Genomic DNA, 56,605 nt, shown 5'->3' with positions numbered 1-56,605 from the left:
GATGTGCAGATCACGGGCGATGGCACGCCCGTTGTGATGATGGCAGAATGTCAGACCGTTGGCGGCTATCCCCGGATCGGTACGGTCATTGCGGCCGATTTGGCGCGGGCGGCGCAGGCCCCTGTCGGGGCAGCGTTGCGGTTTGAATGGGTAGATGTGGGCCGGGCGGATGCGCTGTTCGTCCCCGAGGCGCAGCAATTGACGGCGCTAAAGGCTGCGGTGCGCCCATTGGTGCGTGATCCGCGGAACATGCATGATTTACTGTCTTATCAACTGATTAGCGGCGTGACGGCTGGCCGCGATATGGAGCCTTTGCCATGAAGACGATCGATTTGAACGCTGATATGGGCGAAAGCTTTGGCCCTTGGGTGATGGGGCAGGATGCGGCGCTGCTGAAGATCGTGAGCTCTGCCAATATTGCCTGCGGATTTCACGCAGGCGACGCGGATACGATGGCGCGGACGATGGATCTGGCGCTGGCCGCGGGGGTCGCGCTGGGCGCGCATCCGGGGTTTGCGGATTTGCAAGGGTTCGGGCGGCGGCGGATCAAGCTCAGCGCGGCGGAGCTGACAAACTTGGTGCAGTATCAGCTGGGCGCAGCGATGGGCATGTCGGCAGCGCGGGGGGCGCGGCTGGCGCATTTCAAACTGCACGGCGCGCTGGCGAATATGGCGTCAGAGGACGAGGGCATTGCCCGCACCTGCTATGCTGCAGCGCTTGCCGTGCAGCCGGATTTGCGGCTGGTGGTGATGCCGGGCACGGCGTTGGATCGGGCCGCGACGGCGTTAGGGGCGGCACAGTCGGCCGAGATTTTCGCGGACCGGACCTATAATGCCGACGGGACGCTGACCGACCGCAGCCTGCCCGGCGCGGTGATCCATGACCCGCAGGTTGCCGTCTGCCACGTGCTGGGAATGCTGGCGGCGGGCGGGATTGTCACACCGCAGGGCGACGTGCTGCAGACCCGGATCGATACGATCTGCGTACATGGTGACAGCGCAGAGGCGCTTGATATTGCAGGGCAATTATCCGACGCGCTGCAGGGCCAAGGCTATACGATCGCAGCGCCCCGCTAGCTGGGAAGGTATTCGGCCGACCAGCTTTCGCTGATTTGGCCGGAGGCTAACATCTTTTCAATCGCGCTGTCGCCGTAGCCCAGATCGCGCAGGATGGCGCGGGTCGAGGTGCCGAACTTTTCCGTCGGGGTGGGCGCGATGACCGGCGTGGCGGCGGTGCGGACGGCGTAGGGATCCAGCTGTGTGATCGTGTGGCCGCTAGGGTGATCTGCAAAAGTGGAAAACGCATAGCTGCCAAGGGTCGTGCCCGGTGTCCCATCGGCGGGGCGGCTGTTTTCGGCGCGCAGCGCTTCAAGGTTTTCGCAGATCGCGCAGGCGATATCGGCGGCGCGCAGGCGGGCCATCCATTCGGTTGCGGGCTGGTCTTGGAACGCGGTCGCGAGGTAGGTCGCGCGGTCCTCTTCAGGCACGTCTGGCAGGTCTGACAGGCCTTCGACGCTGGCAAAGCGGGGCAGGTCGGCCTCGTCTGCGCTGAGCAGGACATAGACGCCAGAGGCGGTGCTATAGAAGCGGGTCAGGGCGTCGTAGCCGTTGCTTTCGGGGCCAGAGGGTTCGTCGAACAGGCCCCGGCGGCGGTAGTCAAAGCAGAATGGGATTTGCAGCAAGCCGCTGTTGGCGGACAGTGATGTGCGGCCCCGGCCAATGCGGCCAAAGCGGTGTTTCTGGTAAAGCGCGGCGGCCATGCCAAGCGCGCCGCCAAAGCCGCACATCACGTCGATCGTGCCGACGTGGGCGTGTTCCTCTGGCCGGTGCATCGCGCCGCCAAAGCGCAGCATGATGCCAGTCGTGGCCTGCACCAGATCGTCGTAGCCGATGTAATCGGTGCGCACGCCGCGCCGCACGCCGCTAAAGCAATCAAGCTTGCAAAACAGCGCCTCTGGGTTGATGCGGCGCAGGCTTTCGGCGTCAAGGCCGACGGATTTGATCTGGCTGTCGGTTGCATTCCAGACGATCAGGTCAACTGATTTAATCAGGTCTTCGAACAGCTTACGCCCGTGGGGGGATTTGATGTCAGCAAGGATCGACCGTTTGCCGCGCCCTTGGCTGATGCCGTAAAGCACGGTGTTCCAGCTGTCATACATCGGCTGGGCAGGGTCGAGTTTAATGACCTCTGCGCCGAAGCGGGACAGGTAGCTGACGGAATGTGGCCCGGCGATAACGTTGCACAGATCCAGCACGCGTAGGCCGGACAGCCAGCCTGTGCGCGGTGCGTTTTCGTCGGCGTCGGGGATTGTGGTCGGCAATTTGCGCAGGGTGCGCAGCGCCTCTTCCACGGTTGTCCAAGCGCGGGGGGCGGGGGTCAGGGCTTCTTCGCCGCTTTCTTCCATCCAGACGACGGGACCGGGCTGGATCATGTCGCCGTAGACCGGATCGGCGACGTCGATCATCAGGCCCGCGGTGGCGGCATATTCGTCGGTGATCCATTCCTGCAGCCAGCGCTGCGGCGCGGCGGGGATGCCTGCGCGGCCAAACATCCGCTGCCATTCGACAGAGGTGCGGGTGATGAACACATCCTTCATCCGCGCGGCAATGTGGTCAGCCCAGTCCTTTGGCATCGGGTAGACGCCAAGCGAGGTTTTCGATTCCCACTGGTCGTGGGGTTTGTAGGTGTCGTCCTCTTCGGTCAGCCCTTCGGCGACCAATTCATCATAGATGCCAAGCACTTCGAGGCAGCGGCGCGCGTGGTGTTTGTGGCTGGGGCAGACGACATAGAACATGCGCCCGTCCTTGCACATGTAGTTGCGATAGAAAGGGTCCATTAACTCTTGCAGGTCATCATAGGTCAGGGTCATCGGCAGGCCCTCGATCCGGCGGCGGGTGATTTCGGCCTCTCGCTGGGTGACGTAGCGGGCGGGCATGCTGTCCACCTTGAGGGAGTTATAGCACAACCCCTCCATCACAGCGGCGGCGAGGGGGACTTCGATCCCGTCGCCAAGGCCGGTTTGCTGGCGCGCTTGCAAGGCAAGCACGGCGGCGGATGCGGCTATTTGAGAGGCATAGGCAGAGGCGAGGGGGAGTGGAGAGAAAGAGGGCGACAGGCCCATCAGGACACGGTTCTGGCCCATGTCAGTGAACACGCCGGAACTGGCGGCGATGACGGATTCGAAGGCGCGCCAGTCGCGGCGCTCCATGTCGTCTGAAGCGAAACCGGGCAGCGAGACAGTGATCAGCGCGGGATGCTGGGCACGCAGGGCGGTGAAATCGACGCCGAGCTTGGTGAGTTTGCCGGGGCGGAAGTTTTCGATGATTATGTCAGCCTCTGCGCACAGGTCGAGCGCTTGGGCGAGCCCTTCGGGCGTTTTGAGGTCGATGGTCACGATCAGCTTGTTGCGCATCAGGGTCGCGTTGGCCGGGTTGTCCCACATCGGCCCCGTGGGCGGGTCAATATGGATGACTGTCGCGCCCAGATCGCCCAGCAACATCGCGACGGCGGGGCCAGCGATATATTGGCCAAAGTCCACGACCTTGACGCCGGTCAGAGGTAGTTGAGAGAATTTCTGTGCCATGGGGGTGCCTTTCAGACGCCGGCCAGCACCCAAGATGCCGCCTTTTCCGCGATCATCAGAGTGGGGGAATTGGTGTTGCCGCTGGTGATTTCGGGCATGACGCTGGCGTCCACGACGCGCAGGCCCGCCACCCCTTTGACCCGCAGGTGGGGGTCAAGGACGGCGGTGTCGTCATCAGCGCGGCCCATTTTGACCGTGCCGACAGGGTGGAAGATCGTGCTGGCGATATCGCCGGCCAGTTTGGCAAGGTCGGCGTCGCTTTGGTATTGGGGACCGGGTTTGTATTCCTGCGGCGCGTATTTTTCCATGGCGGGCTGGGCCATGATGTCGCGCACCTGGCGCAGGCTGTCCGCGGCGACTTTGCGGTCGTCGGCGGTGGACAGGTAATTCGGGGATATCAGCGGCGCATCGCGGAAATTGTTCGACCGGATCTGCACTTGGCCCCGGCTGGTGGGGTTCAGGTTGCAGACGCTGACCGTGATCGCGGGGAAGTCATGCAGCGGATCGCCAAACGCCTCGAGGCTGAGGGGTTGGACGTGGTATTCAAGGTTGGCATGGGTGCGGCTGGGGTCAGAGCGGGTGAAAGCACCCAGCTGGCTGGGTGACATGCTCATGGGGCCAGAGCGTTTGAGCAGATATTCCGCGCCGATTTTGGCTTTGCCAAACAGGTTTGCGGCGAGTTTGTTCAAGGTCTTGGTGCCCGCGACCTTGTATACGGCGCGAATTTGCAGGTGGTCTTGCAGGTTCAGGCCAACGGGGGCGTCCTTGGCGACGTCGATGCCGTGGGCCCGCAGGGTCGCGGCGGGGCCGATGCCGGACAGCTGCAGGATCTGGGGCGAGTTGATGGCCCCCGCGCTGAGGATCACCTCTTTGTTCGCGGCCGCTGTCACGGTCTGGCCATCGCGGTTTACGCGCGCGCCTGTGCAGCGCAGCGCGCCGTCGTCGCCCCGCGCAAGGGTCAGTTTTTCGACCTGCGCCTGCGTCCAGATCGTCAGGTTCGGACGCGATTTGGCAGGTCGCAGAAAGGCTTTGGACGTGTTCCAGCGCCAGCCAGAGCGTTGGTTGACGTCGAAATAACCCACGCCCGCGTTATCGCCGCTGTTGAAGTCGTCGGTCTTGCTGATGCCGTTTTGGACGGCAGCATCGGCAAAGCTGTCCAGAACATCCCAGCGCAGGCGTTGCTTTTCAATCCGCCATTCGCCGCCCGATCCGTGCAGGTCGGAGAAGCGGCTGTTGTCGCCGGTGGCCGGGTCTGCGCCGCCGTCGAGTTTATAGTGATCCTCGTGCGCCATGAAATCGCGCAGGGATTGGTCCCAGTTCCACGCGTCGTCGCCAGTTAATTTGGCCCAATTGTCATAGTCGCGGGCCTGACCGCGCATATAGATCATACCGTTGATGGACGAACATCCGCCCAGTGTTTTGCCGCGCGGATAGCGTAGGGCGCGGCCGTTCAGGCCTGCGTCGGGCTCTGTCTGATACATCCAATCGGTGCGTGGATTGCCGATGCAATACAGATAGCCGACGGGGATGTGGATCCAGTGATAGGTGTCGGGTTTGCCCGCTTCCAGCAGCAGAACACGGTTCTTGGGATCGGCGGACAGGCGGTTGGCCATCAGGCACCCGGCTGTGCCGCCGCCGATGACGATATAATCAAATGTCGTAGTCGGGGTGGTCATGAGGCAGGCTCCGATGCTTTTGAGAAGCGTATGAAGGCTGAGGGCAGAAATCCAATGACATTTGACGCGCAGTGATATTAGGGTTTGTAATATGGATAGACTGGCAAACATCACGACGCTGCGGGCTTTTGTCACCGTGGCGCATCTGGGCAGCGTGTCGCGCGCGGCAGAGGCGCTACATTTGACGCAGCCTGCGATCAGCCATCAGATCAAGCGGCTGGCCGAGGATACGGGCGTGACCCTGTTCCGCCGCACCCCGCGCGGGCTCGAGATTACGGCAGAGGGTGCGGCGATTGTCACCAAGGCCGAGGCCGTCTTGGGCGCCATGGCAGATTTCCAGCGCAGCGCGCGGCAGCAGGGCGGGCGGATCAGCGGGCGGCTGCGGATTGGCACGGTTGTCGACCCGGAGTTTATTCGTCTGGGCCGTCTGCTGGGCCAGCTGCGCACCAGCTATCCCGGTATCGCGACAGAGCTGGCGCATGGCGTCAGTGGCGATGTGATCGCGCGGTTGCGGCGCGGCCAGATTGATGCAGGCTATCATTTGACGGTGCCAGAGGCCGGTGCCGAGGCAGGGCAAGAGGCGCTGCATACCGTGCGGCTGGCGGATGTGACGTACCGCATCATCGCGCCTGCGGGCTGGGATGCTTTGGTCGAAACGGACGACTGGGGCGTCTTGGCCGCGTTGCCTTGGATCGGCACGCCAGAGGCGTCGGTGCATTCGCGGCTGCTGGCGGGGATATTGGCGCAGGCGGGCTGCACGCAGAACGTCGTCGCGATGGTGGACCAAGAGGCGTCGATGCTGGAAATGGTGCGCGCGGGCGTAGGGCTCAGCCTGTGCCGCGAGTCGATTGCCTTGCACCAGCGGCAGACCGCGGGATTGGCGATGTGTTCGGGCATCAGCGTGCCTGCGTCGCTGAGCTTTTCAACGCTGGCACGGCGGGCGGATGATCCGCTGATCGCCGTGCTGTTCGATCTGCTAGGATCGCATTGGCGTTAACCTTTGGCGCTAGGCGACCAGCGCGACAAGACCATCTGGCGGCAGGCTGATCGTGACCTCTTCGCCGATATGCGGTGGCGGGGTGGCGGCGCGGTTGAAGGTGTCCAGCGTCAGGTCATGCCCGCCCAAATCGGCGGTGATGCGGATGATCGCGCCAAGGAATTGCACTTCGGTAATGCGGCCCATCAGCGTGACGTCGCCCGGGTTGCCCGCGCCAAGGGTTGCGGATTCGGGGCGCAAGGCAAGGGTGATGGCGGCGCCGCTTGCGGCCTCGACCGGGCGGTTTAGGACCACGGTGCTGTCGCCAAGGCGCACGGTGCCCGTCGCGGGGTCGGTGACGGTGGCGTCAAACGTGTTCAGCGTGCCGACGAAGCTGGCGACAAAGCGCGTGGCAGGGCGGTTATAGACCTGATGCGGCGTGCCGATCTGGTCGGCGCGGCCGCCAGACATGACGACAACGCGGTCGGACATCGACAGCGCCTCTTCTTGGTCGTGGGTGACGAAGATCGTTGTGATGCCAAGGCGTTGCTGGATGCTACGGATTTCGCGGCGCAGGCTGGCACGGATTTTTGCGTCAAGGGCAGACAGCGGCTCGTCCAGCAGCAGCACCTTGGGGCGCACGGCCAATGCGCGGGCCAAGGCGACGCGCTGTTGTTGTCCGCCGGACAGCTGAAACGGATAGCGGTTGCCCAGATCAGCAAGGCCGATCAGCGAAAGCATCTCGGTCACGCGCTCGGCGGTTTCGGCCTTGGATACGCCAGCGACCTTAAGGCCAAAGGCGACGTTCTGCGCGACGGTCAGGTTGGGGAACAGGGCGTAGGCCTGAAACACCATGCCGATGTTGCGCTGGTTGGATTTCAGCGATGTGACGTCCTGCCCGTCGATGTGGATGGTGCCAGCAGAGGGCACTTCGAACCCGCCGACCATGCGCAGCACGGTGGTTTTGCCGCAGCCGGATGGCCCGAGCAAGGATACGAATTCACCCTTTTCAATCGCAAGGTTGAAGTCTTTGACGACGTGGTTTGCGCCATAGGATTTGTCGAGGTGGGCTAGGTCCAGAAAGGCCATCAGTTACGCTCTTTTATGTTTGGATAGTCGGCTGACCATCTGGATCAGGCCCATGCAGGCCCATGTGATCGCGAAGGCAATCACGGCCAGTGCGGCAGGCTCGTAGGCTTTGTTCGCGCCAAGGATTTGCATGTAGGGGCCAAAGGCGGGCCGGTCGAGCAGGGCCGCCATGGTAAATTCGCCGATCACAATGGCAAGTGTCAGGAACGCGCCGGACAGCACCGCGCCCAGCACGTTTGGCAGGATCAGCGTGGCCATAATGCGCAGCCAGCCTGCGCCAAGGGATTGCGCGGCCTCGGTCAATGTCGCCACGTCGATGGTACGCAGGCCCGTATCGACGGCGCGGTACATATAGGGCAGGGCCAGAGTCGCGTAGCCGAACATCAGCAGGATGTTGGTGCCCATCACGGAACCGGTCATCGGCAGCCAGCCAGAGGTGTTATAAAGGCGGATATAGCCAAACACGACGACGATGGCGGGGATGACAAGGGGCAGCAGGGTGACGAATTCGACCACCGGGCGCAGCTTTGGCATTTTTAGCTGCACCCAATAGGCGGTCGGCACGACCAGCAGCACGCCAAAGATGATCGTGAACAGCGCCATGACCAGCGAATAGGTGAAGGTCGCCTGAAACTGTGGATCGGCAAGGACCACCCGGTAGGCGTCGAGAGAGTAGACGCCCCGGCGCATGGACAGGGAAAACTCGGCCATGCCGATCATCGGCATGATGAAATAGAGGCACCCTAGAAGGATGGTGCCGTAGGCGGCGATGCGGGTCATTTCAGCCACCTTTCAGCGCGCAGGCGCAGGACGATATAGATCGTGTTGGCAGCCCCGGTGATGATGATCATGCCAAAAGCAAGCGCATAGCCAAGGTTGGGGTTGCCCAAAACGTCGCCCCTGATCTGCGCATAAAGCAGGATCGGCGCGATGTTCAGGGACGGCCCCGTCAGCGCGATGGCGGTGGCGACAGCACCAAAGGCATTGGCGAACAGCAGCGCCATGGTGCCAAGGATCGACGGGAACAGGATCGGCAGGGCCACCATGCGCCAGTATTGCAGACGGGTCGCGCCTAGGATGTCGGCGGCCTCCCTCCATTCCTTTTTCAGCCCCTCAAGCGCGGGGGTGATGATCAGGATCATCAGGGGGATCTGGAAGAACAGATAGGTGATGATCAGGCCCCATGTGGACAGCAGGTTCCAGCCATACATCCGCAGATTGATGCCGAATTCCGTGCGCAAATACATGGTGATCAGGCCCGCAGGGCCGATGGTCGCGATAAAGGCAAAGGCCAGCGGCACGCCGGCAAAGTTGGAGGCCACGCCGGAAAAGGTCATCAGCGGGCTTTTGACGCGGTTACTGATCCCGCCCAGCGTCATGGCGGCGGCCATGGCAAAGCCGATCAGGCAGCCCAGCAGGGCGGACAGAAAGCTGACTTTGATCGACACCCAATAGGCCGACAGGATCGTCGGCGTGTTCAGGTCGAGGATGTTTTGAAAGGTAAAGCCGCCTTGCGGCGTGCGAAAGGCGCCGATCACGATGAACAGCGTGGGGGCGATCAGGAACAGCCCGGTAAAGGCGATGAATGGGACCAATCCCACCCAGCGCTGCGCTTGCGCGACGATTGCCGATTGCTGCGCCATGAAACCCCGTGAGTTGGACGTGCGTCGAAACGAAAAGCGTTCCCCGGGTGGTCCGGGGAACGCGCTGTCTTGTCAAGATGTTACTGGACGTTTGCGCCGACAATGCTGTCCCATTCGGCAACAACAGCAGCAGAGTTCGCATTCACCTGATCAAGGGTCGGGAACACGGCTGCCTCGTAGCTGGCAGCTGGCGGCAGGGCGTCCAGCAGGTCCTGCGGGATCGATCCTGCTTTGGCCAGATCGTTAAAGCGGATCGGGTGGCAGTAGCCCGCCAGCCAGCCCAGCTGACCTTCGTCGGAATACAGGTATTCCATCCAAAGCTTGGCGGCGTTCGGCTGCGGCGCGTGGGCGCTGATCGCCTGCACGTAGACACCAGCAAGGACGGCGTCAGAAGGCACGACAACCTCGACCGGGGGGTTGCCCTGCAGGGTGTCGCGGGATGCCAATGCGTTGTAATCCCACTCGATCACGATGGGCGTCGTGCCCTGTGCCAGTGTGCCTGCCTTGCCGATGACGGGGACGAAGTTGCCGACTTTGTTCATTTCGGCAAAGTATTCCATGCCAGCTTTTGCTGCGGCTTCGCCCGGCTCTGCGCCCTGCGCCATGCCAGCGGCCATGACGGCAAGGATCGCTTGGTTGGATGCGCGTGGATCACCGGCCAGTGCGACGGCACCAGCGTATTCAGGCTTAAGCAGGTCCGCGAAGGATGTCGGCACGTTGTCGATCAGATCGGTGTTCACGAGGAACGACATGACGCCGTAGTAATCGCCATACCAGTTGCCGTCAGCGTCTTTTGCGCCGTCTGGGATGCTGTCCCAAGTGGCGACTTTGTAAGGCTGAACCAGACCTTCTTCGGTGGCGGCGGGGCCAAAGGACAGGCCGACGTCGATCACGTCAGGCGCCTGCGGGCCGGTGTTGCCGACGTTGGCGCGAATCGCTTCAATCTCGTCTGCGGAACCGGCGTCTGGGTTCAGCTCGTTCACTTCGATATCGGGGTATTTCGCCTTGAAGCCGGCAATCACGTCGCCGTAGCCGCACCAGCTGTGGGGCAGGGCGATGGTGGTCAGACGGCCTTCGGCGTTGGCGGCGGCGATCAGCTCGTCCGACTGGGCGTGGGCCAGTGGCGCGATCAGCATCGACAGGGTGCTGACGGTCGCCATCAGGGCAGTTTTCGAGATCATGGGATACTCCGATCATGATTGCGGGTGTCGTACCGGCTGCGGTTAGACCCGCCCGATGACATTCATGTGACAGAGGTTAACGGCGGATTTTTTGAAAGCAAGACGTTTGGAATGGCGCATTGATTTCGCGGCGCTGGGGGCTTTTCGTTTCTGCTTGCGTGCGTAGGATGGCAGCGAACAGCCAAAGGATCAGGCAATGCAAAGCCGCTATCGCACGACCCTTGGGGGGCAGGTTTGGCGCTATGATACGCTGGCGCAGGTGATGGCGCGGGCGACGCCTGACCGGGCGGGGGACCGGCTGGCCGGTGTCGCGGCGACCAGCGCGCAAGACCGGGCCGCCGCGCAGGCGGTGCTGGCGGATGTGCCGTTGCAGCGGTTTCTGGAGGAGGCGCTGATTCCCTACGAGGATGACGATGTCACCCGGCTGATCATTGATACACATGACGCGGCGGCCTTTGCGCCTGTGGCGCATCTGACGGTGGGCGATTTTCGTGACTGGCTGCTGTCGGATCTAGCGACGCCTGCGGTGCTGGCGGCCCTGCGCCCCGGTCTGACGCCAGAGATGGCAGCGGCGGTCTGCAAGATCATGCGTAATCAGGACTTGATCCTTGTCGCGCAAAAGTGCCGCGTGACGACGGCGTTTCGGGGTACCATCGGCCTGCCCGGGCGGCTGTCGACGCGGGTGCAGCCGAACCATCCGGTCGACGATGTGAACGGGATCGCGGCGTCGATTCTGGACGGATTGATGTATGCGGGCGGCGATGCGGTGATCGGGATCAACCCAGCGACGGACAATGTCGCACAGGCGGGGCGGTTGCTGCATCTGATGGCGGATATCATCGACGGGTACGGCATCCCGACCCAGTCCTGCGTGCTGACGCATGTGACCAATACGCTGGACTGCATCACCGCAGGCGCGCCGGTCGATCTGGTGTTTCAAAGCGTTGGCGGCACGCAGGGCACCAATGATGCCTTTGGTTTTACGCTGGATCATTTGGCGCAGGCGCAGGATGCGGCCTTGGGATTGGGGCGCGGGACGGTCGGGACGAACGTGATGTATTTCGAAACGGGGCAGGGATCGTCCCTGTCTGCAGGCGCGAATCACGGCCTTGATCAACAAACCTGCGAGGCGCGCGCCTATGCCGTGGCGCGGCATTACGATCCGCTGTTGGTGAACACTGTCGTCGGCTTTATCGGGCCGGAATACTTGTATGATGGGCGGGAAATCGCGCGGGCGGGGCTAGAGGATCATTTCTGCGGCAAGCTGCTGGGCCTGCCGATGGGCTGCGACATTTGCTATACCAACCACGCCGAAGCGGATCAGAACGATGTCGACAGTCTGATGACTTTGCTGGGCGTCGCGGGCGTCAGTTTTATCATGGGCGTGCCGGGGTCCGACGATATTATGCTTAATTATCAGTCAACATCGTTCCATGATGCCCTTTATTTGCGCCGCGCCTTGGGGCTGAAACCTGCGCCAGAGTTCGACGCTTGGCTGGCGCGCATGGGAATCATGGACAGCGCGGACGGGTTCCGGCTGGGCGATGGCATGCCGGATGGTTTTGCCAAGCGGCTTGCGGGGGCGGCGCATGGATAATCGGGTCACAGATAATCCGTGGCGCAGCTTGCGCCGCTTTACCGATGCGCGAATCGGGATGGGGCGGGCAGGCGTCAGCCTGCCGACGGCAGAACTGCTGGCGTTCCAGATGGCCCATGCACAGGCCCGCGATGCGGTGCATCAGCCGCTGGATGTGGCGCGCTTGGTGGCGGATTTGGGCGCGATCGACGGGGTTTTGCCAGCGCTGACTGTTCAGTCGCAGGCAGTGGACCGCGCCGATTATCTGCGCCACCCGGACAAGGGGCGGCGGTTGGCGGCAGGGGCCGCATTGCCGGGTGATGCGCCGGAATTGGCGATTGTTATCGCCGACGGGCTGTCGTCACGGGCGGTGCAGGATCACGCGGCAGCGATGGTCGCGGCCTTGATGGCGCAGATGCCGGGGGTGCGGATGTCCGCCCCGGTCATTGCGGTGCAGGGGCGGGTGGCGATTGGTGATGACATTGCGGCCGCAATGGATGCAGCGGCGGTCCTGGTGCTGATCGGGGAGCGGCCGGGGCTGTCCTCGCCGGATTCGCTGGGGTTATATTTTACGCAAAACCCCGGCCCGGGGCTAAGCGATGCGCGGCGCAACTGTATTTCTAACGTGCGCCCTGCGGGGCTATTGCCGGGTCATGCCGCCGCGCGGTTTGCCTATCTGTATGCTCAGGCCCAAGTGCTCGGCACATCGGGGGTCGCGTTGAAGGATAACTCTGCCCCGCTATTGGCGGATGCTGCGGCGACCAGTTTCCTGTCGCCGCCGCGGACGGAATAAGCGCGCGAAGTCGACGCGCCTTTGCTGCCTTAGGCGGGCAGTTTGCGCCATGCATTCAGGCCGCCACCGATAAAGCGGGCGTTGGTGTAGCCCATATCGCGCAGGCTGGCTGCCGACAGCGCGCCGCGATTATTGGCGTTGCAATAGCACAGGATGACGCGGTCCAGATCGGGCAGGGCCTCTTCGACGTTCATCTCTAGCTTGCCGCGGCTGATGTTCAGCGATCCGGGGATATGGTCCTTGGCGTGCTCGTCCGGGTCACGGATATCAAGGGCGATCGCGCCGTCTGCGATTAACGCGGCGACGTCTGCCGGGGCGACTTCATCGACCTTGGCGCGGGCGGCATCGGCAAGGGATTGGAATTTTTCGGTATAGGCCATGGGGAATCCTGACTGATATATTCAAGATTCAATATATATCAGCCTGCAGCAAGGCGCACGTGTTATTATAACAGCGCGCCTCGTCACGGTGTCGCAGGGGCATCGGCCCCCGCGACAGGCATTTTTAGGCGGCCAAGTCTTCTGGTGTGATCGCCAGTAGGTCATCTGCACCTTCGCGCACATGGGCCAGCAGGCCTGATACCTCTGGCAGCAGGCGGCGTATGTAGAAGGTGGCCAAACGCGCGCGGGCCGCGTCGCCGTGGATCGCAGCGGCAAGGTGGGCATGGCCGCCCAGCACGCGGGCGAAGGCCGCCAGATACGGGACAGCCCCTGCAAAGCGCTGGTTCAGGTCGGTCTGCGCAACCAGCCAATCGGTGGTTTCGCGCAGGTCTTCGGCGGCCTGCCAGACAGCTTCGGCCAGTTCCTTGTGGCTGCTGCGGGCGGCCTCTGATCCGGCTTGGATTTCCTCGATCAGCAGACGTGCCGCTTCACCGCCGTCCATCAGTTTGCGTGCGACAAGGTCCATCGCTTGGATACCGTTGGTGCCTTCATAGATCGCGGTGACGCGCACGTCGCGCAGAAATTGGGCCGCGCCGGTTTCCTCGACAAAACCCATGCCGCCGTGGACCTGCACGCCGGTCGATGCGACCTTGATGCCTGTATCGGTGCCAAAGGCTTTGGCAATCGGTGTCAGGAACGCGGCCCGGGCACGCCATGTGTCGTCGCCGGTGGCGGTGGTCATGTCGATGGCGCAGGCGCACATCATGGCTATGGCGCGGGCGGCAAAGATGTCGGACTTCATCTCGGCCAGCATGCGGCGCACGTCGGCATGTTCGATGATGCTGCCAGAGCCGCCGGCTTTGCCTTGCTTGCGGTCTTGGGCGTAGTAAAGCGCGTGCTGATATGCGCCTTCAGCGACGCCGATACCTTGGGTGCCGACACCAAGGCGGGCGTTGTTCATCATGGTGAACATCGCCGCCATGCCGCCGTTTTCCGGCCCGACCATCCAGCCGGTGGCACCGTCGTATTCCATCACAGCCGTTGGGCTGCCGTGCAGGCCAAGCTTATGTTCCAAGCTGACGACGCGCAGGCTGTTTTGTGTGCCGGGGTTGCCATCCGCATCGGGGATGAACTTTGGCACCAGAAACAGGCTGATGCCCTTGGTGCCCGGCACGCCGTCCGGCAAGCGGGCCAGCACAAGGTGGCAGACGTTTTCGGTGAAATCGTTATCGGCCCAAGAGATATAAATCTTCTGGCCGGAGATCGCATAAGTCCCATCGCCGTTATCCACGGCCTTGGACCGCAGCGCGCCGACGTCCGAACCTGCCTGCGGCTCTGTCAGGTTCATGGTGCCGCACCATTCGCCAGATATCAGCTTGGGGATATACAGATCGCGCAGGTCCTGAGAGGCGTGATGTTCCAGCGCTTCGATCTGGCCTTGGGTCATCAGCGGGTTCAGTTGCAGCGACAAGCAGGCCGCGGACATCATGTCGTTCACAGCGGTGGTGAGCGTCATCGGCAGGCCCATGCCGCCGTTGTCCGGATCGGCAGACATGCCAATCCAGCCGCCGTCGGCAATGGCCTTGTAACCGTCCGCAAACCCCGGCGATGTGCGCACGACGCCGTTTTCCAGACGGGCAGGGTGCAAATCGCCCGCGCGGTTCAGCGGGGCAAGCACCGCTTCGCACATCTTGGCGGCCTCGGTTAGGATAGCGTCGGTCATATCCGGTGTCGCTTCGCTGAACTTATCAGTCGCGGTGACAGCGGCGAAATCGGTGACGTGGTCCAGCAAAAAGCGGAAATCGGAAACGGGGGCGCGGTAGGGCATGGGTCGGCTCCTCCTGAGGCGTGCTTGGCAAGGTCGTGGCGCGGCGGTATGCAGGCGCGATCCTGACCAAGGTAGCCGCACCATGCAATCACGCAATGACAACGCCACGTCAGAAACTGCCGTCTTCCTTGCGGATGATGCGGGGCTGACAAATGCGGCAAAGGTCTTATCCGATGGCGGTTTGGTCGCGTTTCCGACGGAAACCGTCTACGGGCTTGGGGCTGATGCGCGACGCTCTGACGCGGTGGCTGGGATTTATGCGGCCAAAGGGCGGCCCAGTTTCAATCCGTTGATCGTACATGTGGCCGATTTGGCCGCGGCAGAGGCGTTGGTGACGTTTACCCCGCAGGCTTACCGTTTGGCGCAGGCATTTTGGCCCGGCGCGCTGACGCTGGTGTTGCCGCTCCGGCCGGATGCGGGAATTTCGACACTGGTGACGGCAGGGCTGACGACGCTTGCGGTGCGGGTGCCGGATCATCCGGTGGCGCAGGGCCTGCTGCGGGCCTTTGGTGGACCGGTGGCGGCCCCTAGCGCGAACCCCTCTGGCCGGATCAGCCCGACGACGGCGGCGCATGTCATGGCGGGGCTCGCGGGGCGGATCGGCGGCGTTGTCGATGGCGGTGCCTGCGGTGTCGGCGTTGAATCGACGATTGTTGATGTGACAGGCGATCCGGTCCTGCTGCGCGCCGGCGGCGTCGCGGCAGAGGCGTTAGAGGCCGCTTTGGGCCAGCCTTTGAGCCGCCCAAGCGGCACTGCCGCGATCACCGCGCCGGGGATGTTGGCCAGCCATTATGCGCCGCAGGGCACGGTGCGACTGGATGCGACCCATGCGCGGCCCGGCGAAGTCATGCTGGGGTTCGGCCCCGTCGCGGGCGATTTGACGCTGTCGGCGGCGGGCGATCTGGTTGAGGCGGCAACAAACCTATTTGACCGCCTGCACCAGCTGGATGCCATGGGGGCGCAGGCGATTGCAGTTGCGCCTGTGCCAGAGCATGGTCTTGGGGCGGCGATTAATGACCGCTTGCGGCGGGCCGCGGCACCGCGCAGCTGAACCGATGACCGCTTTGCGGCGTTGATGATCAAAGGGGACACATATGGCCGGACATCATCATCACGTCGACCCAAATGCGGGGGACCGCCGCATCGCCGCGGCGGTTGGCGTGAACCTTGCGCTGACCGTGGCGCAGATCATCGGCGGCATCCTGTCAGGCAGCCTCGCGCTGATTGCGGATGCGATCCACAACTTGTCGGACGCCTTGGCGCTGGTGATCGCATTTGGTGCCCGCAAGATTGCGCGCCGCCCTGCGGACGCTAAGATGACGTTTGGCTATGCGCGGGCAGAGGTGGTGGCCGCCCTGATCAACTACACCACGCTGATCGTGATCGGACTTTGGCTGGTTTACGAAGGCATCGCCCGCCTGATCACGCCCGAAGGGGTGAACGGATGGCTGGTGATCTGGATTGCGGGCTTTGCCCTGATCATTGACCTTATCACCGCCGCGCTGACCTATACGATGAGCAAAGACAGTATGAACATCCGCGCCGCGTTTCTGCACAACGTCAGCGATGCGCTGGGGTCTGTCGGTGTTATTGTCGCTGGTGTGCTGATCCTGACCTTCGGCTGGACGTGGGTCGACCCTGTCGTGACGCTGGGCATTGCGGGCTACATCCTGTGGCAATCCTTTTCCGAAATCGGCCACGTTATCCGCCTGCTGATGCTAGGCAGCCCGCCAGAGGCAAATGCTGACGCGATCATTGCAGATATGCGCGCGGTGGACGGCGTTGCCGACGTTCACCATGTCCACCTGTGGATGATCGACGAACACCGCAGCGCGGTGAACGCGCATATCGTGGTGGACCTTGGCGCGTGGGGCCGGGCGGATGCGATTAAAAGCGTGGTGCGCCAGTCTTTGACCGTTCATGGCATCGCGCACACGACGCTGGAAATCGAATGTAGCCGCCACGCTTGCCAAGGGGCGGGGCTGATCGGCGATGCCCCTGCCATCGTCCATGATCACGATCACACGAATGGGTCCTAGGTGCCCCCTTCTTCTGGTTGAAAATACCTTGGGGGTTTGGGGGCAAAGCCCCCAATGGATCGGCTCGGCGTAGCCGAGACGAAACATAACGACAGGACACGAAAAAGGGGGCCGCAAATCTGCGACCCCCTCCATCTTGAATCGCCAAACTTAGACGAGCGACATCAGCTTCTTAGCCGCTTCTTCGGACGACGCAGGGTTCTGGCCCGTGACCAGCTTGCCGTCGGTGACGACGAAAGAGCCCCAGTCGGCGCCTTTTTCATAGTTGCCGCCGTTGGCTTTCAGCATGTCCTCGACCAGGAACGGTACGACGTCGGTCAGGCCGACGGCGTCTTCCTCGGTGTTCGTAAAGCCGGTGACGGTCTTACCTGTGACCAGCGGCTTGCCGTCGATCATGGTGTTCTTAAAGATCGCAGGTGCGTGGCAGACGGCGGCAAGGGGCGTGCCTGCGGTGGTGACGGTTTCGATCAGCTTGATGCTGTCGGCGTCATTTGCCAGATCCCACAGAGGGCCGTGGCCACCGGGGTAAAAGACGGCATCATAACCGGCGGCGTCGATGGTTGACAGCACATCGGTGTTGGCCAGCGCTTTTTGTGCATCGGCGTCGTCCTTGAAGCGGTCAGTCGCAGGGGTCTGCGCGTCTTTGGTGTCGGACGATGGGTCAAGCGGTGGCTGACCGCCCTTGGGGGACGCGATGGTGATATCCGCGCCTGCGTCTTTGAAGACGTAGTAGGGTGCGGCGAATTCTTCGAGCCAGAAGCCAGTCTTCTTGCCAGTATCGCCCAGTTTGTCGTGCGATGTCAGAACCATAAGAATTTTCATGGGGTGTCCTTTCAAAATGCCACGCCCCGCGGCCGGTAAGGCGCAGGGCGTCTATGGGGACTAAACCATTTAAGTGTCTTGTGGTTCCATACTAGGGGACGTGTCGCCACGTCACCCCGCAGATTAGCGCTCTAGCTGGCTGCGGTACTCTTCCGCTTCTTGCCGGGCATCGCGCAAACCGTCCATGGCGGCGCGCAGCTCTGCCTCGGTTTGGGACAGCTGATTGGTGATCTCAGCCTCGCGTTGTTGCAGATAGGTGATGGCCTGGTCGCGGGTTTCTTCGGCCTCGTGCAGGGCCTGCGCCATGCGGTCAAGCTCTCCGATCTCGGCCTTGGTGACGCGGGTGGCGCGGTTGACCAACCAGCTGGCAAACCAGCCAAGGACGAAAGCGACAAAAAGGATGATCGCCGTGGCGACGATGAATTCGGTGCGGTTCACGGGGCGGTCCTGACTGTCATTCGTTCGTCTCATTCGCTGTTTCAGAGGTGGCTTCGGACTCGGCGGCGACGTCGTCCAGCGTTGTCGTCTCTTCTTCGGTTTTGGTCAAAGAGAATGCGATGCGGCGGTTTGCTTCGCGCCCGTCGGCGGTGTCGTTATCGGCAATAGGATCGGCTTCACCATAGCCGATGGCGGTGAAGGTCGCGATGGGGATGCGGCGCACGCGCAGGGCGGTCAGCACGGCATCGGCGCGGGTCTGGGACAGCTCTTGGTTCATCTCTTCGCCGCCTTGGCTGTCGGTATAGCCCGCGATTTGCAGGCGAATATCGGGGCAGCGCTGCAAAATTTCGGCGATGTCATCAACGATGGGCTGCGAATCCGATGTCAGCGTGGCAGAGCCGGGATCAAAGCCGATTTTGCGCCCCTCGGTTACGTTTTCGATATTCGCGATGCATTCGTCTGGCGTCGGCAGGCCCGCGGATGGATCAAGTTCCTTGACGTAGGTGATGTCCAAATCCGCCTCTGCGGTCTGGCCCAGTTTGCTGATCAGCAGGTTGGTTACGATCGCAGGCGCGTTGGCGTTGCCGGTGTTACCTTTGACGGTCACAAGGTCAGGCGTCACAGAGACGCTGCCGTTTTTCAACTGGGCCAGCACTTCGATCCCGGCAAGGACACGCATGGACCAGTCCTGCGGCAGATCGCCCGTAACGCGGGTGCCCATGGTGACATTGGTCGCGCCAAATTTGGCCGCGGCGTAGTTTTCGGCGGTCATGTTGGACAGATCGTCCGTCATCCGGCCGCGCAGTTGCACAGCGCCTTCGGGGCTGCGCAGGGCGGTGAATGTGGGTGGTCCGTCGGCTGTCGCCTCTGGTGGGCGGGGCAGATCGGTGGACAGGGCGTAAACGTCCGGCAGGGCATTTTCTAGCACGCCCGTGATGCGGTCAAAGGTGTCCTGATCGGTGGTCTCTAGGCCGACGAGCGTAATGTCGGTGTCAGCCAGCGTGACGGTGCCGCCGCCGATGTCCGTCACGGCCTTGATCGCCAGCGCGGCGGCACGGCCCCACGTGCGCGACGGCACGCCAAGCGCCTGCACGCAGGTGGATCGCCCGGTATAGCCAGCGGCGATGGCGGCTTCCATGATCTGCTGTTCGGTGGCGGGGCTGTCGGCCGCGCAGGCGGCAAAGCGTGCGCCATCATCGTCCTGCGTAAAGCGGATGGTATAGGGAGAGATCACCGGGCGCGGCGCAGTGATGCGCACTTGGCGGCGGACGCCTTGCGGCACATTGCGGGCCAGCGCGGTTTCAAAGTCGGCTTTTTGCGTTGCGCTGTCGGCGATGGCGGTGATCGCGATGCGGCCATCCGACACCGAAATCTTGGACCGCGGCAGCAGGTCCAGCGCGCGCAGGGCATAGGTCATGGCGTCGCGCCATGTGTCCGGCACGGGGTAATCCGCGGTTTCCAGCAGGTCGGTCACGGTCAGGCCGCGTGCGATCTGGGTGATGCGGGCGTCCAGCGCCTCGCGGTCGGTGGCTGTCGGGATCAGGCCGATGATTGATACACCGCTATCGCCGCGCAGAATCTCGACGGCAAAATCGGGGGCGGCGATGCCTGCGGTATCAACGACGGACATGTTGTCGATCACGCGGCTGGCGTCCACGACCCGCCCTGCGGTGGAGATGGCGCGAAAGCGGGCGGCCTCTGTCGGGGCTTCGCCTTCGATGATGACTTGCAGACCGTCGCCCAGCACGCTGGCCCAAGGCATCTGCGCGTCAACAAGGTCCTCTTGGACGGACACGACCGACACATCCTCGACGATGGCGACGGTCGCGCGGGCGGCAAGGGTGCAGGCGATGGCGGCGATGACAAAGACGCCGATGCGCAAAAACAGGTGTGACAGACGCATGGGTCGTGGAATCCTTGGACTTGGTCTGGACGTGATCTGAAAGTGGTCTAAGCGCAGGGGCGGCTGGACGCAATCACACCAGCAGCGCGACGGCGAAAAACGGCAAGGGCAAAAGGCCCGCGTTACGGTTGGACCGGAACAGCATCAGCAAGCTTGCCGTGTCATTCGGGCGGAACCGCGTCAGCTGCCACGTCAGGTGCCATGCCAGTGCCCAAGGGCCCAGCAAAGCGATCAGCAGGGACGGCAGGCTGCGGTCGATCGTGGCACCAATCACGGCGAGGCCTAGTAAAAACAGGGTGCCAACAAGGAAACCGCGCAGCCACATCGGGCTGTTGTCGCCGAACAGGCGGGCGGTGGATTTCACGCCGATCAGGGCGTCGTCCTCTGTGTCTTGGTGGGCGTAGATGGTGTCATAGAACAGCGTCCAGCTGATGCCCGCGACGTAAAGCGCGACAGCGGGCCAGCCCAGCGATCCGGTATGCGCCGTCCACAACAGCAGCGCGCCCCAGTTGAACGCAAGGCCAAGGAACACCTGCGGCCACCACGTAAAGCGCTTGGCAAAGGGATAGATCGCAACAGGGATCAGCGCCGCGATACCTAGGGCGATGGCGGCCAGCGGCATGGTCAGCAGAATCGCGAATGCGACAGCGCATTGCGCGCCCATCCATGCCAGCGCCTGTTTGACCGTGACCGCGCCAGACGGAATGGGCCGCGAGCGTGTGCGCGCAACAGAGCCGTCGATGTGGCGGTCGGTGATGTCGTTCCACGTGCAGCCCGCGCCGCGCATCAGGGCCGCCCCAATGGCAGAGCCTGCGATCAGCCAGACGTCGAAGGCGGTAAAACTGTTCGTCGCCAGCGCCGCCAGCGCAATCGCCCACCAGCAGGGCAGCAGCAGCAGCCATGTGCCGATGGGGCGATCAAGGCGCGACAGGCGCAAATAAGGCCGCCACGATTGCGGCGCACGGGTGTCGACCCAGTTTCCGGCGCTATCGGCGACACGGCCTGCGGCATTGGTGGTCGCTGCCTCTGGTGTCCGGGTGGTCTGGTGCATATGTTCTGCCCATGGCATCAAAAATTCGCCTTTTTGTAGAGCACCCCTTGGGGGAAGGGCAAACGGTTCCTCTGGATAAGGACCGTGCGCTGTATCTTTTTGCCGTGATGCGGCTGTCCGTTGGTGATGTGCTGACGCTGATCAACGGGCGTGACGGTGCGTGGGATGCGCAAGTCATCGAAGGGTCCAAGCGCGGCGGCGTCCTGCTGGTGCAGGCACAAACCGCGCCGCAGATTGCGCCGCCGGACCTGTGGCTGATCTTTGCCCCGATCAAAAAGGTGCGCACCGATTTCATCGTCGAAAAGGCGGTGGAACTGGGCGTGGCGCGTATTTTGCCCGTTGTGACAGATTTCACGAATGAAAAGGCGCGTCAGGACAAGTTGCAGGCCCATGCGGTCGAGGCGGCAGAGCAATGCGGCGGCACCTATGTGCCCGACGTGGCCGAGGTCACGAAATTGTCAGCTGTGCTGGATGGTTGGGGCGATCGGCGGATTTTGTTCTGCGACGAAGGCTTGGTTGGCACGGCCGCGAATCTGGCCAGCCTGACGCCCGGACCTTGGGCCGTGCTGATCGGACCAGAGGGCGGTTTTTCGGACAGTGAACGCGCGCGGCTGCATGCGATGCCGCAGGCGCAGGCGATCAGTCTGGGGCCGCGGATTTTGCGCGCCGATACGGCGGCGGTCGCTGCATTGACGCTGTGGCAGACGACGCTGGGGGACTGGCAGTGAGGCTGCTGCAAAGCCGATCACTGGGCGAAAAATCAGAAGGCCGCAGACGCGGGCGGCACTGTGAAACAGAAGGGCAAGCGCATGGCTGAGTTTTTGAGGCCGCAGGCGCGGGCGACCCTGTGGCGCTGGCGAGAGGTCTTATTTGCAGGGGCTTTGGCAGCATTGGGCCTGTGGTGGGCGCTGGGCAGCTTTGGTCTGGTCAAGTGGATCGGCATCGTTCTGGTCCTGCTGGCGGCCGCGATCGCAGCGGCTGGCGTGCAGCGTGCACGGTTCCGCCAAGATGGGCAGGGGCCGGGAATTGTCATGCTGGACGAGCGGCGCTTGGTCTACATGGGGCCGCTGACGGGCGGCGCGATGGATGTCGCGGATCTGACCCGGTTAGAGCTGGAACCCGCCGCCATGCCGCGCCCGCATTGGGTGCTGACGGGCGTGGGCGGGCAGGCGCTGGCTATTCCAGTGAATGCGGAAGGGGCTGAAACGTTGTTCGATGTCTTCGCCGCTTTGCCGGGGATTCGCAGCGGTTCGGTCCTAGATGTGCTGGAACGCACACCCGGTGCGCGGGTGACCGTGTGGGAAAAGGAACGAACGCTCTTGCATTGACGCAAGGGGTGGGTCACGCCAGATACTCTGTGAAACCCGCGCGATGAAAAGGCTGCCCTTATGTCCATTCCCCAAACCGGTGGCGGCCCCATCGAAAGCCATGATCAACTGGCAGAGATGCTGTCCAAAGGCTGTAAGCCCAAGGATCAATGGCGTATCGGCACAGAACACGAGAAATTCGGCTATATCAAAGCGACCAACATGCCGCTGCCCTATGAGGGCGACGTCGGCATCAAGGCGATGCTGGAGGGGCTGGAGCAGCGATTCGGCTGGGACCGCGTTGAAGAAGGCGGCAAGATCATTGGCCTGACCAAGGACGGCGCCAATGTGTCGCTAGAGCCGGGCGGTCAGCTAGAGCTGTCAGGCGCGCCGCTTGAGACGATCCACCAGACCTGCGATGAAGTGAACCACCATCTGGCGCAGGTCAAAGAGATCGCGGACGAGATGGGCGCAGGCTTTATCGGTCTGGGCGCAGCGCCTGAATGGACGCACGAGCAGATGCCGCTGATGCCCAAGGGGCGTTACAAACTGATGGACGCCTATATGGGCACCGTTGGCACGCATGGCACGCAGATGATGCGGCGGACCTGCACGGTTCAGGTGAACCTGGATTTCAGCTCTGAAGTCGACATGGTGCAAAAGCTGCGCGTGGCGATTGCCCTGCAGCCTGTCGCGACGGCGCTATTCGCGAATTCGCCTTTCTTTGAGGGCAAGCCGAACGGCCACAAGTCTTGGCGTTCGCGCGTCTGGCGGGGCCTTGACGACTCGCGCACCGGGATGCTGCCTTGGGTATTCGAGGACGGCATGGGGTTCGAGCGTTGGGTGGACTGGGTCCTCGATGTGCCGATGTATTTTGTGTACCGCGACGGTAAGTATATCGACGCGCTGGGCCAGTCGTTCCGCGATTTTCTGAAGGGCGAACTGCCTGCACTGCCGGGCGAGAAGCCATTGCTGAGCGATTGGGCCGACCATCTGACGACGGTCTTCCCCGAAGCGCGGATCAAGCAATTCATCGAGATGCGCGGTGCCGACGGTGGCCCATGGCGACGTCTGTGTGCGCTGCCGGCGTTCTGGGTTGGTCTGACTTATGACCAAGGCGCGCTGGATGCGGCATGGGACCTGTGCAAGGACTGGACCGCAGAGCAGCGTCAGGCGCTGCTGGTGGCGTCGAGCGTGGACGGGTTGCAGGCCAAGGTGGACGGCATCGATATGCACCAGCTGGCGAAGGCCTGTGTGGATATCGCCCATGGCGGATTGAAGGCGCGGGCCAAGCCCGGTGCAGGCGGTTTGGTTGCGGATGAGACACATTTCCTGAATGCGCTGCAGGAAAGCGTCGAGACGGGCCAAGTGCCTGCGGATGAGCTGCTTGCCAAGTACCACGGTGAGTGGGGCGGTGATTTGAGCAAGATCTATCCGGAATATTCTTATTGAGAGGTTGGCTGGGGGCTCTGCCCCCGGCTACGCCTCCCCCGAGGTATTTTAGACCAGAAGAAGAGGAGGCGTGCCGGTTTGGGCGCGCCTTTATTTTGCCGCAATTGCGGTGAAGGTGGCGGGATGATTGCAGGATTTTTGTTCAAGCGGATTGTGCCGGTCGCGTTGATTGCGGGACCTTTGGCGCTGGGGCTGCCAGTCAAGGCGGGCGGCGCTTTTGTGCTGGGCGCGTTGGCGGGGCTGGCTGTGGTGCTGCCCTTTGCGCTGGCGCTGCGGCTTGTGAACCTACGCATGGTGCTGGGCTGGCCGCTGTGGCTGCTGGGGGCAGCGCTGCGCCTGCTCTGGCGCGGGCGCAGGATTATTTAGCTTTTCGCGCCGATCTTAGGCTCGGTCCCTTTGCGCAGGCGGGCGATATTGGCCCAGTGGCGCAGGTAGATCAGGATCGCGAGCACGGTGGCGAGTGCGAACAGGTCGCCGCGGCCGATCAGCACCAGCACGATGGGCGTCCAGCCTGCGGCAAGCAAGGCCGCGAGGGACGAGATTTTGCCGAATTTGGCGGTCAGTCCCCAGATGGCGCAGGCGATCAGGCCTGCCAGTGGCACGAGCGCCAGCATGATGCCAAGGAAGGTTGCCACACCTTTGCCGCCGCGAAAGCCAAGCCAGACAGGGAAGCAGTGGCCGATCAGGGCGGCCAGCGCGGCCAGTTGCACGGCGTCATAGGAAGAGGCGAAGGCGCTGGCGAGCAGCACAGCGATGGCCCCTTTCAGCGCGTCACCCAGCAGGGTCAGGGCAGCGGCGCGTTTGTTGCCGGTGCGCAGCACATTCGTGGCCCCGATATTGCCAGAGCCGATTGTGCGTAGATCGCCGAGGCCCATGACGCGGGCGAGGATGACGCCCGTCGGGATAGAGCCGAGCAGGTAACCGATAGCGCCCCAAAGCAGCAGCATGGCGACGGGTGAGGAAATATCAGGCATCAAAGCCTCCTTGAACGTGGGTGCCAGCGACACAGGTGCCCCCGACCCATGTACCGATCACGCGCCCTTGCAGGCGGGCGCCGTCGAACGGGGTATTCTTGGATTTTGACAGAAGTGTGGCGCGGTCCAGCACGAAAGGTGCATCGGGGTCGAAGAGCACCAGATCGGCGGGGGTACCCGGCGTCAGGCGGCCTGCGGGCAGGTTCAGCAGGTGCGCCGGGTTCAGCGTGAGGGCGCGAAACAGGCGCGGCAGGGTGATCTGGCCCGCGTGCACCAAACGCAGCGCGGCGGGGAGTAAAGTTTGCAGGCCGACAGCGCCAGCGGCGGCGTGTTCAAACGGTAGGCGTTTGGATTCCTCGTCCTGCGGCGTGTGCATAGAGCAGACGATGTCGATCAGACCCTCGGCCAGTGCGTTGATGACGGCTTGGCGGTCATCCTCTGACCGCAGTGGCGGAGTCAGTTTAAAGAAGGTGCGGTAGTCGGCGACATCCATGTCGTTCAGCGTCAGGTGGTGGATGCTGATGCCAGCGGTGATTTTCAGGCCGTTCCGCTTGGCTCGTTCCAGCGCGGGCAGGGCGCGGGCGGTGGTGATCTGGTCGGCATGATAGCGCGCGCCGGTCATTTCCAGCAGGGCGATATCCCGGTCAAGGCCCATGCGTTCCGCCATGGGCGACACGGCAGGCAACCCGCGCAGCGATGCGAATTTGCCGCTGGTGACGCAGGCCCCGGCAGACAGGCCCGGGTCTTGGGGGTGGCCGATGACCAATGCGCCAAGGCTGCGGGCATAGGTCAGGGCGCGGGAGAGGACTTTGGTATCCGTGACGACGTGATCGCCATCGGTGAAAGCGACAGCGCCTGCGTCGAGCAGGAAGCCGATCTCTGTCATCTCTCGGCCTTCGCGGCCCTTTGTCAGGGTCGCCATGGGCAGAACGTTGACGCAGGCCTCGACTTCGGCCCGGCGGCGGACGAACTCCAGCGCCTCTGGCGTGTCGATGGGGGGAGCGGTGTCGGGGCGGGTGACGATGGTGGTAACGCCGCCAGCGGCTGCGGCGCGGCCAGCAGAGCGGAAGGATTCCTTGTGCCGCTCGCCCGGTTCAGAGACTTTGACGCCGATGTCGATAATGCCGGGGGCGAGGCACGCGCCGTCGCAATCAATCACAGTGGCCCCCGCTGGGGCATCGGCGTTCAGGGCCGTGATCAGGCCGTCCTGCACGGTCAAGGTGCCGACATCGTCGGTCAGTGCGACCGGGTCGATCAGGCGGGCGTTTATAAAATGTAGGGTTGTCATGCGGTCCTGCGTCTTGCGGCGGTCGGGCAAGGTGTAGGGAGCGCGGGCAGCAGGGTCAATCTTTGCCGCATGTTTCGGGGAATGTGGTTAGCTGGCCACCCAGATCATCAGGGCGACAAGGGCAAAAAGGACCAGCAGCGCGATGGTGGCGACGCGGCCCGACATGGCGGCGTTACTGGGCGGCGCTTTGCTGCCGGTCACGGTGCCGGTCGCGGCGTCTGATGTCAGCGGTGCGGCGGGTGCGGTCAGGCGGGCGGGCGCGCCCGTCGTGGTGACGTGGGTGACCTGCGGTGCAAGGGTTAGGGTCACGTCGCGGCCCGCGCTGGCGCGGGACATGATCAGGACGGCGATGCCATGCAAATCGCGCAGGGCCGGATCGACAGCAGCCTCTGGCGGGATGTCATAGCCTTGGTTCAGGTAGTCGAGCAGGGTCAGCCCCGACAGATCGCGGGTGTCAACGACGTCGATATAGGTCGGATCAAGGGTATCGGTGCCGAAGAGCGCCAAGAGCGCCTCTGGCGTGCGATCAGAGAGGCCTTCGGGGAGGGGGTCCGTGACTTTGAAGACGCGGATCAGGCCGTGGTCGTTCGCGGGGATGGTCAGGGTCATGCGGCAAGCTCCGTTTGTCGTGTAAGAGGGCAACCGCGCAGGGGCGGGACTGGTTCCCGGATCAGGCGGCGGCTTCTGCGCGGGCGGCGCGCAGGTTGCGGGCCAGCAGGTCCATCGCGGCCATGCGCACGGCGACGCCCATTTCCACCTGCGTTTGAATGACAGAGCGGTTGATGTCGTCGGCGATGGTGCCGTCAATTTCAACGCCGCGGTTCATTGGGCCGGGGTGCATGACGATGGCGTCCGGCTTGGCGCGGGCCAGTTTGGCGGCATCAAGGCCGTAGCGGTGGAAATATTCCCGCTCTGACGGGATAAAGCCGCCGTCCATGCGTTCCTTTTGCAGGCGGAGCATCATCACGACGTCGACGTCCTGCAGACCCTTTTCCATATCATCGAACACCTCTACCCCGAATTCACTGATGCCGGCGGGCATCAGGGTCGGCGGGGCGATCAGGCGGACGCGGTTTTCCATTTTGCCGAGCAGCATGATGTTGGACCGGGCGACGCGGGAATGGGCGATGTCGCCGCAGATCGCAATGGACAGGCGGTGCAGGCGCCCTTTGGCGCGGCGGATGGTGAGGCCGTCAAGCAGGGCCTGCGTGGGGTGTTCGTGGCGGCCGTCGCCTGCATTCAGCACCGCCCCATTCACCTTTTGCGCCAGCAGATCCACCGCGCCAGAGGACGGATGCCGCACAACCAGCAGGTCGGGGTGCATGGCGTTCAGGGTCAGGGCCGTGTCGATCAGGGTTTCGCCCTTTTTGACGCTGCTGGACTGCATCGCCATGTTCATCACATCCGCGCCCAGCTTTTTGCCAGCAAGTTCAAAGCTGGCTTGGGTGCGGGTGGAGTTTTCGAAGAACATGTTGATCTGGGTCATGCCCGCCAGCACGTCGCGGTGGGTTTTGCCGGCGCGGTTGTCGGTGGCGTAGGTATCGGCCAGATCAATCAGGGTTGTGATCTCGTCTGGGGCCAGATGTTCGATGCCCAGCAGGTGGCGTGCGCGGAATGACATGATGGCTCTCCTTCTTGATGGCGGTGGTTATAGGCGGGCGCGGGATGGGGGGCCAGCCCCCCCGGCTGCGCCGTCCCCCCGAGATATTTTTGACCAGAAGAAGGGGACTGCGTTCCGCCTTTGGCTGGGGTAGAGTGAGGCCTATGGAATCAAGTGAGACATATTGGGCCGAGGTTGCCTTGCTCGACTGGCAAGTGGCCTTGGGCGCGGATGAGGCGATTGGCGATGTGCCCGTCGACCGCTATGCGCTGGAAGCCGTGGCGGCGAAGGCTGCGCCAGTGAAGCTTGCCCCCGGTACGCGGCCACCGCCGCCGCCGATCCCGGTGCCCGAAAAGTTCGACGCCGTGGCGCTGGCGCGCGAGGCGGCTGAGGCGGCGGCAGATTTGGCGGCGCTTGCGACGGCGCATGAAGGGTTCGAGTTGTGCGCGCTTAAGCGCGGTGCGCGCAACTTTGTCGGGGCCGAGGGACACATGGCCGCGCGTGTCATGGTGATTGGCGATGCGCCGGGCCGGGCCGAGGATCAGGCGGGACGTCCCTTTGTCGGGCCGCAGGGCGCGTTGCTGGACCGGATGCTGGGGGCGATCGGGCTGGACCGGACGTCCGAGGCCGCGGCGCAGGCGGCCTATGTCATGCATGTGATGCCTTGGCGCACGGCGGGGGCGGGCATGCCGCTGGCGGATGATCTGGCGATGATGCTGCCGTTTGTGCAGCGGCATATCGCGCTGGTGCAGCCGGATGTTGTCGTCTGTATGGGCAATGCGGCCTGTCAGGCCTTGCTGGGACGCGCCGGAATTACGCGGATGCGCGGGCAGTGGGCCGAGGTGATGGGCCGCCCCGCGCTGCCGATGTTTTCGCCAGACATGCTGCTGGGCCAGCCGGCGGCCAAGCGCGAGGCTTGGGCCGACCTGCTGGCGCTGAAGGCGCGGCTGCGGGGCTAAGGTTTAGTTGGCGGGCGCAGGTTCTGCCGGGGCGGTGTCCACGTTGACGGGCGCGTCGCCGTTGACGGGTGCCTCTTCCGCGGTCGCGGGCTCTGGCGCGGGGGCCGGTGTTAGCAGGGCACCGTCGGCCCAATCGCCTGTGGTTTCAGTGCCTGTAGCATAACGCATGGTGCCGGGGCCTTCGCGGCGGCCGCGCACGAATGCCCCCTCGTAGACGTCGCCGTTGGCGTAGGTCGCGACGCCCTTGCCGCTGATTTCGCCGTCTTGCCATTCGCCAGCATAGACGAAGCCATCGGGCAGGGTGATCGTGCCGGTGCCGTGGCGCTGGCCGTTCAGGAATTCACCCTCGTAGACCGTGCCGTCAGCATAAGTGGCCGTGCCCATGCCGTTGCGCTGCCCGTCCGCCCAGCTGCCCGCGTAGGTATATCCGTCGGGGTAGGTCATGGTGCCGGTGCCTTCGTTCTTGGCATTCACAAAGTCGCCATCATACACAAGGCCGTTGGCATAGGTCGCAACCCCGCGCCCGTCGATGACGCCGTTGGTCCATGCCCCGTCATAGGTCGAGCCGTCGGCGTAGGTGATTTTGCCCGTGCCATTCGCCAGATCGGCGGTGAAGGCACCGACGTAAACCGCGCCGTCGGGATAGGTGACTTCGCCCATGCCGTCGATCTGGCCGTCTTTCCAGTCGCCGCTGTAGCGATAGCCGTCCGTGCCGGTAAAGGTGCCCGTGCCATTGCGGCGGTCATCGGTAAAGCCGCCGTCATAGATATCGCCGTTGGCATAAGTGACTTTGCCGGTGCCGTCGCGTTTGCCGGCAGCAAGGTCGCCTTCGTAAATGTCGCCATTGGGTTGGATCAGTTTGCCCGTGCCTTGGATTTGGCCGTCGACCCAGGTGCCCTCGTAGATCAGGCCGTCTTTCATGGTCAGGGTACCGGTCCCGTCACGCTCTCCTGCTTTCAGCGCGCCTTCATAGATGGCACCGTCGGGATAGGTGACGCGGCCGACGCCTTCTTTGACGCCATTGATCCAGGGGCCGGTGTATTCATAGCCGTCGGGGCTGCGCATGGTGCCGGTGCCGTGGTGCATCGCGTTGCGGAATTCGCCTTCGTACACGACGCCATTGGCGTAGCGGGCGATGCCGCGGCCGGTGATGTTCCCCTCGAGCCAGTCGCCTTCAAAGGTGCCGCCGTCAGCAAAGGTGATCTTGCCGGTGCCGTCAGGTTTGCCTGCGGCAAATGTGCCTTCGTAGATTGAGCCATTGGGGAAGGTCGCAGATCCGGTGCCGCTGATTTCGCCCGCCACCCAGTTGCCGGTATAGCTGTAGCCGTTGGGCAGGGTGTAGGTGCCCGTGCCATGCTGTTTGCCGTTCAGGAATGCGCCTTCATACACGCCGCCGTCGTCGTATTGCTTGGTTTCCACGGTCTGTGCCGTAGCTGCCCCCGCAAGGGTCATTGCCAAGAGTGCTGCCGTTGCAAAACGCGTCATGGGGAGTCCTGTGATTGCCTCAGAACCGGAGGGTAAAGAAAGCCTGGGCCGCAGGCAACGGGGCAAGCGGGGCGGCGGCGGGTTTCCCTTGGGCGGATATCTGCTATTTGCAGTCCAAACCCGGAGATATCGCCCATGACTGACACCTATCGCATCACCTTGGCGCAGCTGAACCCAACCGTTGGGGACTTGGCAGGCAATGCCGCAAAGGCGCTGGACGCGTGGCGGCAGGGGCGTGATGCGGGGGCGCAGATGGTTGCGCTGCCAGAGATGTTCATCACGGGGTATCAGACGCAGGATTTAGTCCGGCGCAACGCCTTCATTCTGGACGCCGTCGCGGCGATTGAAAAATTGGCAGCGGACTGCGCTGACGGTCCCATCTTGATGATTGGCGGACCGGCGGTCGAGGGCGTGAAGCTGCACAACTGCTATTACATGCTGCAAGGCGGCAAGATCGCAGGGCGTGCGGATAAGTTTTTCCTGCCCAACTATAATGTCTTTGACGAGGTGCGCCTGTTCAGCCGGGGCGCGATCCACGGCCCCTTTGCCACGCAAGGCCCGCGCATTGGCACGCCGATTTGCGAGGATGCTTGGTATCCTGACGTGGCAGAGGCGCAGGTCGAAAGCGGGGCGGAGGTGTTGCTTGTTCCCAACGGCAGCCCCTATTTCCGTGACAAGTTCAACATTCGCCTGAACAATATGGTCGCCCGCGTGATCGAAAATGACGTGCCGCTGATCTATGTGAACATGGTTGGCGGGCAGGACGACCAGATGTTCGATGGTGGATCGTTCGTGCTGAACCGGGGCGGCAAGCTGGCGTTGCAGATGCCGATTATGGAAGAGGCGATTGCCCACGTCGATCTGATCCGCGAAGGCGGCGCTTGGGTCGCGGCCGAGGGCGCGAAGGCGCATCACCCAGACAGCCTTGAGCAGGACTATCGCGCGATGGTGGAAACCCTGCGCGATTATTGCGGCAAGACCGGTTTTAAAAAGGTGCTGCTGGGTCTGTCTGGCGGGATCGACAGTGCGATTGTCGCCGTGATTGCGGCTGACGCGCTGGGGCCGGACAATGTGCGCGGCGTGATGCTGCCCAGCAAATACACCTCTCAGGCGTCTTTGGATGATGCGCAGGGGGTCGTGGATGCGCTGGGCTGTGCCTTCGACACGGTGCCGATTTCCGGGCCTGTTGACGCGGTGGGCACGGCGTTGGCCCCGCTGTTTGACGGGCTCGCGCCCGATCTGACCGAAGAGAATATTCAAAGCCGGATGCGCGGGCTGCTGCTGATGGCGCAGTCGAACAAGTTTGGCGAGATGCTGCTAACCACTGGCAATAAATCAGAGGTCGCAGTGGGTTATGCCACAATTTACGGTGATATGGCGGGCGGCTATAACCCGATCAAGGATCTGTATAAAACACGGGTGTTCGACATTTGCCGCTGGCGCAATGCCAACCACCGTCCGTGGATGAAGGCCCCTGCGGGGGAAATGATCCCTGTCAGCATTATCGACAAGCCGCCCAGTGCAGAACTGCGTCCCGATCAGCGCGATGACGACAGCCTGCCGCCCTATGACATCCTTGACGGCATCCTGACGATGCTGGTCGATGACGAATCCAGCGTCGCGGATTGCGTCGCTGCGGGCTACGACCGGGCCACCGTCAAGAAGGTCGAGCATCTGGTTTATATCAGCGAATACAAACGCTTTCAGTCGGCCCCCGGCACGCGGTTGTCGCGCCGGGCGTTCTGGCTGGATCGCCGCTATCCCATCGTAAACCGCTGGCGCGACAACGGATAACGGACGACGACCTGATCGTTCACGCGGTATCGAACCCCGGTACGGCGCTGTGCGGGGTGGGCAGTCGATAGCGCGGGTTTCGCCTTGGTTTCGAATGCTTCGGACAAAGAGCAGGCATGGCGCGTGATGCGGCAACCCGCGGGCCGGTGATGTTTTGCGCACGAGCTGTGGTCTGCTGGCGTGCAGCGACAAGCCTTTCTGCCAACGCCTTGCGATTGTTGCCGAAATCAAGGTCCGGTTTGGGCGGATAGCCGCCTGCACCCCGTTTGGCCACGGAACGATTGGCCACTGCCGCGCATTTCATTCCCAGAACGCCGTCTTGTTAAGTAGTATCGATCATCGGTGCAGCGGGACGGCCTAAAGGAAGACTCGCATGAAACTGACAACACTCACAATCGCCTCTGCCATCGCTTTGACCGCAGCTGTCCCTGCTTTCGCGCAGACCACGTCTGCCAAGGCTGGCGCAGAACTGACCGTGCGGACCGATCCAACCATCGCAGCACCAATCACGGGCGTGCTGGCCTTGAACGAAGAGGTCACAATCGAAGGCTGCCTGGAAGACGTCAGCTGGTGCAAGGTCACTGCTGCGGACGCAGAAGGCTGGGCATCGGGCCAGTACCTGTATGTTGAGGACAACGCCAACGCCGTGCCGCTGGTCGACATGGCCGGCAACCCAGAAGAGCTGGTGATCATCACACAGACCGAAGAGGGCGTGTCGCAAGGTGACCAGAACGGCGCAGCCGTAGCGACCGCCACGGTCGGTGCATTGACCGCCTTCGCACTGGGCGGCCCCGTGGGTGCCATCGTGGCCAGCGGTATCGCAGGTACAGCCGTCGGCGCAGCAGCGGTTGAACCCACACCAGATACGCTGACCTATGTTGCGGCGAACCCGGTTGATACGGTCTATCTGGACGGCGAAGTCGTTGTGGGCGCTATCGTCCCCGCAGAGATCACGACCTTTGAGGTGCCACAGCCAGAGTACCGTTACCTGAACGTGAACAACCTGCCAGTTCTGGTCGACGCTGAAACCGGCACAATCGTTCAGATCATTCGCTAAAACGATCTGATATTGCACTAAATTTGGGCCCCGCATTGTGATGCGGGGCCCTTTTTGATGGGAAGGCGTTGGCGCTTGGACATTGTCTGGCGCAGGGCTAGATCGAACTTGTCACAGATCAGGAAGCCCAAGATGAACGCGACGAATGACGATACCCCGCTGGCCGGGCGATGGTTTGCCATGGCGGCATTGCTGGTTGCGGGTTTCATGAACCTGATCGACGTGACCATCGTCAACGTAGCGATCCCGTCGCTGCAGGACGCCTTTGGCGCGACGGACAGCCAGATCGAATGGGTCGTGGCGATTTATATCCTGACCTTTGCGCTGTTGCTGCTGCCGATGGGGCGACTGGGCGACCGGGTCGGGCGGCGGCGGATGTTCATCGCGGGTGTGTGCGTTTTCACCTTCGGCTCTGCGCTATGCGGGCTGGCCCCGTCGATTTATACGCTGGTCGCGGCGCGGGTGGTGCAGGGGATTGGCGGCGCGATGATGACGCCGCAGACGCTGGCGATTGTGCCCTCGCTCTTTGCGCCCAAGGAACGCGGGCTGGCCTTTGCGCTATTCGGGCTGTCGGCAGGCCTTGCCAGCGTGACAGGGCCGGTGCTGGGCGGGTTCCTGATTGGCGCGGATATTCAAGGGCTTGACTGGCGGCCGATCTTTCTGGTGAACGTGCCGGTCGGCATCATCGCCGTGATCGGCGCGCTGAAGTTTGTACCTAATCTGCCCGGCAATAAGGGGCTAGAGGTCGACTTTGTCGGGATCGGCCTTGCGGCCATTACCACGCTACTGGTGATGTTCCCCCTGATTGAGGGGCGTCAGGTTGGCTGGCCGCTATGGATTTTCGCGATGATGGCGTCCGCGCTGCCGATGCTGTGGGTCTTTGTCTGGTGGCAACGCCGCCGGGCTACGATGGGGCAGGCGCAATTGCTGCCGGTGGCCTTGTTCCGCAACCGCAATTTCATGGTCGGCACTGGGATCGTTATGTTGCTGTTTGCAGGCATTCCGGGGTTTTTCCTTGTGCTTGCGATCCTGCTGCAAGTCGGAAACGGCTTCACGCCGTTGCAATCTGGTCTGACAACGATCCCGTTCTCGATTGGTGTGCTGACAGCATCAATTGCGGCGGGGCGATTGGGCAACCGCTTTTTGCGGCCCCGGATCAGTATGGGAGGCGCGTTGCTGGCCAGCTGCATGATTTTGCTGCCCTTTGTGACCCCGCAAGAGGCCGGAGAGATCAGCCGCAACGCATTCATGATCCCCTTGTTCATGGGCGGGCTGGGGCTTGGCACGGCAATATCGCCGCTGTTCAACACGGTGCTGGGGCAGGTGAAGGACGCGGATACCGGCTCTGCCTCTGGCGCGCTGCAGTCGTTTCAGCAGCTCGGCGGTGCCTTGGGAATTGCGGTTATGGGGCAACTGTTCTTTGCCCATGTCACCAGCGGTTTGCAGGCAGGAGAGGGGAAGGTCGCGGTCTATTCGGACGCCTTGCAACTGGCGCTGCTGTTTTCAACGGTGTCCTTCGTCGCTTTGGCGCTTTTGGTGTGGCGTTTGCCGGCCCCGGGGGCGTCAAAACTGGACAAACCGCAGGCGGCATGACACAGCAGGGGCAAAGATAAAGGACGTCGCCCCATGACCACGATCACCCGTTTCGCCCCGTCGCCCACCGGCTGGATGCACATCGGCAACCTGCGCGCTGCGATGTTTAACTACGCCATCGCGCGCCAGAACGGCGGCACGTTCATTCTGCGGATCGACGATACCGATCAGGAACGGTCCAAGCCGGAATACGAACAGGGCATCCGCGATGTGCTGACCTGGCTGGGGATTACATGGGACGACGTGCAAAAACAGTCTGATCGCCTTGCCCGCTACGACGAGGCGCGTCAGCAATTGCTGGATGCGGGGCGTTTGTATGAATGTTTCGAAACGCCCGTCGAACTGGACCTGAAGCGCAAGAAGCAGCTGAACATGGGCAAGCCGCCGGTCTATGACCGCGCTGCGCTGTCGCTGACTGACGCGCAAAAGCAGGCCTACCGCGACGAGGGGCGCAAGTCCCACTGGCGCTTCAAGCTGGATCTGGAACGGGTCGAATGGGACGACGGGATCATGGGTCCGATCAGCATTGATTGCACGTCGGTCAGCGATCCCGTGCTGATCAAGGAAACCGGCCAGATCCTGTATACCTTCGCGTCCCCCGTCGACGATGTGGACATGAAGATCACGGATATCGTGCGCGGGTCCGACCACGTCACCAACACAGCTACGCAAATTCAGATCATGAAGGCGCTGGGCGGCACCGTGCCGCGCTTTGCCCACCATTCCTTGCTGACCGGCCCGCAGGGCGAGGCGCTGTCGAAGCGTCTTGGCACGCTGGCGCTGCGCGATCTGCGCGCGCAGGGCATCGCGGCAGAGGCGGTTTTGTCGCTGATGGCGCGGCTTGGATCGTCCCAGCCTGTCGTGCTGGTCAATGGCATTGATCAAGTGATCGAAGGCTTCGATATCGGCACCTTTGGGTCTGCCCCAACGAAGTTCGATTTCGAAGACCTGTGGCCACTGACTGCGCGCCACTATGCGACGCTTGAGGCTGATGCGGTAAAGGACACGCTGGACGCAGCTGGCGTGCCTGCCGATCTGCAGCCCGCGTTCTGGGCTGTGGTGAAGGAAAACATCGCCAAGCTGGATGATGTGGCCCCGTGGTGGGCGCTGTTCCGCGATGGCGGGCAGGCTGTGGTCGCGGATGAAGACCGCGACATGGTCGCGCAGGCCTTCGATCTGCTGGGCGAGCCGCCCTATACGGATGCGACTTGGGGCGAGTGGACCAATGCGGTGAAAGAGGCCACGGGCCGCAAGGGCAAGGGGCTGTTCATGCCGCTGCGTCTGGCTGTCACCGGGCAGGCACGCGGGCCAGAGATGGCGCAAGTGATGCCGCTGTTGCAGAAGAAGCCGTCGCTGTAAGAAGCTGACCTTTGATGATAAAAGGCGCAGGTGGTGATCCACCTGCGCCTTTTTTGTTGCTTGCTGGGCCTTGGTTAGTCGCGCGATCGCAGGACTTGCGCTGGGGCGGCTTGCAGCGGGCGGATCGCAAAGGCGAGGCCTGCGAGCAGCGACACAAGCACGCCGCCGCCAATGATCCACAGCGCGTTGGCCCAGATGATCTGATAGTCGCCTTCCATGATAAAGGTCTGCACCGCCCAGCCCCCAAGGATGCCAGCGGCCAAGGCAACCGCGCCTGCGGCAAAGCCCAGAAGCGCCGCGCGCAGGGCAAAGCTGGTGATGATCATACCGCGGGTCGCGCCAAGGGTTTTCAGCACAGCCGCCTCGAATGTGCGGGCACGTTCGCCTGCGGCGGCGGCCCCGATCAGGACAAGGAAACCTGTCACAAGAGTCGCCAGCGCGCCGTAACGGGTGGCGGCGGTGACGCCTTCGATCAAGGTGGCGACGCGGTCGATGGCATCGCGGATGCGGATGGCGGTGATGTTGGGATAGGCGGTGGCCAAGTCGCGCAGGATCTGCGCCTCTGATTCCGGGGTGGCGTAGACGGTGGAAATCCAGCTGTGCGGCGCACCCGCTAGGGCTGCACTGTTGAACGTCAGCACAAAGCCAAGGCCCGCGCTGTCCCAGTTCACTTCGCGGAAACTGGTGATCGTGCCGGTGATATCGCGGCCCAGCACGTTGACGGTCAGGGTGTCGCCAAGGCTCAAGCCAATCTCGGCAGCCTCTTCGGCGGCAAAGCTGATTTGCGGCGCGTCAGAGTAGCCTTCGGGCCACCATTCGCCGGCGCTGATGGTGCTCCCCTCTGGCAGGGCATTGGCATAGGTGATGCCGCGATCGCCGCGCACGACCCAATGGCCGCCAGCGACTTTTTCAGCGTCTTCATCGTTAATGCGCGTGATGATGCCGCGCAGCATGGGGGCGGTGTCGACGCGGGTGACGGCGGGGTTATCCGCAAGGATTTGGCGGTAGCCGTCGATCTGGTCAGGCTGGATGTCGACGAAGAAGTAGCTTGGCGCACGCTCTGGCAGTTCTGCCGTGAAGGCGCGGCGCAGGTTGCCGTCGATCTGGCCGATGGCCGCCAGCACAGCAAGGCCAAGGCCCAGCGACAGCACGACAGAGGTCGATTCGCCGCCCCGTGCGCCAATGCTGGCCAGCGCAAGGCGCAGGGCCGGCCTGCCGCGTGCCGCGCGGCGAGAGATACGGGCGATCCAGCGGATCAGCGCTGCAGCGAGCACAAGGATCAGCAGGGCCCCAGCGATGCCGCCAGCGGTCCAAAGCGTGAGCCACGCGGTACCAGAGAACCAGATCGCAAGGCCGAGCAGGAGCGCGATCAGCGCGGCGGTGATGGCCAGATAGGGCCAGCGGGGCAGGGCCGTGCCCCCGGCAAATGCATCGCGGAACAAGGTCGCTGCGCGGATCTGTTCCGTCCGGGCAAGGGGCCAGAGGGTGAAAATCGCGGCGGCGAGGATGCCGTATATCGCCGCCTCAATCAGCGGTGCGGGGGCGAAGCCGAAGTCGGCGGGGATGGGCAATTGCGCCTCGATCACCGGGGCGAGCAGAACGGGAATGCCGCCGCCAAGAATCAGGCCGATGGCGACGCCAAGCAGGGTCAGAACGCCGATTTGCAGGGCGTAAGTCGTAAAGATCGTGCCGCGTGTGGCACCGAGCGTTTTCAGGATCGCGATGGTGCCGGTTTTGTTGCCCAGATAGGCGCGCACAGCAGCGCTGACGCCAACGCCCCCGACGGCAAGGCCAGACAGGCCCACAAGGATCAAGAAGGCGCCAATGCGCTCTACGAAACGGGCGGTGCCGCCTGCACCTTCGCGGCTATCGCGCCAGCGCATGCCAGTGTCGCGGAACTGGCTGTCGGCGCGGTCCTCTAGCGCTTGCAGGTTGGTGCCAGCGGGCAGCAGCATGCGGTAGTCGGTGTCGAAGAGGGTACCTTCGGACAGCAAGCCCGCGTTCGCCAGATCCTTGGTCAGCACGATGCTGCGCGGTCCGAGCGAAAAGCCGCCAGCGCCGTTGTCAGGATAGCTGGCCAGCACGGCGGACATGACGAAATCCTGCGTGCCCATGCGGAATGTGTCGCCGGGGGTCAGGCCAAGGCGGTCAGCGAGGACGCGTTCCATCACGCCGCCGGGTAGGGTGCCGTTCCCCGCCAGCGCGTCCGGCAGGGGCATGGGCGGATCAAGCGTGACGTTGCCGACAAGGGGATAGGCATCGTCGACGGCGCGCACCTGCGTCAGGGCGCGGTCATCACCCACGGTGATCATAGAGCGGAAATCGACGGTTTCGGATAGGGTGGTTGAGACCTCGCGCATAAAGGCGAGCTCTGGCTCTGCAGCAAAGCGGTAGGTTAGCGTGGCCTGTGCGTCGCCGCCCAGTAAGGCGCTGCCTTGTTCGGCAAGGCCGGCCTCTATCCCTGAACGGACGGTGCCAACGGCAGCAATGGCCGCGACGCCAAGGGCGAGGCAGGCGAGGAAGACGCGAAATCCGCGCAGGCCGCCGCGCAGTTCCCGGCGGGCGAAGGTCGCAGCAAGGCGCAGGCTCATGCGGCGTCCAACCGGCCGTCACGCAGGCCAATCACGCGCGAGCAGCGCGCAGCAAGGTCGCGGGCATGGGTGACCATGATCAGCGTCGCGCCGTGGCGATCGCGCAGGCCAAAGAGCAGGTCGATGATCGCCGCGCCGTTGGTTTCATCAAGGTTGCCGGTGGGTTCGTCCGCCAGCAAAATGCGCGGGCGGGGGGCAGAGGCGCGGGCGAGGGCGACACGTTGCTGTTCGCCGCCCGACATCTGGTTGGGGTAGTGATCGACGCGGGCACCAAGGCCAACGGCGTCTAATTCCGCGCGGGCACGATCAAACGCATCGGGCGCGCCTGCCAGTTCCAGCGGGGTCGCGACATTTTCCAAAGCGGTCATTGTCGGGATCAGGTGGAAAGATTGGAACACCACCCCCATATGTGAACGGCGAAAGCGGGCCAGCTGGTCTTCGTTCATCGCGGTCAGGTCTTCGCCCATGGCGGTGATCGTGCCCGCGCTGGCCTGTTCCAGCCCGCCCATCAGCATCAGGAGAGACGATTTGCCAGACCCGCTTGGCCCGACCAGCCCCAAGGTTTCACCGCTTGCCACGTCGAGCGATATATCGTGCAGGATGTCGACCTTTCCCGCATTGCCGTCGAGGGACAGCGCCACGTTGCGCAGTGACAGGACGGAATCGGGCATGGGCAAGACCTTTGGTTTGTTCACCTTTGCATATGGTGCCGCACGGGCAGTTCGCAACGGGTTAACCGTCAGCCTTTTTGCAACTGCGGCATTTGCCGCACCCGTCACGGTCGCAGCCTTGGGCGACAGCCTGACGGCGGGCTATGGGTTGACGCAGGGCGAAGGCTTCGTGCCCCAGATGCAAGCTTGGTTGGACGAACAGGGCGCAGAGGTCACGCTGCTGAACGCTGGCGTATCGGGTGATACGACGGCAGGCGGGCTAAGCCGCGTCGATTGGACGCTGACGCCGGACGTGGACGGCGTGCTGGTGGCGCTGGGGGGTAACGATTATTTGCGCGGGTTGGACCCGGCGGTGTCGCGGGGCAATCTGGATCAGATTTTGACCAAGCTAGACGCGGCGGATGTGCCTGCGATACTGGTGGGCCTGCAGGCTGGGACGAACTATGGCGCGGATTATGCGCTTGAATTCAACGGTATGTATGATGCGCTTGCGCAAAGCTATGACCTGCCGCTGTATCCTGATTGGTTCACAGGGCTGCGCAGCGTTGATTTGCAGGCGTACCTGCAGGATGACGGCATTCACCCCAACGCAGCCGGGGTGAAGCTGATTGTCGCGGATATGGGACCGGCGGTTCTGGATTTCGTGAACAGCCTGACCGCGCATTAAGCCAGCGACAGGTTCACGGCGCTTTCGCGGCCGTCACGACCGGCTTCGACATCAAAGGTGACTTTTTGATTGTCGGCGAGGCCGGTCAGGCCCGAACGCTCGACGGCTGAGATATGGACGAAGATGTCCTTGGTCCCGCCGTCGGGTGCGATGAATCCGAAGCCTTTGGTGGTGTTGAACCATTTTACGGTGCCAGTTGCCATGGCGTGTCTCCCTTACTTACCGCTCGCGGGATGCAGCGGATCGGCTCGTCAGTGCTAGATCGATGCACAGGGCCGATGGGGACCGTCGTCGATAGAGTTAACGTAGCAACGCCATTATCTGCGTCACGTTTGCAAAATCAACGAAATTTTTGGGAAGGTTTTGTGACGCATATCGCTGCGTCTGGCTGGGGTAAGGATGCGCGGTTCCGCGCACCCAAGTCTTGCAGAAGCGGCTTAAGCCAGCGACAGGTTCACAGCGGATTCACGACCGTCACGGCCGGATTCGATGTCGAAAGTCACTTTCTGGTTGTCGGCCAGGCCGGTCAGGCCGGAACGCTCAACAGCGGAGATGTGAACGAAAACGTCCTTGGAGCCGCCATCGGGAGCGATAAAGCCGAAGCCTTTAGTTGCGTTGAACCATTTCACGGTGCCAGTAGCCATCGTGTTATTCCTTTTAGTCATGCCACCCACGAGATTGCGGTAGCCCGGCGTAGTCAGTGCAATGTCGAGCGCTGTAGCCTAGAAAGGAACACAGTGGGTCGAGATGGATAACGTCTGCAACGGTTGGATACGCGAAGCCCGCGTCAAATGCAAGGCCGACGTGTTGCGCGGTATCAATGGGTGCGGGAATCTGCCTGCGGGTGAATAAGCGTGAGTACAACTGAAAGTGTCATGCTGGCGCAGACCATGATGGCGTAAATTATGCATGTTTCAACAATCGAAATGCCCGGCACCAGCGTAGAGCACAAAGCCGAAAACAATCCGATGATGCCGCTAAGTAAGCCGATCGCCATGACACGTGCCTTTCGATTGATCCGTCAGCTTTAAACGCAAATTTAGACGCGAATGTGGCGATATCTACCAAAAGTTGCAAAACAAAACGTTAATGTGATATTTTGTTGCGCCGCAGTGCAGCGCTGTGGGCGCTGCACTGCAACATAATCGTATCTTATCGCACAAATTTCTTGTGCTTTAGGCGCTTAGGTTCCAGCGCGTCCGCACCAAGGCGACGTTTTTTGTCTTCTTCGTAGTCTTCGAAGTTGCCTTGGAACCATTCGACGTGGGCATCACCCTCGAATGCCAGGATATGCGTGCAAATCCGGTCAAGGAAAAAGCGGTCGTGGCTGATGACGACAGCGCAGCCGGCGAAAGAGGTCAGAGCATCCTCGAGCGCACGCAGGGTTTCCACGTCCAGATCGTTCGTCGGTTCGTCGAGCAGCAGAACGTTGCCGCCGGATTTCAACAGCTTAGCCATGTGGACGCGGTTGCGTTCACCGCCCGAGAGCAGGCCGACTTTTTTCTGCTGGTCGCCGCCTTTGAAATTGAAGGCCGAGCAATAAGCGCGGCTGTTCATGGAGGCGTCGCCAAGTTCGATGATCTCTGCGCCGCCTGTGATTTCTTCCCAGACAGTGGCATCGGGGGACAGGGCGTCGCGGGACTGGTCGACGTAGGACAGTTTGACCGTGTCGCCGTATTCAACGGTGCCTTCGTCGGGCTGCGCTTGACCCGTAAGCATAGAGAAGAGCGTGGATTTACCCGCGCCGTTCGGGCCGATCACGCCGACAATGCCGCCGGGGGGCAGGTCAAAGGACAGGCCTTCGACCAGCAGTTTGTCGCCCATCGCCTTTTTCAGGTCGATGACCTCGATCACCTTAGAACCCAGACGCGGACCGTTGGGGATGATGATCTGGGCGCGGCCCATTTTTTCTTTTTCCGACTGGTTGGCCAGGTCGTTATAGGCGCTGATTCGCGCTTTTGATTTGGCCTGACGCGCCTTTGCACCTTGACGCATCCACTCTAATTCACGCTCTAGCGTGCGCTGCTTGGACTTGTCCTCTTTCGCTTCCTTCTCAAGGCGCTTGGCCTTGGCTTCCAGCCAGCTGGAATAGTTGCCCTCGTGCGGGATGCCCGACCCGCGGTCGAGTTCGAGGATCCAGCCTGTGATGGCATCAAGGAAATAACGGTCGTGAGTAACGATCAGGATCGTGCCTTTGTAGTCGATCAGGTGCTGCTGCAGCCAAGCGATTGTTTCGGCGTCCAAGTGGTTGGTCGGTTCGTCAAGCAGCAGCATGTCGGGGGCTTCGAGCAGCAGTTTGCACAGAGCCACGCGGCGTTTTTCACCGCCAGACAATGTGCTGACGTCTGCGTCGTCGGGCGGGCAGCGCAACGCTTCCATGCTGACGTCGATTTGTGCATCCAGATCCCACAGGTTCTGCGCGTCGATCTCGTCCTGCAGCTTGGCCATCTCTTCAGCGGTCTCTTCGCTGTAGTTCATCGCCAGTTCGTTATAACGGTCCAGCACAGCCTTTTTCTCGGCCACGCCCAGCATCACGTTTTCGCGCACGCTGAGCGTTTGATCGAGTTCCGGTTCCTGCGGCAGATAGCCAACTTTGGCACCTTCGGCCGCCCAAGCTTCGCCAGCGAAATCCTTGTCCTGTCCGGCCATAATCCGCATCAGGGTCGATTTACCTGTGCCGTTCACACCGACAACACCGATTTTGACACCAGGCAAGAAGTTCAGCCGGATGTTTTCAAAAACCTTTTTGCCGCCGGGATAGGTCTTGGAGACGCCGTCCATAAAATAGACGTATTGATAGCTGGCCATGGGAATGCTCCGCTCGGACTGAAATTTCGCCTTCTTTATCGGGCTGGCGGCCAAGGGGCAATCGGCGACTAGCCAGCGTCGCGCAGTCGCGCGTTGGCTTGGCGCTGGCGAAGCCAGTCAATGACGTCTTCGGCGGGCATGGCGCGTGCGAAAAAATTGCCTTGTCCGACCGAGCCGCCGAAGGATTTGACTTTCAGCGCTTGTGCCTCTGTCTCGATCCCGCAGGCGACGCAGTAGATGTTCTTTTCCTGTCCGAACTGCAGCAACATGGCCGTGATTTTTTCACAGGCCGGCGTGCAGTCTAAATGTCTGATCAGCGATTTTTCGACTTTTATGCCGGCGACTTGCAGGCGTTCGATGTGAAGCAGGCCCGCGTAGCCCGAGCCGAAGCCGTCAATCAGGACGTTAAAGCCGATATCAACAAGGCGGGATACTGACCGCATGTTTTGTTCGATCATGTCGGTGTTGCCGAAAATGTCCCGTTCGTTGAACTCGATTACAATATGGCGCGTCTTGACGCCAACGCGGGCAAGTTCAGCGGGAAGCCGATCGGCGTGTTCGTCGTCGGACAGCAGGTTATGCGAGCCATTGATGCCAACGCGTATGTCATCGAAATTGTTGTGTTCTAGGCGCTTGCGAAGATCGGCGGCAGCACTGACTGCCGCGGTATCGACGTGGCGAAGCAGGTTCAGCTCTGTTGCGAGGGAGAGAAATTCGGACGGATGAAGCAGGCCCTGCGTAGGGTGCTGCCAGCGGGCCAAAGCCTCGAATCCGCGAATTACACCAGTGTGAAGGTCGACAGTCGGCTGGAAGTAGAAAGTCAGCTCATTTCCTTCGATGGCATCGCGCAGCTGCAGGCCAAATCGGTCGCGGCGCTGCGCTTCCTCATGAAGGTTCGAATCGTAGACGGCGACATGTCCGCGCCCGGCGCGCTTTACCTCGTACAGGGCAAAATCGGACTTTTGTAACAAGCTGTCACCCGTATCGTCGTCGCTGCCCGCAATCGCGGCACCGATACTAATAGAGACGTCGATTTGCTTGCCATCAAAGTGAAACGGGGCGCGGGCGGCCTGTCCAAGCGAATGACCGATGCGCAAAAGTTCCGAATCGTGCGTTATACCTGCGCAGACGGCGACGAATTCGTCACCGCCAAGCCGCGCAAGCAGGTCGGTTTGGCGCAGGCTCCGCCCAAGCGTTGTGGCGACGTGTTGTAAGGCCGCGTCGCCAGCCGCATGACCGTGTCGATCATTGATAGCCTTGAAGTGATCCAAATCGATTTGCAGCACACCAAAGCCGGGCCGAGTTGCGGGGTCGCCATCAAGGGCCGATTTGATGAAGGCGTTGTATTTGTTGCGATTTGCGAGGCCAGTCAGGCTGTCGTGTTCCGCCATGAAAGCCAGTGTGCGGGTCGATTCGCGCAGCGCCTGCTCTTGATCGACCTGCTCGGTCACATCGCGGCACAGTAGAATAACAAGATCCGGCTGACCCTCTACCTCGTGAAAACTCGCGCTGATTTGGTTCCAAAATAGGCTGCCATCACTGCGTTGATTGCGCACGATATAAAGCTTGCCCCAGATCGGATCGGCCCTGTCATAGCGAAACGCAGCAATCTGTTCGGGGGTTTGTAATTCATCCGGAGGAAGGCAAAAGCTAAGTGGGTTTCGACCTAAAACCTGATCTGCAGGCAGCCGAAAAATCCGCAAATAGGCTGGATTGGCCCAGATAATCTTGCCGTCAAGGGATTGAACGACGATGCCATCATTGGTGCTGGCGCAGGCGATGGCGTTGAAGTCAGGCCCCCGGTCGCGCATCAGCGCCTGCCTTTGCCGAATGCAAAAGGTAATCCCCGCGAACAGTAGGGAGGTAATCAAGGCAGTCAGGGCGATATTCAACATCTCATGCTCGGCCAGTTCGTTTGATGCAACCTAGGCCGAAGGGTTTATCAAACGCCTAACGCGCATTTGGGTTTGCACCTGCGGGCCTGTTTCGGGTTTACAGTGCGCAAAGATAAAGGGACCGGACATGCAAGGATGGCCGCAGGCAGGACGGGGGCAGCGGGTTGGTCTGCTGGGCGGATCATTTGATCCGGCACATGAGGGGCATGCGCATATTACCCGCGTGGCCATGCGGCGGTTCGGGCTGGACCGCGTCTGGTGGCTGGTCAGTCCGGGTAACCCGTTGAAAACGAACGGTCCTGCGCCGATGTCCGACCGCATGGCGCGGGCGCGTGATGTCATGCAGCATCCGCGCGTGCAGGTGACAGATGTAGAGACACGGTTGAAAACGCGCTATACGGCGCAGACGCTGCGGCGTTTGATGGCGCGTTATCCCGGCGTGCAGTTCGTCTGGTTAATGGGTGCGGATAATTTGAGCCAGTTTCATCTGTGGCAGGATTGGCGCTGGATCATGGATCATGTGGCTGTTGGTGTGCTGGCGCGGCCGGGGGATCGTTTAGCGGCCGGGTTTAGTCCAGCGGCGCGGATATATCGCGGCGCGCGAGTTCCGGCGCGGGCCTCTGGCGCTTTGGGTCTGATGACGCCTCCGGCGTGGTGTTTTGTGAATTTACCGCTCAGCGATCAGTCTTCGACGGCGTTGCGCAAGGCCGGAACATGGCGCAAGCGTGATGCGGGTGCGATTGATCCGGCTTCGCTGACATGATTACGGTGATGAGATGAGCCAAGAGACTTTGACCCGTTTGAGCCGCCGCGGCCTTTTGGCCGGCGGCGTTGCCTTTTTCGCAAGCGCTGCACTGGCAGGGCCGCAGCGCACGCTGCGCCCGGTGGCGCGGGGCGGGGCGGCGGCGGCGGACATCGCGGCCGTGCCTACGAATGCCCGTCCTGTCGCCCGCAAAGGTGCTGTCGATCTAATCGCCGCCGCAGGTTTGGCGGGGCAGGTTGGGTTTGTCATTTCGGATGTGGCGACGGGCGAGGTGCTAGAGGTCGTCGATGGCGGGCTTGGCCGCCCGCCGGCAAGCGTGACGAAGGCGCTGACCTCTGTTTACGCGATGGAAATACTTGGCGGCGATTATCGATTCGAGACCCGAGTGCTGGCGACAGGGCCTGTCGTGGACGGCGTGCTCGAAGGCGATCTGGTGCTGGCAGGTGGGGGCGACCCTAATCTGGTGACGGATGAGCTGGCGCAGTTGGTGACGCAGCTGAGTGATGCTGGCCTTAAGCAGGTGAAGGGGCGGTTTTTGGTCTGGGGCAACGCCTTGCCCGGGTTAAAAGAGATTGAGCCGGGGCAGTTGGACCAGTTGGGGTATAACCCGTCGCTGGGCGGGCTGAACCTGAACTTTAACCGTGTCTTTTTCGAATGGGCGCAAAGCGGTGCTGACTATACCGTCAGCATGGACGCGCGAAGCGAGACGTTGCGACCTGTGGTCAAGATGGCGCGAATGCAGATCGTGGATCGGCAATTGCCTGTTTATGCCTACGCCGAGGGTGTTGGCACGGATGAATGGACTGTCGCGAAGGGCGCGCTGGGTAAAGCGGGATCACGCTGGCTGCCGGTGCGGTTTCCAGCGCTTTATGCAGGCGACGTATTCCGGACGCTGGCGCAGGATGCAGGCATCGTTTTGCCTGCTGCGACGCTGGTCGATGATCTGCCCGCAGGCACACAACTTGCCCGCTTTGAAAGCGTGCCGCTGACGCAGATGCTGCGGGATATGCTGCTGTACTCAACGAACCTGACCGCAGAGGTGGTTGGGATGACGGCGACGGCCAAGCGGTTTGGCGCGGCGCAGGCGATGGGTCGCTCTGCCGCGACAATGGCGCAGTGGTTGTCAGAGCGGACCGGGATGACGCTGCATCTGGCGGATCATTCGGGTCTAAGCGATGAAAATCGCGTCTCGGGGCAGGATATGGTGCGGCTTTTGAATGCTGCTGGCGTGCAGGCCGAATTGCAGCCCCTGATGAAGTCCATCGTGATGGTTGATGAAAATCGCCGTGCGATTAAGGATTTTCCGGCAAATGTGCGGGCAAAGACGGGGACGCTAAACTTTGTCAGTACGCTAGCGGGGTATTTGGATACGGATACCGGGCGCAAGTTAAGCTTTGCGATCTTTGCTTATGACCCAGAGGCGCGGACGCAGTCGCTATCGTCGCAAGATGAGCAACCGCGCGGGGCATCAAGCTTTAATGGTAAGGCCAAGAAATTGCAGCAGGATTTATTGCAGCGCTGGGCTGTACTGGGGCGGATCACGGGATAAAAATAGGGCGCAGCTATTGGCTGCGCCCTTTGTGCTGTAAGATGCCGCTGGGTCAGACCCGGACGGAAGAGCCGCGTGGGCCAGCCACCAGCCAGACCAAGAAGCCAAGGATTGGCAGGATCAGGATGGCAAGGGTCCAGAGGATCTTGGACAGGGTTGTCGTGCCAGAGGTCAGCACTTGGTAGATCGCGTAAAGGTCGGCGATCAGGACGATGAGACCGAAGAGGCCGTATTCCATGGGTTATTCCTTTGAGGCAGTCATCAATTGTGATGACAACCGGGAGAGCGCCCCAAAAGTTCCCAAATGCTTAAAGCGTCATATGCCGTGCGCGCGATCCGCGTTCGATTGCGGCAGCGTGCAAACGGTCAAGTTCCAGCTCGTCGCGGATCTCTTCGAGCATGCGCCCTTCGGTCGCGCCGATCTTGCCATCGGCGGCAGCTACGTCGCAGGACAGCGCGTAAGCTGTCTCGAACAGGCGCTCTGGCAGGGTGTCGCGGATCAGGCCAAATAGCGCCTCTAGCCCGTCGTCTTGATCCAGCAGGTCCATGACCATGCTGGTCACGCGGGGGAGGCGGTCGGCGTCGTAATCGGAAAAGATCGGCAGGTTGTTGATCGTCGAGTTAATCTTAATCAGTTCCGACGTGCGCATCTCGCCGTCAGAGGCTGAAACGGTGATCATCAACGCCGCAAGCGCGTCCTGCGGTGTCATTGAATCGGTGACCATATGCCCTGTCCTTTTATGTCTTGAACGTCCCATTTATTGACGGGCCTGCGCTGTCGCAATAGGGATGCGCAAGATCCGGCCAATGGGGGCCGTATACCATGAAGTGAGTGAAAACATGAGCACATTGCGTGACGCAGCGATGACATCGAAGGCCTGGCCGTTCGAAGAGGCGCGCCGCGTGCTCAAACGGTACGAAAAACAGCCCCCAGAAAGCGGTTATGTCTTGTTCGAAACCGGCTATGGCCCATCCGGCCTGCCGCATATCGGCACCTTTGGCGAAGTTGGTCGGACGACGATGATCCGTCGTGCGTTCGAGATTATCAGCGATATTCCGACCAAGCTTTTGTGCTTTTCCGACGATATGGACGGGATGCGCAAGATCCCCGGCAATGTGCCTGATCCGGCGGCGCTAGAGCCGTTTATGCAGCGCCCGCTGACGGCAGTGCCTGATCCGTTCGGCACGCATGCCAGCTTTGGCGCGCATATGAATGCGCGGCTGCAGAATTTCCTGAATACCTTTGGGTTTGAATACGAATTCGCCAGCGCGACCGAATATTACCAAAGCGGTAAAATGGACGCGATCCTGCTGCGCGCGGCAGAGCGCTATGACGACATCATGGCGATCATGTTGAAATCGTTGCGCGAAGAGCGGCGCGCGACCTATTCTTGCTTCTTGCCGATCAGCCCAACGACCGGGCGGGTGCTGTATGTGCCGATGAAGAACGTCACGAAGGATGGTATGATCACCTTTGATGACGAGGACGGGACCGAGCATACGGTCAGCGTCACAGGCGGTAATTGCAAACTGCAGTGGAAGCCGGATTTTGGCGCGCGCTGGGCTGCGCTGGGCGTCGATTTCGAGATGTATGGCAAAGACCACGCGACCAATACGGCGATCTATGACGGCATCTGCCGCGTGCTGGGCGGGCGTGCGCCAGAGCATTTCACCTATGAACTGTTTCTGGATGCGGATGGTCACAAGATCAGTAAGACCAGCGGCAATGGTCTGACGATTGATGAATGGCTGACCTATGCGGCGACGGAATCGCTGTCATATTTCATGTACCTGAAGCCAAAGACCGCAAAGCGGATGCATTTTGATGTAATTCCGAAGGCGGTGGACGAGTATCATCAGCAGCTGCGCGCCTATGAAACGCAGGACGATGCGGCACGGTTGAATAACCCGGTGTTCCATATCCACGGCCATAATGTGCCAGCGTCGGATATGGTTGTGCCATTCGCGATGCTGCTGAACCTTGCGTCCGTGTCGAGCGCTGAGAGCAAGGACAAGCTGTGGGGCTTTATCCAGCGCTATGCGCCGGATGCATCGCCCGAGGCGAACCCGCAGATGGATCAGGCGGCAGGCTTTGCGGTCCGGTATTACAATGATTTTGTGAAGCCGACCAAGGTGTTCCGTGCCGCAACTGATGTGGAACGCGCCGCGCTAGAGGATCTGGTCGCGCGTCTGAAGGTGTGGGACGGCGGGCTGGATGCAGAGGCGCTGCAGTCCGAAGTCTTTGCTGTCGGCAAGGCGCATGGCTTCGAGCCGCTGCGCGACTGGTTCACGGCGCTTTACGAGGTGTTGCTGGGCGCAAGCCAAGGGCCGCGTTTTGGCGGTTTCATCGCGCTTTACGGTGTGGACGAGACGATTGCGCTGATCGAATCCGCGCTACGCGGCGAATTGCAGCAGGGCTAAAGGCGAAACTTTTCACCCCTTCGCCGCGTGATTGTTCAAACTGGACATCATGCGGTGGAGGACGGCCATGCGATTTGTGCTGATTTTAATGATGGGCTGGGGGGTGCCTGCGTTGGCGCAGGATACGCCCCCTGCCGCGCAGGTCGAGCAGTTGCCCCTGCAAGATATCATCCGCCAGCAACTGGATGCGTTCAATGCGCGCGACGTTGATCTGGCGTGGACCTTTGCCAGCCCGATGATCCAAGGCATGTTCGGCAATCCCGGAAATTTTGGCGTGATGGTTAGCGAAGGCTATCCGATGGTCTGGGATAACTCCGCCGCCAAGTTCATGGCGCAGCGCGAGGTGGACGGACGCATTTACCAACAGGTCATGGTGCAGGACACCAATGGCGCGCTGCATGTGCTGGAATATGCCATGATCCAAACCGCGCAGGGCTGGAAGATTGACGGCGTGTCCCTGCTGCCGCCCCCTGATGTCGGCGTCTGATGGGTGTTGCGCCGCGCGCAGGTGCTGCGTGACGCTGCTATCAGCGGCGGTTCATCCCTAGACCATATCCCGTTTCGCAGTGCCCGGCGCGTGCCGGACAGCGATGAACGGGGTGGTGCCGCAGGGCAGGGCGTTTGGCCTGCACATCATCCCACCGGCAAAGGGATGAATGATGAACAAGGCAATTACGGACGGAATCGTGTTTCAGCCACTGCCGTTTGCAGCAGGGCTTGGGGTGTGGTCCAGCGGCGATGGCACGCCGGGCAGTGATACCTATGCCACCAGCGGCACTGGCGTTTTTGTGGCGTCAGATCAGGACTTTGGCGGCTGCCTCGAGGTGCAAAAGACCAGCACCGTGCAAAAGGTCCGCTATATGGGCGAGACGCCTATTCTGCCGGGCTGTTATCTGCGGATCACCGCGCGCGTCAAAGCGGTGGCCGGACCGCTGCCGAACGTGCGCATTGCCGGATATGCGGCGCGCAATGGCGGCAGTGCGGCGTCTGTTCCGACCTCTGTCGGGCCGCAGACCACGCTGACGACCTATGGTGCGGTCGTCGAGGTCAGTGCGATTGTCGGGATTGGCGATCGCACCGGGGTGGATCTGGTCTGGCCGAACGCCAATTACGGTCATTTCGGACTTGATCTGACGGGCCCTAGCGGCGGGTTGGTGCGGATCGACGACATCACGATCGAGGATTACACGGTCGCGTTTTTGCCCGACATGCTGGGCAGCGTCGATGTGCGCGATTACGGCGCGATCGGTAATAACGTGGCGGACGATTCCGCAGCCTTTGAGGCGGCTGATACAGCTGCGCAGGGGCGGGAAATTATCGTGTCCGAAGGCGTTTATAAAATGGGGCAGGATGTATCGATCCAAAGCCGCATTCGCTTTGTCGGGCGGGTGACGCAGACTGCTGACAAGCGGTTTATCTTGCAAAAAGATTTCAACTATCAGACCTATGTTGACGCCTTCGAGGATGAAGAACTTGCCTTTAAGAAGGCATATCAGGCGCTATTAAATTTCTCGGACCACGAATCGCTGGATATGAACGGGCGGCGGGTCACATTGCGCGAACCTGTGGATATGCAGGCCTGCGATCCGTCGCGCACCAGCTTTGCCACGCGGCGCGTTATTCGCAATGGCCAGTTTCAGCCCGCTGCTGGCTCTGCTTGGAATACGGAAAACGTCACCTCGCAGGCGACGTATAGCCCGGGAAATGCCAATACGCTGACCAATGTGACGAATGTGGCGAATATCGCTGTTGGATCGTTGGTGCTGGGCAGCGGTGTCGGGCGCGAGGTTTATGTCACGTCCAAGAACGTCGGGGCGCGCACCTTGCAGATCAGCAGCGGGCTATATGATGCGGCGGGCACGCAGACGTTTACCTTCCGCAGGTTCAAGTATCTGCTGGATTTTTCCGGCTATGCCAGCCTGTCGCAGTTCGTGATTGATGACGTGGAATTTCAGTGTGACGGGCAGGCCAGCGCGATTATTTTGGCTCCGCAGGGCCTGACGTTTCATGTGCGAGATTGTTTTTTCACCAAACCCAAGGATCGCGGCATTTCAAGCCCCGGCAATGGCTGTCAGGGCATGATGATTGACCGCTGTCAGTTCATTTCCAACGAACAATCGGCGCGGGTGCAAGATCGCACAACGATCAGTTTTAACGCCAATGCGAATGATGTGAAGGTGCGCGATAATCGCTCGTCTTTGTTCAAGCATTTTGGCGTTATTCAAGGCGGTGGCAGCACGATTACTGGCAACCATTGGTTTAATGGCGATTCGGAAAATAACGGCGTGCGGCGGGGTGGTCTGATCTTTACCCAGCCTAATTGTCGCGCTGCCATTACCGGCAACTATATCGACAACAATTTTATCGAATGGACGAATGAATCGCAGGCAGATCCGGCCTTTACGACGGGCTATTCCTTTGGCGGTTTGACGGTGACGGGCAACCACTTTGTTTGTATCAACGTCAACTCTGGCTTTAATTATATCGTGATCAAGCCCTATGGTCCGAACCATTTCCTGCATGGATTGTCGGTGGTCAGTAACGTCTTTCGCACCTTTAACGGCAATATCAACCGCATCGAATCGATTGATACGACCTTTGGCAATTTGGATTATGGTCGCACGCGGCAGGTCACGTTTGATGCGAACGTCTATCACGGTGTGAATGAACCTGTGTTCAACCCGGCGTATCTGAGCCATTCGCAAAGCACGCCGTCAAGCCAGTGGGTTGCGGCGACGGCACCGTCGCTGCCGTTCTTAGGCCGCGCGCGATACATCGAGGCGATCGCGGCAGATGGTCCTTTGCAAAACGGGGCGGGGCAGGTGGTGAACCAGATCCCCTATGCTGACAACAACTATGGCACGGATCAGCGGTCGGTGCGGTTTGTGTTCGATCAGGCGATGCGCGGGACGATCCGTTACACGGTGCGAATGGATAATCCGACCTAAGCCCAGCGTCTAAAAGGTCAGCCAAGTTTCCAGTTTCAAGGCGCTGCCACCGTCACCGGACAGCGCCTTGACGGCCCCTAGGTTGACCTTAATCTTGTCGGTAAAGGTGTAAATGATCGTCGGGTTAAGCTTGACGTATTCGTCGTCATAATACCCGATGCCAGTCTGCAACTGCATCGTAGTTGCCCAGCGATCCGACCAAATATGGCCATAGGTAAAGTCAGCCTTTGGCCGCCACGTCGTGTCCAGCATGCCGATTGTCGCGCTCATATCCGCGGACAGCCAGCCGCGATCCATGCCCCGGCCCAGCGACAGGCCAAGACGCATCAGCGCCTCTGTCGTGGTGTCGGGATTCAGGCGATACCCATAGCCAAGCGACACCATCGCGCGGTTGGCGCCCGTGATGGACCCGACGGGGACAGCGGCAAAACCAAAGGCAGACGCAATCCGGCCCTTGTCTGCGGTATAAACATCAAGGCCAAGCGTGACGCGCTTTGTCAGGCCATATTCGGCATAGACTGTGGGGTCGTAGTGGACCGGCAGCTCTGCCCCGTCTGACAGCAGGAAATTACCACCTGCAGCGATGAAAAGCGTGCCTTCGTCGCGGGCCCAAGCACCGGCACCGGCCGCGATGGGGGACAGCGATAGCATCGCAATAAGCAAGATCTTAAGCATGGGATTCTCCGCAGCGTTCCTTGGAACATTGCGTTTACATGTCTTAAGATCGCGTTAATCGGTGCGCTCTGATCCGCGTGCTTTAAGGCGGATCGCGTAAAGGGGATAGGCCCCCAACTCTCGAACCATTTGGCGCAGGATCGTGCGTTTGCGGCCGCCTTTCAGGGGCGGCGCGCTGACACGCGGGTGCAGGCCAAAGTGGCGCGCGACCAAAGCTGCGCGCGGGCCGTGGGTCATGTCGGTCACGATCAGCACGCGCCGCGCACCCGCCTGTCGCAGCAGCGGCAAGGCCATCTGGATATTCTCAAGCGTGGTGGTGGAGCGATCTTCTTGCAGTATCGCATCCGGCGGAACGCCCTGTTCAACCAGAAGGCTGGCCATCGCGGCAGCCTCGGTCGGGGCGTGCAGGCCCAACCCGCCGCAGACGACGATGATCGGTGCGGCACCACCATGCCACAGCTGCGCCCCGTGCAATACGCGGCGCCGCAACGTGGGCGAGGGGCCGCTCGGCCAAACAGCTGCGCCAAGGATGATGATTGCGTCCATGTCGCCCGGTTTAGGCTGGACCGTGGGCCGCGGAAACCCCAGCCCGGCCCGGAAAGAAAGTTGACAAACTTTGCCGCAGGATTTGTAAATGATTTACAGATGCGGCGCGTCCGACCTTTCGCCACCTTGGCATTTGGCTTCAAATCAAGCCCTATACACATCAGGAGGCGGCAACCGGGAGGGTTGCCGTGCGGCGGGCGTGCCTGTCGCAGGCTATGATGCACAGTGGAGGAGGCCCAACGTGACCGATAAAATGTACGCGCCAAGTGCGCAGATGGCCGAGCAGGCCCACGCGGATAAGGACACCTACGAGGCGATGTACGAGGCGTCGATCCACGATCCCGACGCCTTTTGGGGTGAGCATGGCAAGCGGCTGGACTGGATTAAGCCCTATACCAAGGTCAAAAATACCAGCTTCGCGCCCGGCAATATCGACATTAAATGGTTCGAAGACGGCACCTTGAACGTTGCCGCCAACTGCATCGATCGCCACCTGAAAGACCGCCCCGACCAGACCGCAATTATCTGGGAACCCGACAGCCCGACGGACGGATCGCAGCATATCACCTATACGCAGCTGCATGCGCATGTGTCGAAATTCGCCAACGTTCTAAAAGAGTTGGGCGTCGGCAAAGGCGACCGCGTCGTGATCTATCTGCCGATGATCCCGCAGGCAGCCTATGCGATGCTCGCCTGCGCGCGGATCGGGGCGATCCACTCTGTCGTCTTCGCGGGCTTCTCTGCTGATGCTTTGGCGGCCCGCGTGAATGGGTCAGAGGCCAAGGTCGTCATCACGGCAGACGAGGCCCCGCGCGGCGGCCGCAATACCCCGCTGAAAGTGAATGCCGACAAGGCATTCGAGAAGATCACGACCGACACGTCGATGCTGGTCGTTCAGCGCACCGGCGGCGATATCACCATGAAGGACGGCCGCGACCATTGGCTGCACGAGCTGGAAGCAAAGGTCAGCCCCGACTGCCCGCCAGAGGAGATGAACGCCGAAGATCCGCTGTTCATCCTCTACACTTCCGGCTCGACCGGGCAGCCAAAGGGCGTTGTGCACACAACGGGCGGCTATCTGGTTTATGCGTCCATGACGCACCAATACACCTTTGATTACCACGATGGCGAAGTGTTCTGGTGCACGGCGGACGTCGGCTGGGTCACGGGCCACAGCTATATCATCTACGGCCCGCTTGCGAACGGAGCCACGACGCTGATGTTCGAAGGCGTTCCAACCTATCCTGACGCGGGCCGGTTCTGGCAGGTCTGCGAAGAGCATAAGGTGAACCAATTCTACACCGCCCCCACCGCCATTCGCGCGCTGATGGGCAAGGGGAATGAGTTCGTCGAAAAGTACGACCTTTCCGCACTTAAGGTGCTGGGCACGGTCGGCGAGCCGATCAATCCAGAGGCGTGGAATTGGTACCACGACGTCGTCGGCAAGGGCAAAGTGCCAATCGTTGACACGTGGTGGCAGACCGAAACCGGCGGCCATTTGCTGACACCGCTGCCCGGCGCGACATCGACCAAGCCGGGGTCGGCGACGCATCCGTTCTTCGGCATCAGGCCGGTCGTGCTAGAACCCGAAACCGGGATCGAGATTGAAACGATTGAGGCGGAAGGCGTGCTTTGCATCGCCGATAGCTGGCCAAGCCAGATGCGCACCATCTGGGGCGATCACGAACGGTTCGAAATGACGTACTTTAGCCAGTACAAGAACATGTTCTTTTCCGGCGACGGCTGCCGGCGCGATAAGGATGGTTACTACTGGATCACCGGCCGCGTTGACGACGTCATCAACGTCTCTGGTCACCGCATGGGCACGGCAGAGGTCGAAAGCGCCTTGGTCGCCCACCCCGCCGTGTCAGAGGCTGCTGTGGTCGGGTATCCGCATGAAATCAAAGGGCAAGGCATCTACGCCTATGTGTCCTTGATGGCGGGGCAAGAGCCGACAGACGCGCTGCGCAAAGAACTGTCTGACTTCGTGCGCACGGAAATCGGCCCGATTGCGAAACCGGACCTGATCCAGTTCGCGCCGGGTCTGCCGAAAACCCGGTCGGGCAAAATCATGCGCCGTATCCTGCGCAAGATCGCTGAAAATGACTTCGGCGCGCTGGGCGACACGTCAACCCTGGCCGAACCGGAAGTCGTGGACGACCTGATCGCAAACCGGATGAACCGCTAACAAAAAACCGGACGCGGCTGGCTTGCTCCTGCCGCGTCCAACTTCTTCTGGTTAAAAATACCTTGGGGGTTTGGGGGCAAAGCCCCCATGGCCTTAGATTCACCCCGCCTGTTCGCACACCATTACCCGCCTAAATCACTGCTGCCATAACGCAGGATGACAGGCACAATCAGATCTTCCTCATCGCTCAGGTGGCGGTTCAACAGCCGCTCCATGTCGTTCAATGACGCCTTGAACACTGCGGCCCCGTCCTGCAGCGCGGCGCGATCATTCAGCCGCGTTAGCACCCCATTTGCGCTGTCCACAAAGGCGGCCAAATGCCCGTCCAGCGCATGATGGTCGGCGTCCAGAATATCAAACCCTCGCGCAACGCGGCTGTCTTTGGCTTGCAGCTTTGGGAAATAATGCGTGTCCTCAATCGTGTGATGCTCGTGCAGACCATTCACAAACATCCCCCCATAGCGCGACACCTGTTTGGCAAAGGCTTGCGGGTCGACATTGCGGTCCAGCAGCCCCTCGGTGCCGGTCTGCATCTCTGCCAGCAGACGGCGGAACATCAGGTGACGGTCCAGCCAGAACCGGATCAACCCGTCAAAGCCGGGGTCTTGCGTCCAGCCTTGGCGCGGATAGGCCTCTAGCAGAACGCGCAGCGCGTCGGGCAGACCAGTACGGTGTTCTAGGGTCAGGTCTTCCATGTCAGCCGGGTCCTTTGCACGGGCAATTGCCTTGCAAAGGATGGGCTGCCCGGGGGCTCGTGTCCACGTCTGCAGCCAGCATATGGCGCACAGCAGATGTGCGATACTGGCCCCGCCGCGCAGGGCGGGGTCTTAATTGCGCTTAGTAATCCCGCTCAAAGAAGATACCGACGCTGGTCTCGCCGTCAGCACCGGCAGTGCCCTTGGCGGTAATCTCGTCGGTGATATCAAGGTTCAGGTTGATCTCTGTCGTGCCGTCGCTGCCGATCGTGACGTCGGTATAGATATTATCCGACAGGTATTTTCCGGCCCGCACCGCCGCGTTGCCCTCGTCATCCGTCG

At 61.7% G+C, this 56,605-nt stretch carries 53 protein-coding genes (2 of these 53 cut by a window edge); 23 read left to right on the top strand and 30 right to left on the bottom strand.

Annotated features, from left to right (window positions below):
* Together BM131_RS05760 and BM131_RS05755 are read left to right on the top strand one after the other, a co-directional pair.
* Positions 1-321: the final stretch of a 5-oxoprolinase subunit C family protein gene (locus BM131_RS05760; protein ID WP_245754144.1), read on the top strand. 693 nt of this gene lie to the left of the window's left edge; 321 of the gene's 1,014 nt are visible here — the last part of the coding sequence; its start codon lies off the left edge, out of view; it ends in the stop codon at positions 319-321.
* A complete protein-coding gene (locus tag BM131_RS05755) occupies positions 318-1,076 on the top strand; it encodes a LamB/YcsF family protein (RefSeq protein ID WP_090186894.1) in 759 nt (252 codons plus the stop codon). Before BM131_RS05760 ends, BM131_RS05755 begins: the two co-directional genes overlap by 4 nt.
* On the opposite strand, the gene BM131_RS05750 is transcribed toward BM131_RS05755, so the two are convergent.
* Both BM131_RS05750 and BM131_RS05745 read right to left on the bottom strand, forming a co-directional pair.
* Positions 1,073-3,583 (bottom strand): CoA transferase, encoded by a 2,511-nt coding sequence (locus BM131_RS05750; RefSeq protein ID WP_090187188.1) that lies wholly within the window; start codon positions 3,581-3,583, stop codon positions 1,073-1,075. The genes BM131_RS05755 and BM131_RS05750 overlap by 4 nt on opposite strands.
* Before the next feature lie 11 nt (positions 3,584-3,594).
* On the bottom strand, positions 3,595-5,259 hold the full coding sequence (locus BM131_RS05745; protein ID WP_090186891.1) for a GMC family oxidoreductase: 1,665 nt from the start codon (positions 5,257-5,259) through the stop codon (positions 3,595-3,597).
* A gap of 91 nt (positions 5,260-5,350) precedes the next feature.
* Between BM131_RS05745 and BM131_RS05740 the strand changes: the two genes are divergently transcribed.
* Positions 5,351-6,256: a LysR family transcriptional regulator gene (locus BM131_RS05740; RefSeq protein ID WP_090186888.1), complete on the top strand. Its 906-nt coding sequence runs from the start codon at positions 5,351-5,353 to the stop codon at positions 6,254-6,256.
* Positions 6,257-6,265: 9 nt separating this feature from the next.
* Here the strand turns inward: BM131_RS05740 and BM131_RS05735 are convergent, their stop codons facing one another.
* From BM131_RS05735 to BM131_RS05720, 4 genes are all read right to left on the bottom strand, one after another.
* Positions 6,266-7,324: an ABC transporter ATP-binding protein gene (locus tag BM131_RS05735; protein ID WP_090186885.1), complete on the bottom strand. Its 1,059-nt coding sequence runs from the start codon at positions 7,322-7,324 to the stop codon at positions 6,266-6,268.
* Between the two features lie 3 nt (positions 7,325-7,327).
* The gene (locus tag BM131_RS05730; protein ID WP_090186882.1) at positions 7,328-8,104 is read right to left on the bottom strand and encodes an ABC transporter permease; all 777 of its coding nucleotides are present in this window, start codon (positions 8,102-8,104) and stop codon (positions 7,328-7,330) included.
* Positions 8,101-8,967, bottom strand: a complete 867-nt coding sequence (locus BM131_RS05725) for an ABC transporter permease (RefSeq protein ID WP_090186878.1) — start codon at positions 8,965-8,967, stop codon at positions 8,101-8,103. The genes BM131_RS05730 and BM131_RS05725 overlap by 4 nt, the downstream gene beginning before the upstream one ends.
* A gap of 80 nt (positions 8,968-9,047) precedes the next feature.
* Complete coding sequence (locus BM131_RS05720; RefSeq protein WP_090186875.1) at positions 9,048-10,148, bottom strand: ABC transporter substrate-binding protein; 1,101 nt, start codon at positions 10,146-10,148, stop codon at positions 9,048-9,050.
* 196 nt (positions 10,149-10,344) lie between these two features.
* Here BM131_RS05720 and BM131_RS05715 point away from each other — a divergent pair, with 196 nt between their 5' ends.
* Both BM131_RS05715 and eutC read left to right on the top strand, forming a co-directional pair.
* Positions 10,345-11,745: an ethanolamine ammonia-lyase subunit EutB gene (locus BM131_RS05715; RefSeq protein WP_090186873.1), complete on the top strand. Its 1,401-nt coding sequence runs from the start codon at positions 10,345-10,347 to the stop codon at positions 11,743-11,745.
* Positions 11,738-12,517, top strand: coding sequence for an ethanolamine ammonia-lyase subunit EutC (gene eutC, locus BM131_RS05710; protein ID WP_090186871.1), 780 nt, complete (start codon positions 11,738-11,740; stop codon positions 12,515-12,517). The genes BM131_RS05715 and eutC overlap by 8 nt, the downstream gene beginning before the upstream one ends.
* A gap of 29 nt (positions 12,518-12,546) precedes the next feature.
* Here the strand turns inward: eutC and BM131_RS05705 are convergent, their stop codons facing one another.
* Positions 12,547-12,897, bottom strand: coding sequence for a rhodanese-like domain-containing protein (locus BM131_RS05705; RefSeq protein WP_090186868.1), 351 nt, complete (start codon positions 12,895-12,897; stop codon positions 12,547-12,549).
* A 124-nt stretch (positions 12,898-13,021) separates the two neighbouring features.
* Positions 13,022-14,725, bottom strand: coding sequence for an acyl-CoA dehydrogenase (locus BM131_RS05700; RefSeq protein ID WP_090186865.1), 1,704 nt, complete (start codon positions 14,723-14,725; stop codon positions 13,022-13,024).
* 82 nt (positions 14,726-14,807) lie between these two features.
* Here BM131_RS05700 and BM131_RS05695 point away from each other — a divergent pair, with 82 nt between their 5' ends.
* Together BM131_RS05695 and BM131_RS05690 are read left to right on the top strand one after the other, a co-directional pair.
* A complete protein-coding gene (locus tag BM131_RS05695; protein ID WP_090186863.1) occupies positions 14,808-15,776 on the top strand; it encodes an L-threonylcarbamoyladenylate synthase in 969 nt (322 codons plus the stop codon).
* Positions 15,777-15,819: 43 nt separating this feature from the next.
* Positions 15,820-16,764, top strand: coding sequence for a cation diffusion facilitator family transporter (locus BM131_RS05690; RefSeq protein ID WP_090186860.1), 945 nt, complete (start codon positions 15,820-15,822; stop codon positions 16,762-16,764).
* Positions 16,765-16,914: 150 nt separating this feature from the next.
* Here BM131_RS05690 and BM131_RS05685 read toward each other — a convergent pair whose 3' ends face one another.
* The 4 genes from BM131_RS05685 to ubiA form a co-directional block, all read right to left on the bottom strand.
* On the bottom strand, positions 16,915-17,586 hold the full coding sequence (locus tag BM131_RS05685) for a type 1 glutamine amidotransferase domain-containing protein (RefSeq protein ID WP_090186857.1): 672 nt from the start codon (positions 17,584-17,586) through the stop codon (positions 16,915-16,917).
* 123 nt (positions 17,587-17,709) lie between these two features.
* Positions 17,710-18,024 carry a hypothetical protein gene (locus BM131_RS05680; protein ID WP_090186854.1) on the bottom strand — a complete coding sequence of 105 codons (315 nt, stop codon included), beginning with the start codon at positions 18,022-18,024 and terminating at the stop codon, positions 17,710-17,712.
* Positions 18,025-18,040: 16 nt separating this feature from the next.
* A complete protein-coding gene (locus BM131_RS05675) occupies positions 18,041-19,927 on the bottom strand; it encodes an OmpA family protein (RefSeq protein ID WP_090186851.1) in 1,887 nt (628 codons plus the stop codon).
* 73 nt (positions 19,928-20,000) lie between these two features.
* A complete protein-coding gene (ubiA, locus tag BM131_RS05670) occupies positions 20,001-20,978 on the bottom strand; it encodes a 4-hydroxybenzoate octaprenyltransferase (RefSeq protein ID WP_090186848.1) in 978 nt (325 codons plus the stop codon).
* Positions 20,979-20,989: 11 nt separating this feature from the next.
* Here ubiA and BM131_RS05665 point away from each other — a divergent pair, with 11 nt between their 5' ends.
* From BM131_RS05665 to BM131_RS05650, 4 genes are all read left to right on the top strand, one after another.
* Positions 20,990-21,706: a 16S rRNA (uracil(1498)-N(3))-methyltransferase gene (locus tag BM131_RS05665; protein WP_090186846.1), complete on the top strand. Its 717-nt coding sequence runs from the start codon at positions 20,990-20,992 to the stop codon at positions 21,704-21,706.
* Between the two features lie 81 nt (positions 21,707-21,787).
* Positions 21,788-22,306 (top strand): hypothetical protein, encoded by a 519-nt coding sequence (locus tag BM131_RS05660; RefSeq protein ID WP_090186843.1) that lies wholly within the window; start codon positions 21,788-21,790, stop codon positions 22,304-22,306.
* Between the two features lie 60 nt (positions 22,307-22,366).
* Positions 22,367-23,737 (top strand): glutamate--cysteine ligase, encoded by a 1,371-nt coding sequence (locus BM131_RS05655; protein WP_090186841.1) that lies wholly within the window; start codon positions 22,367-22,369, stop codon positions 23,735-23,737.
* A 123-nt stretch (positions 23,738-23,860) separates the two neighbouring features.
* Entirely contained in the window at positions 23,861-24,103 is a 243-nt protein-coding gene (locus tag BM131_RS05650) for a hypothetical protein (RefSeq protein ID WP_090186838.1), read from the top strand.
* On the opposite strand, the gene plsY is transcribed toward BM131_RS05650, so the two are convergent.
* The 4 genes from plsY to BM131_RS05630 form a co-directional block, all read right to left on the bottom strand.
* Positions 24,100-24,711, bottom strand: coding sequence for a glycerol-3-phosphate 1-O-acyltransferase PlsY (gene plsY, locus BM131_RS05645; protein WP_090186835.1), 612 nt, complete (start codon positions 24,709-24,711; stop codon positions 24,100-24,102). The genes BM131_RS05650 and plsY overlap by 4 nt on opposite strands.
* Positions 24,704-25,999: a dihydroorotase gene (gene pyrC / locus BM131_RS05640; RefSeq protein WP_090187185.1), complete on the bottom strand. Its 1,296-nt coding sequence runs from the start codon at positions 25,997-25,999 to the stop codon at positions 24,704-24,706. The genes plsY and pyrC overlap by 8 nt, the downstream gene beginning before the upstream one ends.
* A gap of 87 nt (positions 26,000-26,086) precedes the next feature.
* The gene (locus BM131_RS05635) at positions 26,087-26,608 is read right to left on the bottom strand and encodes a hypothetical protein (protein ID WP_090186833.1); all 522 of its coding nucleotides are present in this window, start codon (positions 26,606-26,608) and stop codon (positions 26,087-26,089) included.
* Positions 26,609-26,669: 61 nt separating this feature from the next.
* The gene (locus tag BM131_RS05630; RefSeq protein WP_090186830.1) at positions 26,670-27,620 is read right to left on the bottom strand and encodes an aspartate carbamoyltransferase catalytic subunit; all 951 of its coding nucleotides are present in this window, start codon (positions 27,618-27,620) and stop codon (positions 26,670-26,672) included.
* A gap of 143 nt (positions 27,621-27,763) precedes the next feature.
* Here BM131_RS05630 and BM131_RS05625 point away from each other — a divergent pair, with 143 nt between their 5' ends.
* A complete protein-coding gene (locus BM131_RS05625) occupies positions 27,764-28,558 on the top strand; it encodes a uracil-DNA glycosylase (RefSeq protein ID WP_090186826.1) in 795 nt (264 codons plus the stop codon).
* Positions 28,559-28,561: 3 nt separating this feature from the next.
* Here BM131_RS05625 and BM131_RS05620 read toward each other — a convergent pair whose 3' ends face one another.
* Positions 28,562-30,043 (bottom strand): MORN repeat-containing protein, encoded by a 1,482-nt coding sequence (locus BM131_RS05620; RefSeq protein ID WP_425434301.1) that lies wholly within the window; start codon positions 30,041-30,043, stop codon positions 28,562-28,564.
* A 135-nt stretch (positions 30,044-30,178) separates the two neighbouring features.
* On the opposite strand from BM131_RS05620, the gene BM131_RS05615 reads away from it, so the two are divergent.
* From BM131_RS05615 to gltX, 4 genes are all read left to right on the top strand, one after another.
* Entirely contained in the window at positions 30,179-31,837 is a 1,659-nt protein-coding gene (locus tag BM131_RS05615) for an NAD+ synthase (RefSeq protein ID WP_090186823.1), read from the top strand.
* Between the two features lie 373 nt (positions 31,838-32,210).
* Positions 32,211-32,894, top strand: a complete 684-nt coding sequence (locus tag BM131_RS05610; protein WP_090186820.1) for a DUF1236 domain-containing protein — start codon at positions 32,211-32,213, stop codon at positions 32,892-32,894.
* Between the two features lie 132 nt (positions 32,895-33,026).
* A complete protein-coding gene (locus tag BM131_RS05605; RefSeq protein ID WP_090186816.1) occupies positions 33,027-34,487 on the top strand; it encodes an MFS transporter in 1,461 nt (486 codons plus the stop codon).
* A 33-nt stretch (positions 34,488-34,520) separates the two neighbouring features.
* Positions 34,521-35,846 carry a glutamate--tRNA ligase gene (gene gltX, locus BM131_RS05600; protein WP_090186813.1) on the top strand — a complete coding sequence of 442 codons (1,326 nt, stop codon included), beginning with the start codon at positions 34,521-34,523 and terminating at the stop codon, positions 35,844-35,846.
* 74 nt (positions 35,847-35,920) lie between these two features.
* Here the strand turns inward: gltX and BM131_RS05595 are convergent, their stop codons facing one another.
* Together BM131_RS05595 and BM131_RS05590 are read right to left on the bottom strand one after the other, a co-directional pair.
* Positions 35,921-38,437: an ABC transporter permease gene (locus tag BM131_RS05595; RefSeq protein ID WP_090186810.1), complete on the bottom strand. Its 2,517-nt coding sequence runs from the start codon at positions 38,435-38,437 to the stop codon at positions 35,921-35,923.
* Positions 38,434-39,108: an ABC transporter ATP-binding protein gene (locus BM131_RS05590; RefSeq protein WP_090186808.1), complete on the bottom strand. Its 675-nt coding sequence runs from the start codon at positions 39,106-39,108 to the stop codon at positions 38,434-38,436. The genes BM131_RS05595 and BM131_RS05590 overlap by 4 nt, the downstream gene beginning before the upstream one ends.
* Here BM131_RS05590 and BM131_RS05585 point away from each other — a divergent pair.
* Positions 39,107-39,775, top strand: a complete 669-nt coding sequence (locus BM131_RS05585; protein ID WP_090186806.1) for an arylesterase — start codon at positions 39,107-39,109, stop codon at positions 39,773-39,775. The two genes, BM131_RS05590 and BM131_RS05585, sit on opposite strands and share 2 nt — an antisense overlap.
* Here BM131_RS05585 and BM131_RS05580 read toward each other — a convergent pair.
* The 5 genes from BM131_RS05580 to BM131_RS05565 form a co-directional block, all read right to left on the bottom strand.
* Positions 39,772-39,978 (bottom strand): cold-shock protein, encoded by a 207-nt coding sequence (locus BM131_RS05580; protein ID WP_090186802.1) that lies wholly within the window; start codon positions 39,976-39,978, stop codon positions 39,772-39,774. The two genes, BM131_RS05585 and BM131_RS05580, sit on opposite strands and share 4 nt — an antisense overlap.
* A 234-nt stretch (positions 39,979-40,212) precedes the next feature.
* Entirely contained in the window at positions 40,213-40,419 is a 207-nt protein-coding gene (locus BM131_RS05575) for a cold-shock protein (RefSeq protein ID WP_072856590.1), read from the bottom strand.
* A gap of 173 nt (positions 40,420-40,592) precedes the next feature.
* Positions 40,593-40,772 carry a hypothetical protein gene (locus tag BM131_RS19925; protein WP_139222587.1) on the bottom strand — a complete coding sequence of 60 codons (180 nt, stop codon included), beginning with the start codon at positions 40,770-40,772 and terminating at the stop codon, positions 40,593-40,595.
* Positions 40,773-40,927: 155 nt separating this feature from the next.
* Positions 40,928-42,583, bottom strand: a complete 1,656-nt coding sequence (gene ettA / locus BM131_RS05570) for an energy-dependent translational throttle protein EttA (RefSeq protein WP_090186799.1) — start codon at positions 42,581-42,583, stop codon at positions 40,928-40,930.
* Positions 42,584-42,651: 68 nt separating this feature from the next.
* Positions 42,652-44,394, bottom strand: coding sequence for a putative bifunctional diguanylate cyclase/phosphodiesterase (locus BM131_RS05565; protein WP_175499196.1), 1,743 nt, complete (start codon positions 44,392-44,394; stop codon positions 42,652-42,654).
* 211 nt (positions 44,395-44,605) lie between these two features.
* Between BM131_RS05565 and BM131_RS05560 the strand changes: the two genes are divergently transcribed.
* Together BM131_RS05560 and dacB are read left to right on the top strand one after the other, a co-directional pair.
* Positions 44,606-45,241, top strand: a complete 636-nt coding sequence (locus BM131_RS05560; protein ID WP_090186793.1) for a nicotinate-nucleotide adenylyltransferase — start codon at positions 44,606-44,608, stop codon at positions 45,239-45,241.
* Between the two features lie 13 nt (positions 45,242-45,254).
* Complete coding sequence (gene dacB, locus BM131_RS05555) at positions 45,255-46,790, top strand: D-alanyl-D-alanine carboxypeptidase/D-alanyl-D-alanine endopeptidase (protein WP_090186790.1); 1,536 nt, start codon at positions 45,255-45,257, stop codon at positions 46,788-46,790.
* A gap of 52 nt (positions 46,791-46,842) precedes the next feature.
* Here the strand turns inward: dacB and BM131_RS05550 are convergent, their stop codons facing one another.
* Complete coding sequence (locus tag BM131_RS05550; protein WP_090186787.1) at positions 46,843-47,028, bottom strand: PLD nuclease N-terminal domain-containing protein; 186 nt, start codon at positions 47,026-47,028, stop codon at positions 46,843-46,845.
* A gap of 70 nt (positions 47,029-47,098) precedes the next feature.
* Positions 47,099-47,515: a tellurite resistance TerB family protein gene (locus BM131_RS05545; protein ID WP_090186784.1), complete on the bottom strand. Its 417-nt coding sequence runs from the start codon at positions 47,513-47,515 to the stop codon at positions 47,099-47,101.
* Between the two features lie 115 nt (positions 47,516-47,630).
* Here BM131_RS05545 and BM131_RS05540 point away from each other — a divergent pair, with 115 nt between their 5' ends.
* From BM131_RS05540 to BM131_RS05530, 3 genes are all read left to right on the top strand, one after another.
* Positions 47,631-49,211: a lysine--tRNA ligase gene (locus BM131_RS05540; RefSeq protein WP_090187179.1), complete on the top strand. Its 1,581-nt coding sequence runs from the start codon at positions 47,631-47,633 to the stop codon at positions 49,209-49,211.
* 67 nt (positions 49,212-49,278) lie between these two features.
* Entirely contained in the window at positions 49,279-49,698 is a 420-nt protein-coding gene (locus tag BM131_RS05535) for a DUF4864 domain-containing protein (protein ID WP_090186782.1), read from the top strand.
* A gap of 172 nt (positions 49,699-49,870) precedes the next feature.
* Positions 49,871-52,159, top strand: coding sequence for a hypothetical protein (locus BM131_RS05530; RefSeq protein WP_090186779.1), 2,289 nt, complete (start codon positions 49,871-49,873; stop codon positions 52,157-52,159).
* A 9-nt stretch (positions 52,160-52,168) separates the two neighbouring features.
* Here the strand turns inward: BM131_RS05530 and BM131_RS05525 are convergent, their stop codons facing one another.
* Entirely contained in the window at positions 52,169-52,834 is a 666-nt protein-coding gene (locus BM131_RS05525; RefSeq protein WP_090186777.1) for a hypothetical protein, read from the bottom strand.
* Between the two features lie 54 nt (positions 52,835-52,888).
* The gene (locus BM131_RS05520) at positions 52,889-53,380 is read right to left on the bottom strand and encodes a YdcF family protein (protein WP_090186774.1); all 492 of its coding nucleotides are present in this window, start codon (positions 53,378-53,380) and stop codon (positions 52,889-52,891) included.
* Positions 53,381-53,633: 253 nt separating this feature from the next.
* Here BM131_RS05520 and acs point away from each other — a divergent pair, with 253 nt between their 5' ends.
* On the top strand, positions 53,634-55,568 hold the full coding sequence (gene acs / locus BM131_RS05515) for an acetate--CoA ligase (RefSeq protein ID WP_090187176.1): 1,935 nt from the start codon (positions 53,634-53,636) through the stop codon (positions 55,566-55,568).
* 122 nt (positions 55,569-55,690) lie between these two features.
* Here acs and BM131_RS05510 read toward each other — a convergent pair whose 3' ends face one another.
* Positions 55,691-56,263 (bottom strand): hemerythrin domain-containing protein, encoded by a 573-nt coding sequence (locus BM131_RS05510; protein ID WP_090186771.1) that lies wholly within the window; start codon positions 56,261-56,263, stop codon positions 55,691-55,693.
* A gap of 142 nt (positions 56,264-56,405) precedes the next feature.
* Positions 56,406-56,605, bottom strand: partial view of a translocation/assembly module TamB domain-containing protein gene (locus BM131_RS05505; protein WP_090186766.1) — the end only. It continues 4,576 nt past the right edge of the window; 200 of the gene's 4,776 nt are visible here — the last part of the coding sequence; the start codon falls outside the window, past its right edge; its stop codon occupies positions 56,406-56,408.

This window comes from Loktanella salsilacus (assembly GCF_900114485.1).
GTDB classification, from domain to species: domain Bacteria; phylum Pseudomonadota; class Alphaproteobacteria; order Rhodobacterales; family Rhodobacteraceae; genus Loktanella; species Loktanella salsilacus.
This window is presented reverse-complemented; position numbering and strand designations above follow the sequence as displayed.

Coding starts and splice junctions, on each gene's coding strand:
- BM131_RS05675 (WP_090186851.1), bottom strand. CDS start 19,927: ATGCGTCTGTCACACCTGTTTTTGCGCATCGGCGTCTTTGTCATCGCC.
- BM131_RS05615 (WP_090186823.1), top strand. CDS start 30,179: ATGACTGACACCTATCGCATCACCTTGGCGCAGCTGAACCCAACCGTT.
- pyrC (WP_090187185.1), bottom strand. CDS start 25,999: ATGACAACCCTACATTTTATAAACGCCCGCCTGATCGACCCGGTCGCA.
- BM131_RS05520 (WP_090186774.1), bottom strand. CDS start 53,380: ATGGACGCAATCATCATCCTTGGCGCAGCTGTTTGGCCGAGCGGCCCC.
- BM131_RS05620 (WP_425434301.1), bottom strand. CDS start 30,043: ATGACGCGTTTTGCAACGGCAGCACTCTTGGCAATGACCCTTGCGGGG.
- gltX (WP_090186813.1), top strand. CDS start 34,521: ATGACCACGATCACCCGTTTCGCCCCGTCGCCCACCGGCTGGATGCAC.
- BM131_RS05540 (WP_090187179.1), top strand. CDS start 47,631: ATGAGCACATTGCGTGACGCAGCGATGACATCGAAGGCCTGGCCGTTC.
- BM131_RS05565 (WP_175499196.1), bottom strand. CDS start 44,394: ATGCGCGACCGGGGGCCTGACTTCAACGCCATCGCCTGCGCCAGCACC.
- BM131_RS05750 (WP_090187188.1), bottom strand. CDS start 3,583: ATGGCACAGAAATTCTCTCAACTACCTCTGACCGGCGTCAAGGTCGTG.
- BM131_RS05700 (WP_090186865.1), bottom strand. CDS start 14,725: ATGCCCTACCGCGCCCCCGTTTCCGATTTCCGCTTTTTGCTGGACCAC.
- eutC (WP_090186871.1), top strand. CDS start 11,738: ATGGATAATCGGGTCACAGATAATCCGTGGCGCAGCTTGCGCCGCTTT.
- BM131_RS05510 (WP_090186771.1), bottom strand. CDS start 56,263: ATGGAAGACCTGACCCTAGAACACCGTACTGGTCTGCCCGACGCGCTG.
- BM131_RS05650 (WP_090186838.1), top strand. CDS start 23,861: ATGATTGCAGGATTTTTGTTCAAGCGGATTGTGCCGGTCGCGTTGATT.
- BM131_RS05635 (WP_090186833.1), bottom strand. CDS start 26,608: ATGACCCTGACCATCCCCGCGAACGACCACGGCCTGATCCGCGTCTTC.
- BM131_RS19925 (WP_139222587.1), bottom strand. CDS start 40,772: ATGGCGATCGGCTTACTTAGCGGCATCATCGGATTGTTTTCGGCTTTG.
- BM131_RS05525 (WP_090186777.1), bottom strand. CDS start 52,834: ATGCTTAAGATCTTGCTTATTGCGATGCTATCGCTGTCCCCCATCGCG.
- ubiA (WP_090186848.1), bottom strand. CDS start 20,978: ATGCACCAGACCACCCGGACACCAGAGGCAGCGACCACCAATGCCGCA.
- BM131_RS05705 (WP_090186868.1), bottom strand. CDS start 12,897: ATGGCCTATACCGAAAAATTCCAATCCCTTGCCGATGCCGCCCGCGCC.
- BM131_RS05545 (WP_090186784.1), bottom strand. CDS start 47,515: ATGGTCACCGATTCAATGACACCGCAGGACGCGCTTGCGGCGTTGATG.
- BM131_RS05535 (WP_090186782.1), top strand. CDS start 49,279: ATGCGATTTGTGCTGATTTTAATGATGGGCTGGGGGGTGCCTGCGTTG.
- BM131_RS05530 (WP_090186779.1), top strand. CDS start 49,871: ATGAACAAGGCAATTACGGACGGAATCGTGTTTCAGCCACTGCCGTTT.
- BM131_RS05665 (WP_090186846.1), top strand. CDS start 20,990: ATGGCATCAAAAATTCGCCTTTTTGTAGAGCACCCCTTGGGGGAAGGG.
- BM131_RS05655 (WP_090186841.1), top strand. CDS start 22,367: ATGTCCATTCCCCAAACCGGTGGCGGCCCCATCGAAAGCCATGATCAA.
- BM131_RS05755 (WP_090186894.1), top strand. CDS start 318: ATGAAGACGATCGATTTGAACGCTGATATGGGCGAAAGCTTTGGCCCT.
- BM131_RS05695 (WP_090186863.1), top strand. CDS start 14,808: ATGCAATCACGCAATGACAACGCCACGTCAGAAACTGCCGTCTTCCTT.
- BM131_RS05575 (WP_072856590.1), bottom strand. CDS start 40,419: ATGGCTACTGGCACCGTGAAATGGTTCAACGCAACTAAAGGCTTCGGC.
- BM131_RS05730 (WP_090186882.1), bottom strand. CDS start 8,104: ATGACCCGCATCGCCGCCTACGGCACCATCCTTCTAGGGTGCCTCTAT.
- BM131_RS05740 (WP_090186888.1), top strand. CDS start 5,351: ATGGATAGACTGGCAAACATCACGACGCTGCGGGCTTTTGTCACCGTG.
- BM131_RS05605 (WP_090186816.1), top strand. CDS start 33,027: ATGAACGCGACGAATGACGATACCCCGCTGGCCGGGCGATGGTTTGCC.
- BM131_RS05725 (WP_090186878.1), bottom strand. CDS start 8,967: ATGGCGCAGCAATCGGCAATCGTCGCGCAAGCGCAGCGCTGGGTGGGA.
- plsY (WP_090186835.1), bottom strand. CDS start 24,711: ATGCCTGATATTTCCTCACCCGTCGCCATGCTGCTGCTTTGGGGCGCT.
- BM131_RS05590 (WP_090186808.1), bottom strand. CDS start 39,108: ATGCCCGATTCCGTCCTGTCACTGCGCAACGTGGCGCTGTCCCTCGAC.
- ettA (WP_090186799.1), bottom strand. CDS start 42,583: ATGGCCAGCTATCAATACGTCTATTTTATGGACGGCGTCTCCAAGACC.
- BM131_RS05745 (WP_090186891.1), bottom strand. CDS start 5,259: ATGACCACCCCGACTACGACATTTGATTATATCGTCATCGGCGGCGGC.
- BM131_RS05595 (WP_090186810.1), bottom strand. CDS start 38,437: ATGAGCCTGCGCCTTGCTGCGACCTTCGCCCGCCGGGAACTGCGCGGC.
- BM131_RS05560 (WP_090186793.1), top strand. CDS start 44,606: ATGCAAGGATGGCCGCAGGCAGGACGGGGGCAGCGGGTTGGTCTGCTG.
- dacB (WP_090186790.1), top strand. CDS start 45,255: ATGAGCCAAGAGACTTTGACCCGTTTGAGCCGCCGCGGCCTTTTGGCC.
- BM131_RS05585 (WP_090186806.1), top strand. CDS start 39,107: ATGGGCAAGACCTTTGGTTTGTTCACCTTTGCATATGGTGCCGCACGG.
- BM131_RS05690 (WP_090186860.1), top strand. CDS start 15,820: ATGGCCGGACATCATCATCACGTCGACCCAAATGCGGGGGACCGCCGC.
- BM131_RS05660 (WP_090186843.1), top strand. CDS start 21,788: ATGGCTGAGTTTTTGAGGCCGCAGGCGCGGGCGACCCTGTGGCGCTGG.
- BM131_RS05685 (WP_090186857.1), bottom strand. CDS start 17,586: ATGAAAATTCTTATGGTTCTGACATCGCACGACAAACTGGGCGATACT.
- BM131_RS05715 (WP_090186873.1), top strand. CDS start 10,345: ATGCAAAGCCGCTATCGCACGACCCTTGGGGGGCAGGTTTGGCGCTAT.
- BM131_RS05610 (WP_090186820.1), top strand. CDS start 32,211: ATGAAACTGACAACACTCACAATCGCCTCTGCCATCGCTTTGACCGCA.
- BM131_RS05735 (WP_090186885.1), bottom strand. CDS start 7,324: ATGGCCTTTCTGGACCTAGCCCACCTCGACAAATCCTATGGCGCAAAC.
- acs (WP_090187176.1), top strand. CDS start 53,634: ATGTACGCGCCAAGTGCGCAGATGGCCGAGCAGGCCCACGCGGATAAG.
- BM131_RS05550 (WP_090186787.1), bottom strand. CDS start 47,028: ATGGAATACGGCCTCTTCGGTCTCATCGTCCTGATCGCCGACCTTTAC.
- BM131_RS05580 (WP_090186802.1), bottom strand. CDS start 39,978: ATGGCAACTGGCACCGTAAAATGGTTCAACACCACCAAAGGCTTCGGA.
- BM131_RS05625 (WP_090186826.1), top strand. CDS start 27,764: ATGGAATCAAGTGAGACATATTGGGCCGAGGTTGCCTTGCTCGACTGG.
- BM131_RS05720 (WP_090186875.1), bottom strand. CDS start 10,148: ATGATCTCGAAAACTGCCCTGATGGCGACCGTCAGCACCCTGTCGATG.
- BM131_RS05630 (WP_090186830.1), bottom strand. CDS start 27,620: ATGTCATTCCGCGCACGCCACCTGCTGGGCATCGAACATCTGGCCCCA.